This window comes from Chryseobacterium ginsenosidimutans (genome assembly GCF_039536845.1).
Classification (GTDB): Bacteria; Bacteroidota; Bacteroidia; order Flavobacteriales; family Weeksellaceae; genus Chryseobacterium; species Chryseobacterium ginsenosidimutans_B.
The window spans coordinates 571,269-628,939 of sequence record NZ_BAAAZJ010000003.1 but is presented as its reverse complement, the minus strand read 5'-3'; the positions used below and the strand labels follow the sequence as shown (position 1 = coordinate 628,939).

53 protein-coding genes and 1 pseudogene (2 of these 54 cut by a window edge) are annotated in these 57,671 nt (G+C 33.4%); 15 read left to right on the top strand and 39 right to left on the bottom strand.

Annotated features, from left to right (window positions below; translation table 11 throughout):
* Window positions 1–1,207: the 5' portion of a hypothetical protein gene (locus tag ABD745_RS02930; protein ID WP_344824913.1), read on the bottom strand. Its footprint begins 752 nt before the window's first position; only the first 1,207 of its 1,959 coding nucleotides appear in the window; its start codon is at window positions 1,205–1,207; its stop codon lies beyond the left edge, outside the window.
* A 328-nt stretch (window positions 1,208–1,535) separates the two neighbouring features.
* Here ABD745_RS02930 and ABD745_RS02925 point away from each other — a divergent pair, with 328 nt between their 5' ends.
* A complete protein-coding gene (locus ABD745_RS02925) occupies window positions 1,536–4,340 on the top strand; it encodes a GH92 family glycosyl hydrolase (RefSeq protein WP_344824910.1) in 2,805 nt (934 codons plus the stop codon).
* Window positions 4,341–4,481: 141 nt separating this feature from the next.
* On the opposite strand, the gene ABD745_RS02920 is transcribed toward ABD745_RS02925, so the two are convergent.
* Complete coding sequence (locus ABD745_RS02920) at window positions 4,482–5,195, bottom strand: phytanoyl-CoA dioxygenase family protein (protein ID WP_344824907.1); 714 nt, start codon at window positions 5,193–5,195, stop codon at window positions 4,482–4,484.
* A gap of 58 nt (window positions 5,196–5,253) precedes the next feature.
* Entirely contained in the window at window positions 5,254–6,504 is a 1,251-nt protein-coding gene (locus tag ABD745_RS02915) for a dicarboxylate/amino acid:cation symporter (protein ID WP_344824904.1), read from the bottom strand.
* A gap of 221 nt (window positions 6,505–6,725) precedes the next feature.
* Here ABD745_RS02915 and ABD745_RS02910 point away from each other — a divergent pair, with 221 nt between their 5' ends.
* From ABD745_RS02910 to ABD745_RS02895, 4 genes are all read left to right on the top strand, one after another.
* A complete protein-coding gene (locus tag ABD745_RS02910) occupies window positions 6,726–7,220 on the top strand; it encodes a BON domain-containing protein (RefSeq protein WP_047399772.1) in 495 nt (164 codons plus the stop codon).
* A gap of 5 nt (window positions 7,221–7,225) precedes the next feature.
* Window positions 7,226–7,645 (top strand): SH3 domain-containing protein, encoded by a 420-nt coding sequence (locus ABD745_RS02905; RefSeq protein ID WP_344824899.1) that lies wholly within the window; start codon window positions 7,226–7,228, stop codon window positions 7,643–7,645.
* Window positions 7,646–7,731: 86 nt separating this feature from the next.
* On the top strand, window positions 7,732–10,443 hold the full coding sequence (locus tag ABD745_RS02900) for a TonB-dependent receptor (RefSeq protein ID WP_344824896.1): 2,712 nt from the start codon (window positions 7,732–7,734) through the stop codon (window positions 10,441–10,443).
* A 256-nt stretch (window positions 10,444–10,699) separates the two neighbouring features.
* Window positions 10,700–12,562 (top strand): CocE/NonD family hydrolase, encoded by a 1,863-nt coding sequence (locus tag ABD745_RS02895; protein ID WP_344824893.1) that lies wholly within the window; start codon window positions 10,700–10,702, stop codon window positions 12,560–12,562.
* Window positions 12,563–12,738: 176 nt separating this feature from the next.
* Here ABD745_RS02895 and ABD745_RS02890 read toward each other — a convergent pair whose 3' ends face one another.
* The 3 genes from ABD745_RS02890 to speB all read right to left on the bottom strand — a co-directional run bounded on the left by ABD745_RS02890 (window position 12,739) and on the right by speB (window position 15,347).
* A complete protein-coding gene (locus ABD745_RS02890) occupies window positions 12,739–13,350 on the bottom strand; it encodes an alpha-ketoglutarate-dependent dioxygenase AlkB family protein (RefSeq protein ID WP_344824890.1) in 612 nt (203 codons plus the stop codon).
* Between the two features lie 213 nt (window positions 13,351–13,563).
* Complete coding sequence (locus tag ABD745_RS02885; RefSeq protein ID WP_344824887.1) at window positions 13,564–14,424, bottom strand: bifunctional helix-turn-helix domain-containing protein/methylated-DNA--[protein]-cysteine S-methyltransferase; 861 nt, start codon at window positions 14,422–14,424, stop codon at window positions 13,564–13,566.
* A gap of 68 nt (window positions 14,425–14,492) precedes the next feature.
* The gene (speB, locus tag ABD745_RS02880; RefSeq protein ID WP_089755912.1) at window positions 14,493–15,347 is read right to left on the bottom strand and encodes an agmatinase; all 855 of its coding nucleotides are present in this window, start codon (window positions 15,345–15,347) and stop codon (window positions 14,493–14,495) included.
* 166 nt (window positions 15,348–15,513) lie between these two features.
* Here speB and ABD745_RS02875 point away from each other — a divergent pair, with 166 nt between their 5' ends.
* Window positions 15,514–16,173, top strand: a complete 660-nt coding sequence (locus ABD745_RS02875) for an HAD family hydrolase (protein ID WP_344824876.1) — start codon at window positions 15,514–15,516, stop codon at window positions 16,171–16,173.
* Window positions 16,174–16,324: 151 nt separating this feature from the next.
* Here the strand turns inward: ABD745_RS02875 and ABD745_RS02870 are convergent, their stop codons facing one another.
* The 4 genes from ABD745_RS02870 to ABD745_RS02855 form a co-directional block, all read right to left on the bottom strand.
* Window positions 16,325–17,716: a type III PLP-dependent enzyme domain-containing protein gene (locus ABD745_RS02870; protein WP_344824873.1), complete on the bottom strand. Its 1,392-nt coding sequence runs from the start codon at window positions 17,714–17,716 to the stop codon at window positions 16,325–16,327.
* 110 nt (window positions 17,717–17,826) lie between these two features.
* Window positions 17,827–18,702, bottom strand: coding sequence for a tyrosine-protein phosphatase (locus ABD745_RS02865; protein WP_344824870.1), 876 nt, complete (start codon window positions 18,700–18,702; stop codon window positions 17,827–17,829).
* Between the two features lie 159 nt (window positions 18,703–18,861).
* On the bottom strand, window positions 18,862–19,491 hold the full coding sequence (locus ABD745_RS02860; RefSeq protein ID WP_344824867.1) for a thiamine diphosphokinase: 630 nt from the start codon (window positions 19,489–19,491) through the stop codon (window positions 18,862–18,864).
* The gene (locus ABD745_RS02855; RefSeq protein ID WP_034731935.1) at window positions 19,481–20,050 is read right to left on the bottom strand and encodes a cob(I)yrinic acid a,c-diamide adenosyltransferase; all 570 of its coding nucleotides are present in this window, start codon (window positions 20,048–20,050) and stop codon (window positions 19,481–19,483) included. The genes ABD745_RS02860 and ABD745_RS02855 overlap by 11 nt, the downstream gene beginning before the upstream one ends.
* Before the next feature lie 463 nt (window positions 20,051–20,513).
* Here ABD745_RS02855 and ABD745_RS02850 point away from each other — a divergent pair, with 463 nt between their 5' ends.
* Window positions 20,514–21,005 carry a DinB family protein gene (locus tag ABD745_RS02850; RefSeq protein ID WP_344824859.1) on the top strand — a complete coding sequence of 164 codons (492 nt, stop codon included), beginning with the start codon at window positions 20,514–20,516 and terminating at the stop codon, window positions 21,003–21,005.
* A gap of 206 nt (window positions 21,006–21,211) precedes the next feature.
* On the opposite strand, the gene ABD745_RS02845 is transcribed toward ABD745_RS02850, so the two are convergent.
* The 3 genes and pseudogenes from ABD745_RS02845 to lptB form a co-directional block, all read right to left on the bottom strand.
* Window positions 21,212–22,165: a helix-turn-helix transcriptional regulator gene (locus ABD745_RS02845; RefSeq protein ID WP_344824855.1), complete on the bottom strand. Its 954-nt coding sequence runs from the start codon at window positions 22,163–22,165 to the stop codon at window positions 21,212–21,214.
* A 97-nt stretch (window positions 22,166–22,262) separates the two neighbouring features.
* The gene (locus ABD745_RS02840; protein WP_052186008.1) at window positions 22,263–23,990 is read right to left on the bottom strand and encodes an ABC transporter ATP-binding protein; all 1,728 of its coding nucleotides are present in this window, start codon (window positions 23,988–23,990) and stop codon (window positions 22,263–22,265) included.
* A 508-nt stretch (window positions 23,991–24,498) separates the two neighbouring features.
* A pseudogene (gene lptB / locus ABD745_RS02835) lies at window positions 24,499–25,224 on the bottom strand (LPS export ABC transporter ATP-binding protein); the annotation flags it as partial.
* 167 nt (window positions 25,225–25,391) lie between these two features.
* On the opposite strand from lptB, the gene ABD745_RS02830 reads away from it, so the two are divergent.
* Entirely contained in the window at window positions 25,392–26,120 is a 729-nt protein-coding gene (locus tag ABD745_RS02830) for a hypothetical protein (protein WP_344824852.1), read from the top strand.
* Window positions 26,121–26,202: 82 nt separating this feature from the next.
* Window positions 26,203–26,385 (top strand): bacteriocin, encoded by a 183-nt coding sequence (locus ABD745_RS02825; protein ID WP_047399756.1) that lies wholly within the window; start codon window positions 26,203–26,205, stop codon window positions 26,383–26,385.
* A 59-nt stretch (window positions 26,386–26,444) separates the two neighbouring features.
* Here the strand turns inward: ABD745_RS02825 and hemB are convergent, their stop codons facing one another.
* Window positions 26,445–27,434, bottom strand: coding sequence for a porphobilinogen synthase (gene hemB, locus ABD745_RS02820; RefSeq protein WP_344824847.1), 990 nt, complete (start codon window positions 27,432–27,434; stop codon window positions 26,445–26,447).
* Window positions 27,435–27,555: 121 nt separating this feature from the next.
* On the opposite strand from hemB, the gene ABD745_RS02815 reads away from it, so the two are divergent.
* The 3 genes from ABD745_RS02815 to ABD745_RS02805 all read left to right on the top strand — a co-directional run bounded on the left by ABD745_RS02815 (window position 27,556) and on the right by ABD745_RS02805 (window position 30,235).
* Window positions 27,556–27,906: a T9SS type A sorting domain-containing protein gene (locus ABD745_RS02815; protein ID WP_047399752.1), complete on the top strand. Its 351-nt coding sequence runs from the start codon at window positions 27,556–27,558 to the stop codon at window positions 27,904–27,906.
* A gap of 104 nt (window positions 27,907–28,010) precedes the next feature.
* The gene (locus tag ABD745_RS02810) at window positions 28,011–28,922 is read left to right on the top strand and encodes an ABC transporter ATP-binding protein (protein WP_344824842.1); all 912 of its coding nucleotides are present in this window, start codon (window positions 28,011–28,013) and stop codon (window positions 28,920–28,922) included.
* A 2-nt stretch (window positions 28,923–28,924) separates the two neighbouring features.
* On the top strand, window positions 28,925–30,235 hold the full coding sequence (locus ABD745_RS02805) for an ABC transporter permease (RefSeq protein ID WP_344824839.1): 1,311 nt from the start codon (window positions 28,925–28,927) through the stop codon (window positions 30,233–30,235).
* 167 nt (window positions 30,236–30,402) lie between these two features.
* Here the strand turns inward: ABD745_RS02805 and ABD745_RS02800 are convergent, their stop codons facing one another.
* From ABD745_RS02800 to ABD745_RS02760, 9 genes are all read right to left on the bottom strand, one after another.
* Window positions 30,403–31,068 carry a porin family protein gene (locus ABD745_RS02800; protein ID WP_344824836.1) on the bottom strand — a complete coding sequence of 222 codons (666 nt, stop codon included), beginning with the start codon at window positions 31,066–31,068 and terminating at the stop codon, window positions 30,403–30,405.
* 18 nt (window positions 31,069–31,086) lie between these two features.
* Window positions 31,087–31,959 carry a succinate--CoA ligase subunit alpha gene (gene sucD, locus ABD745_RS02795; RefSeq protein WP_344824833.1) on the bottom strand — a complete coding sequence of 291 codons (873 nt, stop codon included), beginning with the start codon at window positions 31,957–31,959 and terminating at the stop codon, window positions 31,087–31,089.
* Window positions 31,960–32,050: 91 nt separating this feature from the next.
* Window positions 32,051–32,953, bottom strand: coding sequence for a UDP-3-O-(3-hydroxymyristoyl)glucosamine N-acyltransferase (locus ABD745_RS02790; protein ID WP_344824830.1), 903 nt, complete (start codon window positions 32,951–32,953; stop codon window positions 32,051–32,053).
* Between the two features lie 73 nt (window positions 32,954–33,026).
* On the bottom strand, window positions 33,027–33,593 hold the full coding sequence (efp, locus tag ABD745_RS02785) for an elongation factor P (protein ID WP_047399744.1): 567 nt from the start codon (window positions 33,591–33,593) through the stop codon (window positions 33,027–33,029).
* Window positions 33,594–33,609: 16 nt separating this feature from the next.
* Window positions 33,610–33,942 carry a hypothetical protein gene (locus ABD745_RS02780; protein WP_344824825.1) on the bottom strand — a complete coding sequence of 111 codons (333 nt, stop codon included), beginning with the start codon at window positions 33,940–33,942 and terminating at the stop codon, window positions 33,610–33,612.
* A 14-nt stretch (window positions 33,943–33,956) separates the two neighbouring features.
* On the bottom strand, window positions 33,957–34,751 hold the full coding sequence (lpxA, locus tag ABD745_RS02775) for an acyl-ACP--UDP-N-acetylglucosamine O-acyltransferase (protein WP_047399742.1): 795 nt from the start codon (window positions 34,749–34,751) through the stop codon (window positions 33,957–33,959).
* Window positions 34,752–36,149, bottom strand: a complete 1,398-nt coding sequence (locus ABD745_RS02770; RefSeq protein WP_047399741.1) for a bifunctional UDP-3-O-[3-hydroxymyristoyl] N-acetylglucosamine deacetylase/3-hydroxyacyl-ACP dehydratase — start codon at window positions 36,147–36,149, stop codon at window positions 34,752–34,754.
* The gene (gene lpxD, locus ABD745_RS02765) at window positions 36,142–37,173 is read right to left on the bottom strand and encodes a UDP-3-O-(3-hydroxymyristoyl)glucosamine N-acyltransferase (protein ID WP_344824817.1); all 1,032 of its coding nucleotides are present in this window, start codon (window positions 37,171–37,173) and stop codon (window positions 36,142–36,144) included. The genes ABD745_RS02770 and lpxD overlap by 8 nt, the downstream gene beginning before the upstream one ends.
* 72 nt (window positions 37,174–37,245) lie before the next feature.
* On the bottom strand, window positions 37,246–38,472 hold the full coding sequence (locus ABD745_RS02760; protein WP_344824813.1) for an HD domain-containing protein: 1,227 nt from the start codon (window positions 38,470–38,472) through the stop codon (window positions 37,246–37,248).
* A gap of 190 nt (window positions 38,473–38,662) precedes the next feature.
* Here ABD745_RS02760 and ABD745_RS02755 point away from each other — a divergent pair, with 190 nt between their 5' ends.
* The 3 genes from ABD745_RS02755 to ABD745_RS02745 all read left to right on the top strand — a co-directional run bounded on the left by ABD745_RS02755 (window position 38,663) and on the right by ABD745_RS02745 (window position 42,832).
* Window positions 38,663–40,303 carry a S41 family peptidase gene (locus ABD745_RS02755; RefSeq protein WP_344824810.1) on the top strand — a complete coding sequence of 547 codons (1,641 nt, stop codon included), beginning with the start codon at window positions 38,663–38,665 and terminating at the stop codon, window positions 40,301–40,303.
* A 131-nt stretch (window positions 40,304–40,434) separates the two neighbouring features.
* Window positions 40,435–41,979 carry a T9SS response regulator signal transducer PorX gene (gene porX, locus ABD745_RS02750; protein WP_344824807.1) on the top strand — a complete coding sequence of 515 codons (1,545 nt, stop codon included), beginning with the start codon at window positions 40,435–40,437 and terminating at the stop codon, window positions 41,977–41,979.
* A gap of 88 nt (window positions 41,980–42,067) precedes the next feature.
* Complete coding sequence (locus tag ABD745_RS02745) at window positions 42,068–42,832, top strand: exodeoxyribonuclease III (protein WP_344824804.1); 765 nt, start codon at window positions 42,068–42,070, stop codon at window positions 42,830–42,832.
* 60 nt (window positions 42,833–42,892) lie between these two features.
* Here ABD745_RS02745 and ABD745_RS02740 read toward each other — a convergent pair whose 3' ends face one another.
* The 16 genes from ABD745_RS02740 to ABD745_RS02665 form a co-directional block, all read right to left on the bottom strand.
* A complete protein-coding gene (locus ABD745_RS02740; RefSeq protein WP_047399733.1) occupies window positions 42,893–43,264 on the bottom strand; it encodes a septal ring lytic transglycosylase RlpA family protein in 372 nt (123 codons plus the stop codon).
* Window positions 43,265–43,645: 381 nt separating this feature from the next.
* Window positions 43,646–44,173, bottom strand: coding sequence for a hypothetical protein (locus ABD745_RS02735; RefSeq protein WP_344824800.1), 528 nt, complete (start codon window positions 44,171–44,173; stop codon window positions 43,646–43,648).
* A 244-nt stretch (window positions 44,174–44,417) separates the two neighbouring features.
* Window positions 44,418–45,080 carry a hypothetical protein gene (locus ABD745_RS02730; RefSeq protein ID WP_344824797.1) on the bottom strand — a complete coding sequence of 221 codons (663 nt, stop codon included), beginning with the start codon at window positions 45,078–45,080 and terminating at the stop codon, window positions 44,418–44,420.
* A 412-nt stretch (window positions 45,081–45,492) separates the two neighbouring features.
* On the bottom strand, window positions 45,493–46,794 hold the full coding sequence (rimO, locus tag ABD745_RS02725; RefSeq protein ID WP_344824794.1) for a 30S ribosomal protein S12 methylthiotransferase RimO: 1,302 nt from the start codon (window positions 46,792–46,794) through the stop codon (window positions 45,493–45,495).
* A 95-nt stretch (window positions 46,795–46,889) separates the two neighbouring features.
* Window positions 46,890–47,435 (bottom strand): dTDP-4-dehydrorhamnose 3,5-epimerase, encoded by a 546-nt coding sequence (gene rfbC / locus ABD745_RS02720; RefSeq protein ID WP_344824791.1) that lies wholly within the window; start codon window positions 47,433–47,435, stop codon window positions 46,890–46,892.
* A gap of 40 nt (window positions 47,436–47,475) precedes the next feature.
* On the bottom strand, window positions 47,476–48,048 hold the full coding sequence (locus tag ABD745_RS02715) for a sugar transferase (protein WP_344824788.1): 573 nt from the start codon (window positions 48,046–48,048) through the stop codon (window positions 47,476–47,478).
* 11 nt (window positions 48,049–48,059) lie between these two features.
* Window positions 48,060–49,196: an aminotransferase class I/II-fold pyridoxal phosphate-dependent enzyme gene (locus ABD745_RS02710; protein WP_344824785.1), complete on the bottom strand. Its 1,137-nt coding sequence runs from the start codon at window positions 49,194–49,196 to the stop codon at window positions 48,060–48,062.
* Window positions 49,197–49,212: 16 nt separating this feature from the next.
* Window positions 49,213–49,803 (bottom strand): acetyltransferase, encoded by a 591-nt coding sequence (locus ABD745_RS02705; RefSeq protein WP_425549785.1) that lies wholly within the window; start codon window positions 49,801–49,803, stop codon window positions 49,213–49,215.
* A 10-nt stretch (window positions 49,804–49,813) separates the two neighbouring features.
* A complete protein-coding gene (locus ABD745_RS02700; RefSeq protein ID WP_344824779.1) occupies window positions 49,814–50,416 on the bottom strand; it encodes a sugar transferase in 603 nt (200 codons plus the stop codon).
* A gap of 75 nt (window positions 50,417–50,491) precedes the next feature.
* Window positions 50,492–52,171: a glycosyl hydrolase family 28-related protein gene (locus ABD745_RS02695; protein ID WP_344824776.1), complete on the bottom strand. Its 1,680-nt coding sequence runs from the start codon at window positions 52,169–52,171 to the stop codon at window positions 50,492–50,494.
* A 64-nt stretch (window positions 52,172–52,235) separates the two neighbouring features.
* A complete protein-coding gene (locus ABD745_RS02690; RefSeq protein ID WP_344824773.1) occupies window positions 52,236–53,321 on the bottom strand; it encodes a glycosyltransferase family 4 protein in 1,086 nt (361 codons plus the stop codon).
* Between the two features lie 106 nt (window positions 53,322–53,427).
* Window positions 53,428–54,276 carry a dTDP-4-dehydrorhamnose reductase family protein gene (locus ABD745_RS02685; RefSeq protein ID WP_344824770.1) on the bottom strand — a complete coding sequence of 283 codons (849 nt, stop codon included), beginning with the start codon at window positions 54,274–54,276 and terminating at the stop codon, window positions 53,428–53,430.
* Window positions 54,273–55,394 carry a non-hydrolyzing UDP-N-acetylglucosamine 2-epimerase gene (gene wecB / locus ABD745_RS02680; RefSeq protein WP_344824767.1) on the bottom strand — a complete coding sequence of 374 codons (1,122 nt, stop codon included), beginning with the start codon at window positions 55,392–55,394 and terminating at the stop codon, window positions 54,273–54,275. Before wecB ends, ABD745_RS02685 begins: the two co-directional genes overlap by 4 nt.
* A gap of 1 nt (window position 55,395) precedes the next feature.
* Window positions 55,396–55,809 (bottom strand): cupin domain-containing protein, encoded by a 414-nt coding sequence (locus tag ABD745_RS02675; protein ID WP_344824764.1) that lies wholly within the window; start codon window positions 55,807–55,809, stop codon window positions 55,396–55,398.
* Entirely contained in the window at window positions 55,809–56,813 is a 1,005-nt protein-coding gene (locus tag ABD745_RS02670; protein ID WP_344824761.1) for a polysaccharide biosynthesis protein, read from the bottom strand. Before ABD745_RS02670 ends, ABD745_RS02675 begins: the two co-directional genes overlap by 1 nt.
* Window positions 56,814–56,820: 7 nt before the next feature.
* Window positions 56,821–57,671, bottom strand: partial view of a glycosyltransferase gene (locus tag ABD745_RS02665; RefSeq protein ID WP_344824758.1) — the 3' portion only. The gene runs 157 nt beyond the window's last position; 851 of the gene's 1,008 nt are visible here — the last part of the coding sequence; its start codon lies off the right edge, out of view; the stop codon is at window positions 56,821–56,823.

Here is a 57,671-nt window from a genome sequence, read left to right as displayed (position 1 = left end):
AAGGATATACCTCATCAAGTTTGTAATTCAAACCTGTTGTTTTCGCATTCTGCAGAACGGGAATTGTAATTTTTTCCTTTAAAAAATCTGTAACATGCCCAAAAGCCCCGCCTCCACCGGAAGTTATAAAATGTTTCACTTCATTATCGAATTTTTCACCGTCTTCTTCAAGCTTGTAGTTTGCATAATGATGTATATCTCCTGTCAAAACCACCTCAAAAACTATTTCAGATTTTATATTGCTGACTTCAAGATTTTTCACAGCAACAGTCAATGTTCTGATGATGTATTCAAGACTGTCCATTCTCTGTTTTCTTTTGTACCTGTCGTTGATATCGTAATTGTACCAATACGGTTCTGCAATGAGAAGGATCACATGATTTTTCGGATTTTTCTCTGATATTTTCTTTACATAATCTGTAAAAAAAGTCATCTGAGGAATATCAATATCTCCCAGCAATTGATTGTCGATACCGAAAAGATGCACATGATCTCTCAACGAGTATGCAAAATAGCTTCTGTTTTGCACAGTCCTGTAATTCCCAATTTTCCCTTGTTGACACATCAATCTGAAAAAAGCACTCAGACCGTCATACCAATCATGATTGCCGGGGGTTGCAATAAGAACAGGACCAGATTCTCCGGTATCCGGAGCAACAAACCTTAAGGGACCTTTGAAACGATCCCTGTAATGAACTTCCGAACCTACAGGATATACCAAATCTCCACCTACAACCAAAGCAGAACCTTTTTTAAGAGTAATTTCCGTTTCCTCATGGCTATTTTGATGTTCCGGATTTTTAAAAGAATAGGTATAACTATCTCTTGTTAAATGATAAAAAACGGTCGTTGTAGAATCGAAACCATCGCCTGTATCTGCGATAAAATCAAACCAAAATTCATTTTCCGATGTATTAAAATCATTACTTGCCAATTCATTTCCAGTATCTTTTCCCATCGCCGTCTGAACTTCTCTTTTATCAATAATAGAAAGAATATCCGCCGACAGGGAAACCATTCTGAAACTATTGATAAGCCCTGTAAAATCAAACCATTTCACAGGTTTTTTAGGTGTAAAATAATAGGGATATCGTCCGTTGATATGTCTGGATATTTTCAATTTTTTGGAGGAATAGAAATAATCTTTAAAATATAATCCTATAAAAAGAAGGGCAACAAATAATATGAAATAAAAAATGGCTTCCATGGTGATAACGTTTAAGAATTTGAACTGCGATACATCAAACTTCAGATATAATCTGAAATCATTTGATAAAATAGTAAATGGAGTTTTTCTGAAAAATCAGATAAATGAAAATATAAAGATGAACTCAGCCGTCTTTTTTAATTTGATATTCATGGTAATATTTTTTTTAGCTTTTATCAAATTTAATCATTTTTACCTTTGTTTTTAATAACACTTTTGGGTTATATTTATACATTTCCCAATGCTCTTTGATTTATCATAATATGTAATGAAATTTTGTTAGTTTTGTTAAAATCTATATCAAGTAAAAATTACATCAAACAAACTAATGAGCTCTAAAAAATTCATCTTACTTTTTTTTCTCACTTCCCTTTATTTACAAGCCCAGAATTATTCGCAATACGTTAATCCTTTTATCGGAACAGGCGGTCATGGGCATACATTTCCGGGAGCAATTGTTCCATTCGGGATGGTACAGCTATCTCCTGACACAAGAATTGACGGAAGCTGGGATGGTTGCAGCGGTTATCACTATTCGGACTCTTTGATCTATGGGTTTTCTCATACTCACTTAAACGGAACGGGAGTTTCAGATTACGGTGACATTATGCTGATGCCGACAATGGGAAATCCAAGTTTGAATAACAAAGATTATTCATCAAAATTTTCGCACAAAAACGAAAAAGCAACGGCAGGATTTTATTCCGTTACCTTAGACAAAAACAATATTCATGTCCGATTAACAACTACAAAAAGAGTCGGTTATCATGAATACACTTTCAATAATGCAGGAAACGCCAATATTATTTTAGACTTAAATCACAGAGACAAATTGCTTGAAGGTGAGGTTAAAATAATTGACAGTAAAACGATTGAAGTTTTCAGAAGAAGTGAAGCCTGGGCAACCAACCAGTACATTTATGCAAGAATTGAATTTTCAAAACCAATGAAAATTTCAAAAAAACTAGTGAATGGAAAAGACGAAAATAATCTTTTCACAGGAACAAAATTGGCTTTAGCATTTTCAACAACTGTTAAAAAAGGAGAAAAAATCAACGTAAAAGTGGCGATTTCTCCGACAGGTTACGAAGGTGCGGGAAAAAATATGCTTGCAGAAGGTAAGTCTAATGACTTTGAATCAATCAAAAAACAGGCTACTGCAAATTGGGACAAAGAATTATCAAAAATTGAAGTTAAATCTTCCGACAAAGATAAACTTACTGTTTTCTACACCGCAATGTACCACGTTTTCACGCAGCCAAATATCAATATGGACGTTGACGGAAAATACAGAGGTCGCGACAACAAATTTTACACAGCAAACAATTTCGATTATTATTCGGTTTTCTCACTTTGGGATACTTTCAGAGGAGCGCATCCTTTAATGTCTTTAATTGACAGAAAAAGAACGGCAGATTTCGTTAATACTTTTATTAAACAATACGAGCAGGGCGGGAAACTTCCGGTTTGGGAACTGGCTTCCAACGAAACGGAATGTATGATCGGTTACCACGCAGTTTCTGTAATTGCAGATGCGATGGCAAAAGGAATCACAGGTTTTGATTATGAAAAAGCATTTCAGGCTTCTAAAAATTCTGCAATGCTGGATATTTTTGGTTTAAATGCCTACAAACAAAACAATTATATTTCTATTGACGATGAGCACGAAAGTGTTTCAAAAACAGTGGAATATGCTTATGATGACTGGTGTATCGCTCAAATGGCTAAGATTTTAGACAAAAAAGAAGATTATCAATATTTCATGAAACGTTCTCAAAACTGGAAAAATCTGTACAATCCGAAAAACGGTTTTATGCAGCCAAGAAAGAACGGAAACTGGTACGAACCATTTGAACCGACAGAAGTTAACAATAATTATACAGAAGGAAATTCTTGGCATTATTCCTATTCTGTTCAGCAGGATATTCCGGGGTTGATCGCTGCTCATGGAGGAAAAGAAAAATTCGAACAATTTATTGATGCTATTTTCTCTGCTCCGGACAAAACAACCGGTAGAGAACAGGTGGATATTACAGGTCTGATCGGACAATACGCCCAAGGAAACGAACCGAGTCACCACATTGCTTATCTTTATAATTATGTAGGTAAGCCTGAAAAAACGGATGCAAAAATAAAGTTCATTCTTGATAATTATTACAAAAATGCTCCGGATGGTTTAATCGGAAACGAAGATTGCGGACAAATGAGCGCTTGGTATATTTTAAGCTCGATGGGAATTTATTCCGTGACTCCGGGATTACCCGAATGGCAGACGACCAAGCCTTATTTTGATGAGGTTAAAATTCATCTGGAAGACGGAACAACAAGAACGATCACTAAAAATACAGGCAAAGATGAACTTAAAAAACTAGGTTTCGAAAATGCAAAATCATTCAAAGATTTCAAATATGATGAATTAACGGCAACTCCTGTCATTGCTGCAGCGAGAATTTTTGATTTAAACACAAAAGTTGAGATCACTTCACTGAATCCGAATGATAAAATTTATTACATGACAATGGATGAAGGTGATGCTAATGTTAGAAAAACGTTCAAACCTTACAAAGAACCGTTTACAATTACAAAAACAACTCAGGTTTCGGCTTACGCAGAAAGAAATGGTGAGAAAAGCTCGATCGTAACTTCTAATTTTAACAGAAGACCGAATAATTGGGATATCACAGTGAATTCTACACCGAATCCGCAATATGTAGCAAGTGGAAAATTATCTTTAATTGATGGAATTAATGGTGATGCCAACTGGAGAAAAGGTGAATGGCTGGGTTATCAGGGACAGACTTTTGAAGCGATTATCGACATGAAATCACCTCAACAGATCACAAACCTGTCTTCAACATACCTTCAGGACAGCAGAGCATGGATTTTAATGCCCAAAAAAGTGGAATATTACGCTTCCAATAACGGCAAAGATTTCATTTTATTAAAAACGGTTGACAACACGGTTGATCCGAAAAATGAAACCGCTCAGGTTAAAGATTTTTCAACAGAAGTATTGCCTACACAAGCTCGTTACATCAAAGTAAAAGCCTATCATTTCGGGAAACTTCCTGAATGGCATTTAGGAGCCGGTGGAGATGCTTATATTTTTATTGATGAGATTTCTGTCAAATAATTTTTAAATATTTCATCTAAATAATAAAACCTCTTTCGATTTGAGAGAGGTTTTGTTTTTTATATTGAGATGCTTCGAGAGCCTTAGCATCTATAAACAAAGGGATTCTTTGATTCGTTCAGAATGGCAAATCATTGAACATCAATTCATCCTCTCCGACCAATTGAGGTCTTCCGGTAATTCCATATCAGAAAATTCGATGTGGATCACTCTTCTTTTCTTACCGTTTGTTGTGCGGTTAGAACCGTGAAGAATAAGAGGTTTCATGATCATAATTCCGCCTTTTTTTACGCTGCAGATTGTTTCGGTTTCTATCGTCCAATCGATTGTTTCCGGTCTGTAAATTTCTTTGGCGTGAGACTTTGGAACAACTTTTAAAGCTCCATTGTTTTCATCGGTATCATCCAGATGAATTCTTATGGTGAAAATATTTTCAAGAATATCCAAAGGAGGCTGAACAGCAAACTGATTTTGCTTTGTCGTCCACGGTCCGAAATTGGGTAACTCAACTTTTTTATCAACAGAAATCGTTAAATCCTGATGGTAAGCAACATACCAATTCGATTTTTCAGGTTTGTCAAAATAAATACTTTTTACTGCTAAATACTTTTCTCCAAAGATTTCTTTAATAATTATTTTAATATTTTCATTAAAAATTAAATCATTCACTTCAGGAATCTCCTTTAAAAACTGCCTGATTGCAAAAAGATCTTCCGATTTCCTGAATGTTTCTTTTGAAGTATCAATATTACGAATGACTTCACTTATTTTTTCAATTTCTTCATCAGAAAAAATATTATTGATGACTGTGAAACCGTTTTCTGTAATTAAACTTTTATGATTTTGCAAGTTCATTTAAAATAAAATTTACATAATAAAAATGGTCAATTAAGCTATATTTATAATTTTAAAATCACATTTTCCCGCCATGATCTTCCAACTGCCCTTCCCATTTTGAAACGGCAGAAGTTGCCAACGCATTTCCTAAAACATTCGTCATACTTCTTCCCATATCGCAGAAATGGTCGATCGGTAAAATTAAGGCAATACCTTCCGGTGGAATTCCGAACATAGAACATGTTGCTACAATAATCACCAAAGAAGCTCTCGGAACTCCAGCAATTCCCTTTGAAGTTAACATTAGTACCAAAAGCATGGTAATTTGTTGACCGACTGTCATTTCAATTCCGTAGATCTGAGCAATGAAAATTGATGCAAACGTCATGTACATCATACTTCCGTCCAGATTGAAAGAATATCCTAAAGGTAAAATAAAAGACACTACTCTATTATTACAGCCGAATCTTTCCAGCTCTTCAACCAATTTCGGGAAAACTGCTTCCGAGCTTGTCGTTGAAAATGCAATTAATAGAGGTGATTTTATTCTTCTCAGCAATTCGAAAAGACGGTTTCCAAGTATTAAATATCCTACCAATAAAAGCACCAGCCAAAGAATTGCCAATGCAAAGAAGAAATCTCGTAAATAAATGGCATATACTTTAAAAATCTCAAAACCATTGGTTGCCACAACTGCAGCAATCGCTCCCAAAACTCCAAGCGGTGCAAACCACATGATGTAACCCACCATTTTCAGGATCCCATGTGCTACGATGTCGAATAATTTGATGACAGGCTGAGAATATTCTTCCCCTAAATTCGCCAAAGCTATCCCGAACATAATAGAAAAAACTACAATCTGCAGAACCTCATTTGTTGCAAAAGCCTCAAAGATACTTTTAGGAATAATATGCTTTACAAAATCTTCCATTGAAAAACCTTTGCTGCTTTTCAATAATTCTTCTGCAGAAGCCGCATCCTGAATCGGAAGTTTGGTAACGTGTCCCGGTTCTAACCAGTTTACCAATATTAAACCAATAAAAAGTGAAAGCAAAGAAGCGGAAATAAACCACAACATTGCCTTTGTTCCTACTCTTCCGATCATTTTAATATCGCTCATTTTTGCAATTCCCACTACCAGAGTCGTGAAAACCAACGGAGCAATGATCATCTGAACCAAACGGATGAAAACTGTTCCTAAAAGCTTAATGTTTTTAGAAAAAGGTTCTGCACTTTCGGGATACTGTGTATGCACAAATCCGCCAATTGCTACACCTATAATAAGCGCTATAATAATCGCTATAAAGAGTTTATTTTGTCCTTTCATATCAATAATTCAAGTTTCGCAAATATAATATTTTTACAATTGGTACAAGTTTGATTTCAAGATGATTAATATTATGTTAAATTAAACATTACTTAAGATTAATTCTCTGATTTATACAATATTGCATAGAATATTATGAAAATTTATTTTATTTTTATTCTTTTGGTACGAATTTTATTATTACATTTACTCGTATTAACATATTAAAAAAATATACAACTATGAAAAAAACTATCGCAATGGCTGCATTGGCTGTAGCTGTGTCTTTTGGAGCTGTTTCTTGTAAAAAGAAAGTTTCTGATGCCGATCTTCAAACTCAGGCTACTACTGTAGTGACAACAAATCCCGGAGCTTCTGTGGAAGTAAAAGAAGGTGTTGCTCACTTAAGCGGAACTTTTGAGACTCAGGAGGCTAAAGATGCAATGATCAAACAATTGAAAGCTATTAACGGTGTAAAAGATGTTATGGACATGGCTACTGTAGCTCCGGCTGCTGCAACAGTTGCTACTCCTGTAGAAACTACTTCTGCTGTAGCTCCTGAAGTTCAGCAAAAAGTTCAAGATGCGGTGAAAGATTTCCCTGCGGTAAAAGTAGAGGTTGTAAACGGCGAGCTTACTCTTACAGGAAACGTATCTTCTGCTGATGCTAGAAAAATCAAAGAATCTATCGACGCTTTGAAAATTGGTAAATACAATAACAAATTAGTAGTAAAATAATCAAGATGAGCACATTACAAGATAAATATTCAAGTGTAGTTTCTGCTGCTCAATCTGCGGCAATCTCTAATCTACAAGTTCAGGAACAAGACGGAATCCTTTACGTTTCAGGAAGTGCTTCAAGTACAGCTGCAAAAGATGCAGTTTGGAATGCTTTAGGAGCAATCGATTCTACCTATTCTGCTTCAGATATCAACATCGATGTACAGGTTTCAGGTCTTTCTGCAGGTGCTGCTCTTACGGTTGCAACAGACGAATCAAACTTAAATATCAGACAAGAGCCTTCTACGGAAGCTGCTATTGTAGGTAAAGCTGCAAAAGGTTCATCGGTAACTTTAATCGAGCAAACTTCTGATGACTGGTGGAAAGTAAAAAATGATGAGGGACAGGAAGGTTATGCTTATTCAAGATATTTGAAAGCTTAATTTTAAAAGATTTAACATTATTTAAAACACAGGCATCCCTATTCAGGGATGTTTTTTTATATTTTAGCGGCTTCAAAAAACATGTAATGAAGAAATTTTTATGGTTGCTGATATTTTCGTTTAATTTTTTAATTCTGAATGCTCAAAAATTTAGTATTGACGGAAAAGTTGCTGATTTTGAAAAGAAGCCTGTTGAAAACGCAACTGTTTATCTATTAAAACAAAAAGATTCATCGGTGATCAATTACACTTCTACTAATAAAGAAGGAAGATTTTCATTAAAAACAAACGAACTGAACGAACTATCACTTTTAAAAATTGATGCCGAAAAATTAATTTCTTATTCCAAAAAATTTGAAAAAATAGATCAGTCGATCAATTTGGGAGATATCCAATTAGATAAAAATCAGATTTCTGATATTGAAGAAGTAAAAATTACCGTTTCTCCCATAAAAATCAAAAAAGACACCATTGAATTCAATGCCAATGCAATTAAGGTTCGTCCTGACAGCAATATTGAAGAATTACTAAAAAATATCAACGGCGTTGAAATTGACAATGACGGAAAAATTACGGTTAACGGAAAAGATGTGGATCAAATTATGATCAACGGAAAACCTTTTTTCGATAAGGACGGAAAAATTGCCTTGAAAAACATCCCTGCAGACATTATCAAAAATATCCAGTTTACCACCACAAAAACCAAAGAAGAAGAACTCACCGGAAAAACTCCGAAATCTGAAAATACAACAATCAATTTTAATATTGACGAAAAGAAAAATAAAGGCTTCCTTTCCAGGCTTACCGCAGGTTATGGTTCTGACAAAAGATATGAAGGAAACGGATTTTTGAGTTATTTTAAAGATAAAACAAAGATCAGTTTAGTGGTTTCTTCCAATAATATCAATTCACAGAGCGTTTCCGGTGATGATTCCGGAAAAAGTTCCCGAAATTCACAAGCCGGAAATACAATGAAAGGCATCCAGAAATCGACAACGATCGGTGTGAATTACAGTGACAAATTAAATAAAGAAGTTGAGCTTGATGCATTGGGAATTACACGAACAGACACCAATTTGGAAACGGCTTCAAAAGTTTCAAAAACGACTTTTCTTCCGAATTATAATTTAAAAACCAATTCTGAAAATCAGGCTGAAAATGAATCCGAACAATATAATTTTAATTCATCTCTGAAAATAAAACCGGACACTTTAAGTACCATTTATTTTTCACCCGCATTTTCACATTCAAAAACAACAAGCTTCAGATCAGGAAAATCGATCACTTTTAAAGATAATGATCTGTTGAATGAAAGTCAGTCATCAACTAATTCCAACTCAGAAAGCAATAATTTTAGTCCGAATCTACATTATTCCAGGAAATTCAGAAAGAAAGGGAGGGTTTTTTATTCCAGTTTAAATACTTCAATTTCACAAAATAAAAATAACGGTCTGATCAATTCTCAAACGCTTTTTTACGAAAACGGAATCGAAGATGTAAATAAAAGAGACATCAGAAATCAGTTGTCCAAAACCAAAGCGCAAAACAGCAATTATTCTTTCAACGCAAAATATACTGAACCGATTACAGATTCTATGAATGTGAGTTTTGGATTAAATTACGACTCAAAAAATTCTATAAATGACAGAATTGTTAATGATTATGATAAAATTACAGGGCAATATTCAAACTATAATTTAGCCTTATCCAACAGTTCAAATGAGAAGAATAATCAGCTTTCTCCACAAATTACCATTGAATTGAATAAGCAAAAATTCAATATTTGGGCTACCGCGAATGTTGATTTTACAGATTTGAAATATAATTCTGTTTTCAACGGACAACATTATGAACTACAAAGAAATTTCATCCTTCCCGACTACAATACAGGGTTGCAGTATCGACTTTCTCAAAATTCAAGATTAAATATTTATAATTCGGCGAGTTTTACGATCCCTTCTGCAGCCAGTTTGATTCCGTATGTAGACGAATCCAATCCTTTGGTGACTTATAAAGGAAATCCGGATCTTAAAAATGCATGGAGCAATAGAACAAGTCTTTATTTTAATAATTTTAATGTCCCGAAAAATATTAATTATTACGTTAGTTTCGCTTTTACTTACACCAATAATGACACGACTAATTTTTCATATTACGACGATTCCGGTAAACAGTCTGTAACGTATACGAATATCAGCGGAAACAAAAGTGCAAGCATCGGAAGCGGTTTCAGCAAAACTTTTAAATGGGATGATAATAAATTCACAATCAGTCCAAAAGCAAACTTGAGTTACAGATATAACCGCGGATTTATCAACGGGCAAATGTTTATCGGGAATTCTTATGTATTTAGTCCTGGAATCAATTTAATGTATGACAGAAAAGATAAAATTAATATAAAACCTTCTTATAACATTAATTATTCGTTTTCAGATTATAAAAATTATAACACTGAAAGTATAAAAAACACGTATCAGACTTTTAGACTGGAATTAACCAATTATTTTATAAAAACTAATTTGGTTTTCGAAAACGATTTCGAATACAATACAAGTTCTAATATTGCTCCGGGTTTCAAGAAAGATTTCTATTTCCTGAATACGAGTTTAGGATATTCTTTTTACAAAAAACAGTTCACGGCAAGAGTGAAGGTTTATGATATTTTGAACCAAAATCAAAGTGTAAAAAGAACGATTACAGCATCATATGTGGAAGACCGTGAGGATTTAATCCTGAAACGTTACATCATGTTTTCGCTGACCATGAAGCTTAATAAATTTGCAGGGAAGAAAATGTGATTTTAAAACATAACTGCATGGATTTCTTAAGAAACAAGCACTAATATTTTTAAGTAAAATATACATCAAGTTTGTCATTCCGTAGGAATCTAAGTTCATTTATTAGAGATTAAATTAATAAAGCTATTGCTGAGATTTCTACGGAATGACAAAATTTTGTGTAAAATTTTGCCATTACTCAATTATAAAAATTAAACTAAAAAGATCCATTATTTAAAAACATTTTTATTTTTAAATTAGCGTCAAATTTTATATAATGAAGATTCATTTTTCAATTTTATTCATTTTATGTTTCATATTTGGAAATTCGCAGAATAAACAACAACCCGCGGATACTTTTGTGAAAGATAATTTTACCAAGAAGGAATTTTATATCACAATGCGTGACGGGGTAAAACTTTTCACCGCTGTTTATATTCCGAAAGATATTTCCAATAAAACCAAATATCCGTTTTTAATGCAGAGAACCTGCTACAGCATTGCTCCTTACGGTGAAAACGAATACAGAACGAAGCTTGGTCCCAACCAGTATTTAATGAAAGACAAATATATTTTTGTATTTCAGGATGTTCGCGGAAGATATATGAGTGAAGGAACTTTCACCAACATGACTCCGCAGGTTGACCGCAAGACCAAAAAAGATGTCGATGAAAGTACAGATACTTACGATACGATTGATTGGCTAATCAAGAACATTAAAGACAACAACGGAAAAGTGGGTCAATACGGAACTTCATATCCGGGATTTTACACAGCTGTTGGGATTTTGGCGCAACACCCGGCTTTGGTGGCGTCTTCTCCACAAGCTCCAATTTCAGATTTCTGGAATGACGATTTTCTTCACAACGGAAGATTTATGTTGGGCTATTTCAGAACTTTTCCGGTTTTCGGGGTTCAGAAAACAAAGGCTGAAAACAAGGCTTGGTATTCCGATTCTATGATTAAAACCACTTCGGAAGATGGTTTGAAATTTTACAGAGACATGGGAACGTTGAAAGACGGTTATGATAAATATTACAAAGACAATTTCTTTATGACAGAAATTATGAATCATACCAACTATGATGAATTCTGGCAAAAAAGAAGTCTTTTACCTCATCTTAAAAACGTAAATCATGCAGTAATGTCTGTCGGAGGTTGGTTTGATGCAGAAGATTTATCCGGACCTTTAAATATTTACAAAACCATTGAAAAAACAAGTCCGAAAGCCAAAAATACGATTGTGATGGGACCTTTCTCTCATGGAGCCTGGGCGTATGAACAAGGGAAACATTTCCATAATGAAATTTATTTTGGAGACAGCATTGCCACGTATTATCAAAAAAATATTGAGACGAAATTCTTTAATCATTATTTAAAAGGAAATACAAAACAAGATGCAGGTTTACCGGAAGCTTTAATGTATGACACAGGAGCAAAACAATGGAGAGAATTTGCAACTTATCCTCCGAAAGAAGGTCAAAAAGTCAATTTCTATCTATCAAATGGCACATTGAAAAACTCAGCAGGACAAGGCTCTTCAGAATATTACAGTGATCCGAATAATCCTGTTTTAAGTTCCGATAATCTGAAAGATTTCAATGGGTTTACTCCAAGAAATTATATGTCGGAAGATCAAAGATTTGCAGAAGGAAGACCTGATGTATTGACTTTTACGACTGACGTTTTAACAGACGATATGACTTTCGCAGGAGAAATTATGGCTAAGTTAAATATCGCTTCAACTTCCACAGATGCGGATTTTGCAGTGAAATTAATCGATGTTTATCCTGAAGATTTTAAACCCGTTGAGAAAAAAGACGGTGTGATTTACGGAAACTATCATCAAATGGTAAGAAGTGAAATCATGCCTGCAAGATTCAGAAATTCGAGAGAAAAAGCAGAAGCCTTGGTTCCGAATCAAAAAACTGCTGTGAACTTCAGATTGCAGGATGTTGTTCATACCTTCAAAAAAGGACATAAAATCCAGATACAAATTTCTTCCACTTGGTTCCCATTGTTTGCAATTAATCCACAGAAATTTTTGGACAATCCTAATTTTGCAGCGAAAGAAGATTATACGAAAGCATTTATCAAAGTTTTCGATGATAGTGCGATTGAAGTTGAGGTTTTAAAATAAATTAAAAAAGCTGTTCAGATTTGAGCAGCTTTTATTTTTTTTGCACAGACCATTCACCCAGTTGTCATTCCGTAGGAATCCAGACTTATTTATTAGAGATTAAAATTTAAAATACTGGGTTGAGATTCCTACAGAATGACAAACTTGTGGTTAAATCTTTGCGTTTAATTAAAATATTACTCTTCAATCGTTCTGAACGTCAGATTCACTCTCGGAGTTTTTACTTTTGTTGTCGGTGGAAGTCGATGCATCCAATGATCCTGCGTTGTACCTTTCATGACCAATAAACTTCCGTTTTCTAAAAATATTTCTACTTTTTCTTTGGTTGTTTTATGTTTAAATGAAAATTTTCTTTCCGCTCCAAAAGTTAGAGAAGCAATTGCACCATGTTTTTTCAAATCTTTCTCACCATCGCTGTGATACGCCATTCCTTCACTTCCATCATGATATAAATTGAGCAAACAGGAATTATAAGTTTCTCCTGTAACTTCCTCACATTTCTGTTTTAACTTTAATAATTCCGGAGTCCAGAATTTTGCATATTTTGTTCGCTTTGAATAGGTATATTCAAATGGTTTTTCTCCAAACCATGCGACTTTTCTTTTGGTTAAAATCAATTTTCCGAAAATCACCGCTTCATCATTTTCCCACGGAACTTGACTGAATAAATAATCATAATAAAAATCTGATTTTTCCTTTGAGAAAACTTTTCCGTAATAGTGAACAGTTCCGTCTTTCGGAAGAATATTTACAGGATAATCTGATATGTCTTCGAATAAGTTTAACATAAAGTTTAAGGTTTGTGTTTTGTATTTAATGTTCAGCGTCAGTTTGTCATTCCGTAGGAATCTAAGCCTAATATTTTAAATTTTAATCTGAATTCCTACGGAATAACAAATTTGCCGTTGATTTTTTTATAAAATAAGTTTTGGCTAAAGCCAATTGATTAGGCAATTTTTGTAAAACGGACTAAAGTCCGTTCCTATTGATAAAGATTTGTGTTAATTTGTGTTTAAAGAATCAGAATAAACTCTTGAGCTTTCCCAGCCAACAATCAACTGTTTTCTCTCACTTCCCCATCGATAACCACCAATATTTCCCGAAGATTGAATCACACGGTGACAGGGAATTAAAAATGCTACAGGATTACTTCCAATGGCTGTTCCGACTGCTCTTGAAGCATTTGGATTTCCAATTTTTTCGGCTAAATTTCCGTAAGTTGACAATTTCCCCATTGGAATAGTGAGAAGACTTTCCCAGACTTTTAATTGAAAATCTGTTCCTTTTAAATGTAATTTGATGGTATTAAGTTTCGTCCAGTCTTTATTGAAAATGGACAAGGCATTTTTTTGAAATTCATCCTGTTTTTCAAAAAAAGAAGCATTAGGAAATTTAAAAATTAAATCTCCCAATGCTTTATTTAAATCGTTTTCAAAAGCCATGTAGCAGATTCCTTTTTCTGTGGAAGCTGTGATTACGTTTCCAAAAGGACTTTCGGAAAAACTGTAATTGATTATAAGGCTTTTTCCGCCGTTTTTATATTCTGCCGGAGACATTCCTTCAATATTCACAAACAAATCATGCAATCTGCTCGTGCTTGAAAGTCCTGTCTCGTAAGCTGTATCAAACAAACTCGCTTTTTCTTCCTTCAATAAATTTTTAGCATGTTCTAGACTGATGAACTGTAAAAATTTCTTCGGACTCGTTCCTGCCCAATCCGTGAATATTTTCTGGAAATGAGCCGGACTCAGATTAATCTTCTCTGCAACTTCATCCAAACTCGGCTGAAGCTTAAAATTACTTTGAATATACTCTATCGCTTCCGCAATTCGGTTATAATCTATTTGATTTTGTGTGGACATATCATTTTGTTTTACCTCACAAATTTCCAAAGAATTTCTGGCAGAAAAAATCCGATTCTTGCGAAGTTTTAGTCTTGATTAATATGATAATAAGCAAGCATCTTGTAATATAACTTAGCGGCTAAGAATGCGCTTGGTTTTGCCATCGGAGAATCCATTAATTCTACAATATCAAATGCTACAACGTTACATTTTTCAAATACTTTTCTTAATAATTCTAATGTTGGATACCATTGTAACCCACCAGGTTCAGGAGTTCCTGTTGACGGAGCAATTGAAGGATCAAAAGCATCCAAATCGATAGTGATATAAACATTTCCTGAAACTTTTTCCAGTACGTCATTTACCCAGTTTTCGTTGTTGGCAATTTCATGAGCGAAAAACACTCTTCCTTCGGGTAAATATTCAGCTTCTTCGATATCCATAGAACGGATTCCCACTTGCACCAAATTATGTTTCTGATTTGCTTCAAAAACCGCACAAGCATGATTAGAAGTAGAACCGTGAAACTCGGGACGTAAATCTGTGTGAGCATCCAATTGAAGAACTGTCAAATTCTCATATTTTTCACCAACCGCACGAATCGAACCGATAGAAACGGAGTGTTCTCCACCAAAAAGAGTGAATAATTTACCATCGTTATTCAAAAGCTCTTTCGTTTTTTGATAAACAGCTTCTGTCATGGCTTCAGGTGAGGATTTTTCTGTAATTTCTCCAGCTAAATAAACACCTTCCAGATAAGGTTCAGTTCCTGTTTCGATGTCGTAAAGCTCCATATTTTCAGAAGCATCAAGGAATAATTCAGGACCTTTGTCGGCTCCTTTTCCCCAAGTTGAAGTTCCGTCGTAAGGAACAGTTACCAACACTACTTTCGAGTTCTCTAATGATGCATTTTCTTCAGGAATTCCTGCGTATGTTTTCATGTCTTGCTTAAAAATTAAATGATTTCGGCAAAGATACAAAATACTCTTTGAGTTATAAATTAAGAGTGATGAGTCATGAATTTTTAACCATCATTATACTTTTTTAATTTTCAAATCCTTTAATCCTTAAGTTTTAAAACATTATTTTTGTTTAAAATTTAATTTTATGTCGTTAAAAGCTGTGCTATTCGATATGGATGGCGTGATTGTGGATACAGAACCATTGCACAGAAAAGCCTATTTTAAAACATTCAATGATTTGGGAATTGACGTTTCCGAAGATTTATATACTTCTTTTACAGGTGCTTCTACTAAAAGAGTTTGTGATACTTTGATTAATAAATTTAATTTAAAACAGACTTACGAAGAAATCGCAAAAACAAAAAGAGATTATTTCAAGGATTACTTTTATAATGATGAAGAATTTGATCTAATTCCTGGAGTAAAAGAATTGATTCAACATTATTACGAAAACGGAATTACATTAATTCTCGCTTCTTCCGCAACGATGGCGACAATCAACATGGTTTTTGAAAAATTCGAACTGGAAGAATATTTCAGCGGAAAAATAAGCGGCGCAGAATTGAAAGAATCAAAACCTCATCCTGAAGTTTTTCTTTTGGCAGCAGAAATGGCAAACGAACCTGTTGAAAATTGCATGGTGATTGAAGATTCTACGAATGGAATTTTAGCATCACACCGAGCAAATATTTTTTGTGCGGCTTATAGAAGTCCTCATTCTAAAAATCAGGATTATACGTTGGCGAATATTGTAGTTTCGGATTATGTTGATTTGGAATTGGATAAAATTTCAAAATATTTTTAAATATAAAAAGCTCTCAAAATTTGAGAGCTTTTGTTTTGTATAAGTTTGGCTAAAGCCAATTTGATGTTTTATTGATTAAACGGGCTAAAGCCCATTCCTATGATAAGATTGCTTCGTCGCTTCGCTTCTCGCAATGACCATTGTCTTTTTATTAATAACCCAAAAGTTTTAAAACATCTTCCGGTTCCTGTTTCTCACGGAAAATCTCATATTGAAACTCTCCATTCTCATCTTTTTGGATCAAAATATGTCTTGGCTGAGGCATTAAACAATGGTGAACACCACCATAACCACCAATTGTTTCCTGATATGCTCCTGTATGGAAAAAACCGATATACAAAGGTTTCGTATCACTGAAAACCGGCAGATAAATAGCATTTGTATGTTGTTCAGAATTATAATAATCATCTGAATCACAAGTCAATCCACCTAAGAAAACTCTCTCATATGTATCATCCCAACGGTTTAACGGAAGCATGATAAAGTGTCTTGAAATTGCCCATGTATCAGGAAGTGTGGTCATGAAAGATGAATCGATCATATTCCATTTTTCTCTGTCATTCTGACGTTTTTGGGAAATAATTTTATAAATATTTGCACCACTTTCTCCAACGGTAAAACTTCCGAATTCAGTATAAATATTCGGCTCTTCAACTCCTTCTTCTTCACAGAATTTCTTGATCTGAGAAACGATTTCTTCAACCATATACTGATAATCGTAATCAAACTGCAAAGATGTTTTGATAGGGAAACCTCCTCCGATATTCAGAGAATTTACTTCCGGAGCAATTTTCTTCAAACGTGCATATACACGAAGACATTTATACAATTCGTTCCAGTAATATGCCGTGTCTTTGATCCCCGTGTTAATGAAAAAGTGAAGCATTTTCAATCTTGCATTCGGGTGTTCAGCGATTTTCTGACTGTAATATGGAATAATATCTTTGTACCCGATTCCTAATCTTGAGGTATAAAATTCGAACTTCGGCTCTTCCTCAGAAGCAATTCTGATTCCGATGTCAAAAGTCGTATCGATGCTTTCTGTAAGCTTGTCCAGTTCACGGTAATTATCCAGAATCGGCGTAATATTTTCAAAACCACTGTTGATCATATCCGAAATTTTCGCCAGATAATCATCCGTTTTGAAACCGTTACAGATTACTTCGATATCTTTCGTTACTTTTCCTTCTTTGTAAAGAGATTTTACGATATCCATGTCATAGGCTGAAGAAGTTTCTATGGAAATATCATTTTTCAATGCTTCTTCCAATACAAACTTAAAATGACTTGATTTTGTACAGTAGCAATATCTATAATTCTTCTTATAATCGGTCTTCTCAAAGGCTTCCCTAAACCAGCTCTTGGCTTTTTGGATATTTTGAGAAATTCTCGGCAGGTAGCTAATCTTTAGCGGAGTGCCAAACTTTTCAACAACCTCCATCAAAGGAATGTCGTGAAATAACAAATTGTTCTCAGAAACATTGAACTCCTCAGTAGGAAAATACAACGTCTGATCAATAAGTTCCGAGTATTTTATTTTCATTTCTAAACAAGTGAATTAAGAACTGCAAAATTGCTAAAAAAGTTTGGTTTTTAAGCGTTAAATTTATCATAATTTTAAGTGGGTAAATTATAAAAAAACAGCTCTAATTGTCAATACGTAAACTTCTGAATATACTCCTGTCTCTTATTTTCAGAAATTTTCAATACCTGTTGAATATAATTATCAATTGAACCGTATTTTTTATTGATTTCGTTAAAAGCAGCATCCAAATAATCCGTTTCAACCCAGCTTAGTTTTTCCAATACTTTAATATCCATTTTCGGATATAGAAAATGTAAATTATTGGCAAGAGTAAGTCGTTTATCTACTAATTTTTCCCTGTAATTATTGGATAGAAGATAATCGTTGTAAATGGTTTCTTTGTCGAATTTTAAAATTGTCAAAATCAACGCTGTCGTTATTCCCGTTCTGTCTTTTCCGGCAGTGCAGTGGTACAAAGTTGGCTGGTCTGAATCTAAAATTTCAGTGATAATTTTCCTGATCATTTCAGGATTTTCTGTGACGTAATCTTTGTAAAAATCAAGCATTCTTCTGTCGGCATCTGAACCATTGACCTTTCCTTTCAACACTAATTTTTTAGCCTGATCCAATTGATCACCTTTATCTTCAAATGCAGAATAATTTTTGTAAACAATATCCGTTGGAAGACGATCCGGCTTTTTGGCAATTTCCTTTGAATTTCTAAGGTCAATAATTTCTTTTATACCTAAGTTTTCTAATTCTTTGAAAGACTTTTTCTTCAGTTTATATAAATTTCCACTTCTGTAGAATTTTCCTTCTTTTAATGTTCTTCCATCAACATTTTTTATATTTCCAACTGTTCGGAAATTGTGGACTTTTTTAATTTTAATATCTTTTTCTGTTTCATTTTTACCGTATTCGGGCATGGAAAACTTCTGCGTTTTACAAGAGAAAATACAGAATATTGAAATAATTAGAAATGATATTTTAATAGGATTTTTCATTTTTTAATTCCCGCAGATTTACACAGATGTTTGGGTTCCTATCTTTATATTTTGGCTAAAGCCAGTTGATTTTGTTTATTTTGAAAACGGGCTAAAGCCCGTTTCTATTGATGCAAATATTGTGCTTATTTGTGAAAACATTGTGTATTCCGTGTTTAACTACAAATAATTCCTCCCAATAAAAATCAACAAATCTCCTTTATCATATTTAATAGAAACCTCATCTTCCACCGCAAAGTTTCTTGTTCCGATTCTTGAAGTAATGCCTAAATTTTCGTTTGTTAAAGGCCAGTTCAGCCCATTTGTTGTAATATTTTCAACGGATGGAAAAGGATACAATGAAACCATTTTATCTTTTACACCTTTTATAGAAAAATTTTGGGGAACAAAATAATATTCGGAAAACTCATCGTAAAACTTTATGTTTAACTGATCCTTAAAAGCAAAAGTCACCGTAAGATTTCCTAAAAAATGATCCTGTTCTCCTCCGCTTCCGCCTAAAACATCAACATTTTTGAAGCCTTTTCCTGCAATAATTTCCAATGCTTTATGAAAATCTGTTTTATCCTGATCGGGAGTGTAAATGAATTTTTCTTCGTACACATTTTCATCCGATCCGGAATGTGAATCGAAATCACCGGAAATAAAATCCAGTTGATCCAATGGAAAATTCAGGTTTTTCAGGTAATGAAAAGCACCGTCTGTACATGCAATCAAGCCATATTCTTCAGGGTTTGGAAAAGTTTTTGGAGGATCTCCGTTGATGAAAAGTAATACTTTATCTTTCATTAGGATTCCAGTATTCTTCCGGTTCGTTATTGATTTTTGAAATATATCTCGCCAAAACAAAAAGATAATCTGAAAGTCTGTTTAGATATTTGATCAATTCGGGACGAACCTCTTCCGATTCATTCAAGAAAACCAAAGAACGTTCTGCTCTTCTGCAGATTGTTCTTGCCGCATGTAAAAAAGTAGCCGATTTCCCGCCACCGGGAAGAATAAAATATTGTAAAGGCTCTAATTTATCTTCAAAAGCGTCCATCCAGTTTTCCAGCTCTTCGATTTCCGTATCTGAAATTATTAATGGAAGACGGGATTTTCCGTTTGCCAACATTAATTTGTCAACCGGAGTTGCGGCTTCTGAACCAACTGTAAATAAATCAAACTGAATTTTCTTTAATTGTTTTAAAACCTCTTCATCCTCAATATGACTTTTTGAAATACCTATGAATGAGTTGAGTTCATCTATATTTCCATAGCTGTCAACTCTTGCACTCGCTTTGGAAACTCTCGTTCCGCCGTACAGTGCAGTCTGACCTTTATCGCCTGTTTTCGTGTAAATTTTCATAGTACTAAATTACTTTTTTCTTAGAAGGTTTACAAATTTTGATTTGAATGGCTTTGAATTTCTAATTCCGACAACAGCCATAGCCCAGATTGCAACGGCATCCTTTTGGGTTGCGGGCGGAGCGAAGCGGAGACCGTAACCCAAAAGATATAGTGAAAAGCTGGAAATAGCTCTAAATAGTTGATAATTTTGGGTTGATAGTTGATAGATTTTTCCTTCGTCGAAATGACATATTCGAATAACATTTTTTATCTAAAACAAAAATGATCGATCCCAAAAGACCGACCACTTTCAAATTATTTATTTACCTAACATTGCTTAAGTATGAGCCTTTAACGGAGAAATCTGCACAATTATTTTAAAAAGAAAAAAATATTTTTTTAATTACATAAATCCTACTGACAAACTGTTGTCATCACTCTGTTTTACCTTTGTATCAACAATAACAAACAATATTAAAATTATGACAACTACAGCAACAATCACAAAACAATTTATGACTTCTCAACAATTATTAGAACATTGGCAAGGCCATAGAAATCTAACGAGAAGGGTAATCGAAATGTTCCCGGAAAAGGAATTATTCGAGTTTTCAGTAGGTGGGATGAGACCTTTTGCAAAACTGGCAGTTGAATTAATCAGCATCGGAGGGCCGGCTTTGAAAGGAATCGTGAACAAAAATATGGAAGCATACAATGAAGAAGCTTTTAATCCAAAAACCAAAGAAGATATTTTGAGAAAATGGGATGAGGAGACAGAGATAATCAATCAATATTTCGGTGAAATTTCGGAAGAGCGTTTCCAGGAAACTTTCAAATTATTCGGTCAGTACGAATTTCCGGTTTATCAGAATATTTTGTATTTCGTGGATAACGAAATTCATCACCGTGGGCAAGGATATGTTTATTTAAGAGCTTTAGGAATTGAGCCGCCTTTTTTTTGGGAGAGATTTTAGGATCTTTAATGCCTTTATGGAGACTAAAATCTTTAATTAAACTTAATATGAAAAATCAATCTTAATAAAAATAAGGGCGGAAATGCATCTATAAATTAAATTTTGACAAACCATTTTGTGACTGCAGATTCGCCTTTTGTTATCAAAAACATCTTCAATTTAATTAAATATTGCTAAAAACCTCAACAGAATAATTTGTTGGGGTTTTATTTATGCTTTTCTGAGATTTTTATTAACAGATCATTTAATTTTTCTTTAAGACCTTCAGGTTCTAAAACTTCAGCATAATCCGCAAACGTAATCAGCCAACGTGGAAAACCGTCATTAATCCAGTCTGTTTCAAAGATCATTTCTACTCTGTCTCCTTTTTCGATTTCTTCAATTAAACCATAATATTTTTTAGAATTAACAAGATGTCCGATAATTTTCTTTTCTACTAACAATCTGACTTTTGTTCTATTTCCATTCGGATTCTGCCTGTAATCATTAATCTGGCCATATTCCTGCAGAAACGGATTCTGAGTTTTAAAAATCTGTAAAATTCTGTCAACCCTGAACTGCCTAAAATCATTCCGCAGCGTACAAAAAGCCATGATATACCAATAATTAAACTCAAAAAAAACACCAACAACCTCAATAGTCCGCATAGAAACTTTGGAATCCACCGTTGCATATTCTAAAATCAGTTGTTTTTTTTCCGCAATACTTTCTAGAATAATAGGAATAATATTTTGGATATTATCTTCAGTTTTGGGATGATAATTGTAAACATCGATCTGCTTTTCAATATTCTGAATTAAATTTCGGTCTGAATATTTTAATACGGAACGTACCTTTTCCATCGCCGTTTGATAGTGATTTCCCAAGCTCTGATGTAAAAATTTCTGCATCAGTTTTTCAGCAGTGATAAAGCTTAATACCTCTTCTTTTGTGAACATCACAGGCGGAAGTTTATAACCGTCCATCAAAGAATATCCACTTCCCGCTTCACCAATAATCGGAATTCCAGCATTTTCTAACGTTTTTACATCCCGATAAATTGTTCTGACACTTACATCAAATTTTGCAGCCAAATCCTTCGCTTTTACAATTGGTTTTGACTGTAATTGGGTGAGAATAGCGGTTACGCGGTCGAGTTTTTTTAGGTAGTGGTCGTTCATTAAGTATGAGTGTTTTAGTGTTTAGCAAAAATAATATCTTAATATCTTAATATCTTAATATCTTAATATCTTAATATCTTAATATCTTAATATCTAATTAATTATCTTTAAAAGTATTCATTAATTTATCCAAATTTAAACTTCTTGCTGAAGCATCGAAAATTTCTCTGTAAGTTCCGTTGATTTGTACTAATTGATCGTGAGTTCCGCTTTCTACGACTCTGCCTTTTTTCATGACATAAATTTTATCCGAATCTAAAATCTGTGACAAAGAATGCGAAATAATAATTACTGTTCTTCCTTCTTTTATCGCATCTAAAGAGTTTTTGATCTGCTCTGTGGCAATCGCATCCAAACTTGCAGTCGGTTCATCAAGGAAAATAATTGGTGGATTTTTCAGGAACAATCTTGCAATCGCAATTCTCTGTTGCTGACCTCCGGAAAGTTGGGTGGCGTCGTGATTATATTTTTCCGGTAAGTCTAGAATCTGATTGTGTAAATATGCTTTTTTTGCAGCTTCTTCTATTTCCTCAAAAGTAGCGTTCATATTTCCGTAGCGAATATTGTCTTCAATACTTCCCTGGAAAATATGGTTTTTCTGCAAAACCAGTCCTAAATCGTTTCTTAAAAAAGTATTTTCAAAATTATTTAAATCAACATTATCCAATAAAATTTCTCCAGAATTTGGAAGATAAAATTTACATAAAAGATTGATTATGGTTGATTTTCCGGCACCGCTTAATCCAACTAAAGCCGTTGTTTTTCCATTTTCAATTTTCATGGAAACATCGTGTAAAGCCTGAGTTCCGTTTGGATAGGAAAAGTTGACATTTTTTAATTCAAAATTTCCTTTGATGTCTTTCTCTACAAAATTTCCATTCGGTTCTTTTTCATTATCTGCATTTAAAATATCAAAATAACCTTCTGCATAGATCATCGCATCATTCATATCATCGTAAATTCTGTGAAGCTGACGGATCGGAGCCGAAACATTGTTGAAAAGCATGATGTGAAGCATAATTGCACCAATTGTCATTTGCTGATCCAATACCAAATAAACAGTTAAAAGTATAATTAAAACAACACCGAACTGTTCAATAAAAGTTTTTAAGCCGTCATAAATAAAATTCGTTTTTCGCGTAAACATCTGACTTTCCATCAACTGCATCTGCAAATCGTATTGTTTTTTACCTTCGAACTTTTCACGGACAAAACTTTTAATAACCATTATGGAATTAATTAAATTTAAAAGTCCGGAAGTTTTTTGTTCACGCTGATTTCTCAATTGCCGGCGAACTCCACCCAATTTTTTTGCCTGTAAAGAACTGATATAAAAATAAATCGGAACAATAATCGTAGAAACAATACCAACATACACATTCTGTAAATACATAATGATCAACGCTATAATTGCATTTGAAAACAGTGGCAGCATATCAATGAAAAAATTTTGAACCAATTTGGTTAAACTTTCAATTCCACGATCTATCCTGATTTGTAGTTTTCCTGATTCATGGTTTTCATCATTAAAATAAGCCACCCTGTATGTTAAAATCTTGTCAATTGCCGATTGAGCCAAAACCGAACTTACATTAATTCTGATTTTTTCACCATAAAATTTCTGTCCGAAATTGATAAAAATATTTAATAACTCTTTTCCCAGTAAAATAACTGAAATCACCACCAAAACATGGATTCCTTCCGACATCGGATGGGGAAGATGCGTGAGTTTTGTCACTTCATCCACGGTATATTTTAAAACTAACGGATTGACCTGCGCTGCGAGAGCTCCTAAAAATGTGAGGAATAAAGTTCCATAAATCATCAATCGATAAGGTTTGATAAATGGAACAAGCTGTTTGTAAATTCCGAATAAAGTGACGGTTCTGTTGAAAGGTTTTGCCATAGGAATTATTTAACTAAAAAACGTACCGTTTCCGAGAGAAAAGGTACGTTTTATTATATTTTTCAGCAAATTAAATTGCTTATTTTACATTTTATCCTTCGTAAAGATAGGTCGTTAAGTAATGAAGTTCAGATTTGCTTGCAGCCTTTGATTCTGCTTCTGCCTGTTCTAAAGAATATTGAGAATTGATTTCTTTTTTTTGGAATGCAAAAGAGTTGTTGGCATTTTTATCAACAACATCATTGAAAATATGCTCAATTTCAGAATTTCCTAACGTCGCAAAACCAATATCTTCAAAACCGTGCATTAATCTCAAATCGTCAAACTGCGCAAAATTTTCATTGACAAACCCTTGAAACTGAGATTTGGATTCAAAATTTCCAGCCCAGATATTATAAGCATACTTTCTTTTTTTCGGTTTATCTAAAATACTTTGATACACGAAGTTATCACCAAGATATGCTTCTCTTACCTGCGGATCGTTTGCCAAATCTTCCGGAAGACCTTCTTTCAGAATTCTACCTTCAAACATGATGTATGTTTTATTGGTAATCGCTAAAGTCTGCTGTACATTGTGGTCGGTAATTAAAATTCCGATATTTTTATCTACCAGACTTCTGATAATTTTCTGAATATCTTCAACCGCGATCGGGTCAACTCCGGCAAAAGGCTCATCCAAAAGGATAAAGTTTGGGCTTGTAGCCAAACAACGGGCAATTTCCGTTCTACGTCTTTCTCCTCCGGACAAAAGATCTCCCCTGTTTTTACGAACGTGCTGCAATGAGAATTCTTCAACCAGTTCATCGCATTTCATCTGCTGCTCACGTTTTGAAAGCTTCGTGAGCTGCAAAACTCCCATGATATTTTCTTCCACAGAAAGTTTTCTGAAGACTGATGCTTCCTGAGCCAGATAACCGATACCTTTTTGAGCTCTTCGATACATCGCATCGGTCGTGATCTCCTGTTTATCCAGAAAAATTTTTCCGGAAGTAGGCTTAACCAACCCAACAATCATATAAAACGAAGTGGTTTTTCCTGCTCCGTTCGGACCAAGCAAACCAACAATTTCTCCCTGCTGAACCTGTACAGAAACGCCTTTTACAACTTTTTTAGGACCGTATTCTTTGATTAAGTTTTCTCCTCGTAAAATCATAACGGCAAAGATAAAGTTTTTTTGAATTCAATTTTTAGATTAAAAAATGGACTTGAAAGATTTATGAAATTTTAATAAACCTTTATCGATAATATTTTAAATGAAATTTAAATTCAAGCCAAACAATTTTTAATTAATTTTATAAAAACTAATCAACATTTATCAATATGGAAAACAACAAACAATTAACCGAGCTTTTGGCTTTAGATCTTGGAGTTAATATTATCAACAGAAGACCTTATGCCAAAGAAGTTTTCAAATGGCAGGATATGGATCTTCTTCCCCACTCTTCGCTTGACACAATGCTTTGTGAAATTTATGAATGGAACGGAAGAAACTGGAGAACAACCAACAATAATCTGATCGGATATCTGTTTTCCGGAGACCAATTAAACACGGTTAAAAATCAATTACTAACTGTTCCTAAATTTCCGGCTTTAATTCCTGATTTTGAATTTACAAAAGACAGTATGATCGAATTTGGACTTTCTTTACCGTCTCTTTTCAATATCGGAGTAAGTGGAGATATTAAAAATGCAAAAGACTTTTCAATAAAAGTAAACGGTGTGACAAAATCCAGAATTACCAATATTGATTCACCCGGAATTGAAATTTTAAGAAGTTATTCGGAGTTTACTCAAGATCAATCAAAATCTTATAGAAAAAATATTAAATTTAATTATTTGAGTGCTTCACTTTTTTATGCGGAAAGTGTGGAAATAAATCTGGAAAAAGAAGCCGGAGTCGATCTGGATGTAAATTTTCAGACTCAAGGTGTGGAAGTTGAGGCAAAAGTTGACACCGATACAAAGAAAAATTTCATTTTAAAATATACTGGAAATCAAGCTCCTTTTGCTGCAAAATTCACGAAAGGAAAGGATTTTAATATTATGTAAGTCTTAATTTCATTTAATTTATTTCAAAGTAATGTGATAAATTTTTACTATTTTAGATTTGCTAATCAAATAAATATCTATCATGAAAAAATTAACAAAAAAGGATCTAATGAAAATTAATGGTGGGAATATCCGTCCACCAGATGCGAACGGAAATTGTCCTGCAGGATGGTATTTGTGCCCGTCAAATATTTGTGTTTATGATAATGGAGGGGAGAATCCTATCGTTCCGGGATCACCTCATTACAAAGCCTGTTTTGGTTAAATCTTAAAAACAAAAACACCTCAAATTGAGGTGTTTTACTTTAAATATGTTTTAAAAAATTATTTATTTAAAAGAATTGCTGCTTCTTTTGCAAAATAAGTGAAAATCATATCTGCTCCTGCTCTTTTGAAGCAGGTTAAACTTTCGATAATTGTTTTATCATTATCCAGCCAGCCGTTTTGTGCAGCCGCTTTTACCATTGCATATTCTCCGCTTACATTGTAAACTGCAATCGGAAGATCGATCGCTTCACGAACTTTAGAAACAATATCCAAATACGGAAGTCCCGGTTTGATCATGATGATGTCTGCACCTTCATCAATATCTTTGAATACCTCATTTAATGCTTCCCTCGAATTGTGAAAATCCATCTGATAAGTTTTTTTATCCTTCGGAATTTCCATATTATCTTTAGGAGCACTGTCTAAAGCACTTCTGAAAGGTCCGTAAAAAGAACTTGCATATTTGGCGGCATAACTTAAAATACCAACATCTGTAAATCCGCTTTCTTCCAAAGCTTCGCGAATTACCTGCACCCTTCCGTCCATCATATCACTTGGTGCCACAATGTCAGCTCCGGCTTCTGCAAGAGAAACCGACATTCTTGCCAATGCGTCATTGGTTGCATCATTTATGATTTTACCGTTTTCAATAATTCCGTCGTGACCGTAAATTGAGTACGGATCTAAAGCTACATCGGGCATTATAACCATTTCCGGAACAGCATCTTTGATCGCTTTGATCGTGTTTTGCATCAGTCCGTTTTTGTTCCAGGCTTCTTTTCCGGTGTTGTCTTTCACCTCTTCCGGAACCTTCATGTAAAGATTGACAGCTTTTACTCCTAAAGAAAATAATTCCTTACATTCCTTCACCGTCAAATCTATACTTCTCCTGAAAATTCCCGGCATCGACGGGATTGGTTCCTCCTTGTTTTCGCCCTCCATTACGAAGATCGGCATTACAAAATCATTAGTTGTAAGGGTGCATTCTCTTACTAAACTTCTGACAGATTCGTTTACTCTCAGCCTTCTATTTCTTGAATGTATCATTTTGGAATACTTTTTGAATGAAATTTAATGCAAATTTACTATAAGTTCTACAAAAAACTATTGCAGGAAATTATAGAATTGTTTACTTTTGTTTTAATATCCCTATAGAAATTATAATTTGATGAAAAAACTTCTACTTTTATTTATCTTTTTAGGCACTTTTGTTGGATTTTCCAACAATATGAAAGCTCAAATTAAGGAGCCAGGATCCCTCTCTCAGAAGTCTGATGATGGTGTACTTGTTGCCTATCCGAATCCTGCAAAGGATTTCCTTATTATGAAGGCAAAGGATTCTAATTTAAGAATCAAAAGTGTGACTTTTTATTCAATCTTGGGTACTCAGGTTGCCAATTATTCAGTAAATATGAATTCGGGGGAGATTAACATCGATAAATTAAAACCCGGAAAGTATTTGATTCGCTACATTTTGAGCGACAACACAATGAAAGTTACCCAAATAGTAAAACAATAATTTAAATCCTGATAATCATCAGGATTTTTTCTTTTAGCTTAATTCTGTTTTAATAATTCCGTAACTTTCGGGACTTTATTATACTAATAGGTAAAAACAATTTAATGCTAAAAGCTGAACATATTAGAAAGACCTACAACGCCGGAAAAAAGGTGGCCTTGGATGATTTTAGCATCCATGTTCCGAAAGGAAGTATTTATGGTCTTTTGGGTCCGAACGGGGCCGGAAAAACTTCTTTCATCCGTATCATCAATCAAATTACTCAGGCTGATTCCGGAGAGATTCAAATTAACGGAGAAAAGCTTAATCCCAATCACATCAAAGACATCGGTTACATGCCTGAAGAACGAGGTTTGTATAAAAATATGACTGTTGGTGACCAGCTTCTTTATTTCGGAGAGCTGAAAGGAATGAGTAAGAATGACGCTTTAAATGAAGCAAAAAAATGGTTTGATAAACTTCACATCGATCAATGGTGGAAGAAAAAACTGTCTGAACTTTCAAAAGGAATGGCTCAGAAGATCCAGTTTGTGGTGACTGTTCTTCACAGACCACATTTATTAATTCTTGATGAACCGTTTTCAGGTTTTGATCCTGTGAATGCCAATTTGATTAAGGATCAGATTATTGATCTTAAAAATAACGGAACAACAATTATTCTTTCAACACACAGAATGGAAAGTGTGGAAGAAATGTGTGATTATGTAGCTTTAATTGATAATTCAAAAAAAATTATTGACGGCAGGGTTTTCGATGTAAGAGAAAAATTCAAGAAAAACATTTTCGGAATTACCCTTTCTGAAGTGAATGATTCTCAAATGGAAAGTTTCAAAAATAAATATGAAATTTTTAATTTAAATCATGAAAACAATCTGGTTTCTTTTGATTTAAAAAATGAAGCTGATCAGAATCACATACTTCTGGATCTTGTGAATGTTGGAAAAGTAAGATCATTCGATGAAAGAATTCCGAGTATGAATGAAGTATTTATTAATGCGGTAAGCAAAAACTCTTAATTATGAATAACATTTTTTTAATTACAAAAAGGGAATTTCTTACACAGGTTAAGAAAAAATCTTTCATTATATTAACTTTACTGGCTCCGATCTTATTAATTGCTTTTGGTTCGGTGATTGGTTTAATGTTTAAAGCCAATGAATCTCACAGCGTAATTGAAGTTGTTGATAAAAGCGGTTTATTTAAAAATCACTTAAAATCTAATGACAGACTTGCTTATACTTTCGTTTCTGCAGCTGATGAAAAGTCGAAAATAAATAATTTAAAAGGAAATGAATCATTAGACGGAATTTTAATTTTACCGGAATTAAAAAACCATAATTTTGATGATTTAGAACAAAATACAAGATTGGTTATTAACAGTAAAATCGGGTTTGATACGAAACAGAAAATCGTTTCCGACATTACAGATGTTATTAAAAAAGAAAAAATCAAGGAGTTAGGTATTGCAGAAACGCAGCTGAATAATCTTGATAAAAATTTCACATTAAAAACCATCAATGTTGCTGAAAACAACAAAGAAGATTCTGATCTCGCTTTTGGAGTGAAAAGTGTTTTAAGTATGCTTCTCATGTATGTTACTTTCATGTTTATCATCATTTATGGAGTTCGGGTAATGAGAAGTGTTTTGGAAGAAAAAAACAACCGCGTTGTAGAAATTATTATTTCTTCCGTGAAACCTTTTGAACTGATGATGGGAAAAATTTTGGGAGTAACTTTGGTTGCTTTGACGCAATTTGTGGTTTGGATCACGATGTCCGTAATCGGTGCAGTTGTCTTAAATACAGGATTTTCATCGATCCCGAAAAATATTCCTGGAGGGAACGAAGAGATGATGAGTAAATTTGATATTTTACAGATCGGAACTCAGATTTCTCATAGTTTATTAGAGCTGAATTTCCCTTTAATCATCTTTGTATTTATTGTGTTTTTCCTTTTGGGATATATTTTTTACAGCTCGATTTATGCAGCAATCGGTTCTGCCGTCGACAATGAAACAGAAACACAACAATTCACACTATTCGCGATCTTACCATTAATGTTGGGAATGTATGGAAGTTTTACATTAATGAATAATCCCGATGGTCCTCTTGGATTTTGGTTATCAATTATTCCATTTACTTCACCTGTTGCAATGATTGCAAGAATTCCTTATGGAGTTCCGGCTTGGCAGATTGCATTATCGATCGGTTTACTTTTAGGAACAACCATTTTTATGATTTTCCTGGCAGGAAAAATTTACAGGGTAGGGATTTTAATGTATGGGAATAAAGCTACATTAAAAGAAATCTGGAAATGGATCAAAGGATAATTGTAAATTTTAACGTAAAAATTGCTAATTTTTGATTAAAATAAATTTGAGTTTTTCCATTTTATTCAGCGAAACTTTTAAACAATTATTTTAAATTAATTCTTATAAAAATAAAAATCCCGAAACTGAGTTCCGGGATTTTTTGTGTCTTAAAATGAAATAAATTCTTATCTGAAGATATAGCTTAAGCTTAAACTAAGTACCTGTTCAGACTTTGCTTTGTCAGAACCTTTAGGCTCTTTATCTAAACCAGGATACGTGTTAGAAAGACCAAAATCATACTTAGCCGTAAGTTCTAACTGTCTTTTGTAGCTATAGCCAACACCTATACCTATACCAAAGTTAAATTTGCTTGCTTTTCCATTAATCTCACCGTTAGCAGCTGGAGAATCAGGATCATAATATTCTCTTCCCAATGGTGCATTTTTCACATTCTGACTTAATAAGAAATTAAATCTAGGACCTGCCAAACCGAAGAATTCTGACTCAGCTTCTGAGAAATATCCTTTAAAATAAATCGGCACACTAAGATAATTATTTGCATATACAGCATTATAACCATCTATATTTTTAGCATCCTTATCTTTACCGGTTTCTCCGGCTCCAAAAAATACAACCTCCGGCTGTAAGAAAAACTGATTTTCTTTACCTACCGGAATCAGGGCCAATACACCACCTTGAGCTGTAAATCTAGGACCTGAAGGATTGTGAGCATTTTTTACTCTGGAATAGTTTCCTCCTGCAGTAACACCAAATCTTGTACTACTAAAATCGATCTGGGCGAAAGACATTGTAGAAAGTGCCAAAGCAGAGGTTAATAAAAATTTTTTCATGTTGTTATGTTTTATATATTAAGCTAAAATTTTTGCAACAGTTGCACCGATGTCAGCTGGAGAATCTACAACGTTGATACCGTTTTCTCTCATGATTTCCATCTTAGCCTGAGCTGTATCTTCTGCACCACCTACGATAGCACCTGCGTGTCCCATAGTTCTTCCTTTAGGAGCGGTTTGTCCAGCGATGAAACCTACAACAGGTTTTGTAGAACCACTAGCTTTGTACCATCTTGCAGCTTCTGCTTCAAGACCACCACCGATTTCTCCGATCATTACAACTGCTTCAGTTTCAGGATCGTTAATGAATAATTCTAATGCTTCTCTTGTAGTTGTACCAATGATTGGGTCACCACCGATACCGATTGCAGTAGAAATACCGAAACCAGCTCTTACAACCTGATCTGCAGCTTCATAAGTAAGAGTTCCTGATTTAGAAACGATACCTACTTTACCTTTTTTGAAAACGAAACCTGGCATAATACCAATTTTAGCTTCTTCAGAAGTAATGATTCCTGGGCAGTTTGGACCGATTAATCTGCAGTCTCTGTCAGCAATGTAAGATTTTACTTTTACCATATCCGCTACAGGAATACCTTCAGTAATACATACAATAACTTTGATACCCGCTTCAGCAGCTTCCATGATTGCGTCAGCAGCAAATGCAGGCGGTACGAAAATGATACTTACATTAGCTCCAGCTTTTGCTACAGCATCAGCTACAGTGTTGAATACCGGCTTTCCTAAGTGCTCGCTCCCTCCTTTTCCCGGAGTAACACCACCTACAACATTTGTTCCGTATTCAATCATCTGACTTGCGTGGAAAGTACCTTCGTTCCCTGTAAATCCTTGTACAATTACTTTAGAATCTTTGTTTACTAAAATTGACATTTTATTATAATTTTAATTTATTTATTATTTTTATTAATGCTCACAAATTTACTTAAATTTCTTTGATTTCAGATAAATCTGCGTGATTTGTTTATTTGAGATTTCTCAGTTTAACCTCTTTTTTCAGATAAGTTTTAAAATCTTCTGCAAACATACCGATATAAGTACCTTTTTCAAGATCTCTGTTGACTCCTGTTTTACCTAAAATTACAGATCCGCTTTCAATTTTGTTCCCTGAAGCGATACCCACCTGTCCCCATAATGTTACTTCATCACCGATCACACAACAGCCTGCAATTCCGACTTGTGAAGCGATAAGACACTTTTTTCCGATAACGGTATCATGACCAATCTGGATTTGATTATCCAAAACAGAACCTTCGCCAATTACCGTAGAATCTGTAACCCCTCTGTCGATGGTACAACCGTTTCCGATCTCTACATTATTTTCAATGACAACATTTCCAACCGAAATTAGTCGATCAAAATTTCCATTTACTTTTCGGTAATAAAAAGCGTCACCTCCCAAAACCGTATTGGATTGAATAACAACATTATCACCGATAACACTTCTGTCACCAATTACAACATTTGGGAAAATCAACGTATTTTTTCCTATTTTCACATTGTTTCCGATCACTGCAGAATGATGAATTTTTGTTCCTTCACCAATTTCAGCATCATGAAGTTCTTCTGTGAAATTATATATTCTCGTAAAATGAGTATTAATTTTATTAAAATCTCTGAAAGGATCATCGGAAACTAAAAGCGCTTTTCCTTCAGGGCAATCAACTTCTTTATCAATTAAGATAATAGTTGCTGCAGAATTTAAAGCTTTATCATAATATTTCGGATGATTTACAAAAACTATGTCTCCAGGTTTTACCATGTGAATTTCATTAGTTCCCAACACTTCAAAGTCTTCAGAACCAATAAATTTTGATCCGATAAGATCGGCTATAGTTTTCAGTTTTTGCGGAGAATGAAATCTCATAACAATTGATTTTATTATAAAACAAAATTCGGAATGCCTATGCAAACCGAATTTATGTAAATTTTATTTAAAATTATTCTTTTACTCTTTCTAAGTAAGAACCATCTTCTGTACTCACTTTGATTTTGTCTCCTGCTTCAATGAACAGAGGAACCATTACTCTTGCTCCTGTTTCAACGATAGCATTCTTAAGAGCGTTGGTAGCAGTATTTCCTTTCACTCCCGGATCAGCTTCCACAACTTCTAAGTAAACAGATTGAGGAAGTTCTGCAGACAAAGGCGTCTCATCCGCTTCCTTTAAAATGATGGTAACTTCTTCACCTGCTTTCATCAGATTAGAGTTTTCAATCATTTCTTTATTCAAATATAATTGAGAGAAATCATCATTATTCATGAAGTGGAAACCATTCTCATCATCATAAAGATATTGGAATTTTCTTGTGATCACTTTTACTTCATCGATCTTGTGACCTGCAGAGAAAGTATTATCAAGAACTTTTCCGTTTGTTACTGATTTTAATTTTGTTCTTACAAAAGCAGGACCTTTACCTGGCTTTACGTGCATAAATTCAACAACCTTGAAAATATCATTGCTGAATTCGATGCAAAGTCCTTTTCTTATATCGTTACTTGTTGCCATTAATTTTTATATGTATTTATTTTCTTTTATTAAATTGTATTCCCTGCGCTTGAGGTAATCTGTTAAATGTATTATTATTAAATGTATTCACATTATTATTTAATCTGTTTACATTCGTCTGAATTTCAGAATTATATTGATTAGCGCTTCCAAAAATTGAAGTTCTGGTATTATTCTGCTTCAGAATATCATTTAAATTATTCTTAGCAATACTGTCATTAGACTTTTCAGGAAGCTTTCTTTCCATGATGGAAGTCCTCGTTGTTTTTTCAGTTTTTAATCCTTCCTTCTGCTGTCCAAACAACAAAGATGCAGCCGAAAGCGTTATAAGTAAGATTAAAATTTTCATTTGTAATTTATATTTTAATTACTGTCTTTTCCTGTTCCGTATCCTTTTACGATACCTCTTGGAGAATTCTGAATAAACTGAAGAATTTCGTCTCTTTCAGCAGTCGGAAGCATTTCTTTTTCAATATGCGAAATTGCCTGAGAAACGTTCATTTTCATCTGAAAAATAGCTCTGTAAATTTTCTGAATTTCAAAAATTTTCTCATTCGTAAATCCTCTTCTTCTTAAACCAACAGAATTGATTCCTGCATAAGACATCGGCTCTCTGGCTACTTTTACATAAGGCGGAATATCTTTTCTCACCAAAGTACCTCCGGAAATCATCACATGTTTTCCGATTTTACCAAACTGATGAACAGCCGACAAACCTCCCATTACAGTATAATCGCCAATTTCTACATGACCTGCAATACCACAACCGTTTACGATGATAACATGATCTCCGATAACACAGTCATGAGCAATATGAGAAGTTGCCATAATAAGACAGTTTGAACCGATTTTGGTATACCCTAAAGCTTTAGTTCCTCTGTTTACCGTCACACATTCTCTAATTGTTGTATCATCACCGATGATTGTCTGTGTATCTTCACCATCAAATTTAAGATCTTGAGGAATCGCAGAGATTACGGTTCCCGGGAAAATTCTGCAATTTTTCCCGATTCTTGCTCCATCCATAATGGTAACATTAGAACCAATCCAAGATCCTTCCCCGATTTCTACATCCCCTGCAATTGTAGTAAAAGGTTCTACAATTACATTTTTGCTGATTTTCGCACGTTTATCAACGGCTGCTAATTGATGAATCATTTAATCAACTTTATTTTTTGCAACTTGGGCCATTAATTCTGCTTCTACGGCTACCGTATCTCCCACGTAACCGTACCCCTGCATATGAACGATACCTCTTCTGATAGGCTCTATCAATTCAATTTTGAATATAAGAGTATCTCCCGGAATTACCTTTCTCTTGAATTTTACTTTATCAATTTTAATAAAATAAGTAGAGTAATTTTCAGGATCCGGAACGCTTGCCAATACAAGAATCCCTCCTGTCTGTGCTAAAGCCTCTACTTGTAAAACTCCCGGCATTACAGGTTCTTTAGGAAAATGCCCAACAAAGAAAGGTTCATTCATCGTTACATTTTTAAGACCTACAACATGAGAATCTGAAAGTTCAAGGATTTTATCAATTAATAAGAACGGAGGTCTGTGAGGCATAAGCTTCATGATTCCGTTGATATCAAAAACAGGTTCTTTCGTTAAATCAAAATCAGGAACGTTTTTCTTTTTCTGCAGTTTCCACTGACGGTTCAGTTTTTTTGCAAATTGAGTATTCACAAAATGTCCCGGTTTATTGGCAATTACTTTACCTTTTATCTTCACACCAGCCAAAGCTAAATCACCGATTACATCAAGTAATTTGTGTCTTGCAGCTTCGTTAGGATAGTTTAAGTTTAAATTATCAAGAATTCCGTTTGGTCTGATCGACACATTGTCTTTACCGAAAGCTTTCTTCAGTTTTTCTGTAGTTTCAGGCGTAAGATCTTTATCTACATAAACGATCGCATTAGAAATATCTCCACCTTTGATCAAACCGTGATCCAAAAGCATTTCTAATTCGTGTAAAAAACTGAATGTTCTTGCAGATGAAATCTCTTCTTTAAACTCAGAAATATTTTTCATAGTAGCATTTTGAGTTCCTAAAACTTTAGTCCCAAAATCTACCATTGTAGTAATTTCGTAGGTATCCGAAGGAATGATCGTGATTTCTGACCCGGTTGCAGGATCACTGTATGTAAGAACCTCCTTTACAACAAGATATTCTCTAACAGTATTTTGATCAATTACTCCAACACTTTCGATAGCTTCAACAAAAAACTTTGAAGAACCATCTAAAATTGGTGGTTCAGAAGCATCCATCTCTAAAATGGCGTTATCTATATCACATCCTACCAAAGCAGCCAAAAGGTGCTCACAAGTATTGATCTTAACTCCCAGTTTCTCTAATGTTGTTCCTCTTTCTGTCGCTACAACATAATTAACATCAGCTTCGACTTGAGGGTGTCCCTCCAAATCTGTTCTTACGAATACAAAACCTGTATTTTCTTTTGCAGGTTTCATGGTTAATTTTACTTCTTTACCAGTGTGAAGTCCGATTCCGGAAAGTGTCACTTCTTGCTGAAGTGTTTTTTGCATATCACTCATTAGTTTTATCTTTTGAGGTATTCTCAAGATTATTTATTCTACCTACAATTTCAGTGAAATTTCTGAAATGTACGTAATTTCTAAGATAGTCGTTATAACTGATTGCCGGTGAACCGTACAACGTTTCTTTATCGTTAACGCTAGAATTCACGCCACTTTGGGCCTGAATTTTCACCTGATTTCCTATTTTAATATGACCTACAACTCCCACTTGTCCTCCAATCTGGTTCCAGTCGCCAATAACAGTAGATCCTGCAATTCCGGCTTGTGCTGCAATGACGTTGTTCTGACCAATTTTTACATTGTGAGCAATCTGGATCAGATTATCAATTTTAGTTCCTTTTCCGATAATGGTAGAACCGATTGTTGCTCTGTCGATACTACAGTTTGAACCGATCTCAACATCATCTTCAATGATCACATTTCCTAACTGCGGAATTTTTTTGAATCCTTCCTTCGTTGGCTGAAAACCAAATCCGTCACCTCCGACAACTGTATTGGAATGAATTATACAATTGTCACCAATAATGCAATAATCATAGATCCTCGCTCCACTGTCAATCTTACAGTTTTTTCCGATTTTAACACCTTTTCCGATGTAAACATGAGGATAAATCTGAGTTCCTTCCCCTATTTTAGCCTTTTCAGAAACATAAGTGAATGCTCCGATATAAACTCCATCACCGATCACAGCGGTCTCATGAATCGAAGAACCATCTTCAACCCCTTGTTTTCTGCCCTGCATTTCCTGATACAGATTCATTAAAACCTGAAAAGAAAGATAGGCATCCTTTACCGCAATAATAGTAGGATTATAAATATCTTTTGCTAAAAGATTTTCCGAAACGATGATAACGGAACATTTCGAAGTGTCCAGATAATGCGAAAACCGATCTTGTGCTATAAAAGAAAGATGCCCTGATTCTCCATTCTCAATTGGTGAAACTCCAGTAATAAGTGCAGTCTCGTCACCTATTATTTTTCCGTCAATAAAACTTGCAATTTGCGAAGCTGTAAATTCCATATTCTGCAAAGATAAGAAATTCTGTAATTCGCAAACATTTTTTAATTTTCAGATCGTGAATTTTAATATTCTTTAAGAAATTATGTTAGAAATATCTCTTGGAAAAGTCAGTATATATCTTGTCGTCTTATTCACCATTAAACCTGATAAAAGCTGGTCTTCCGATTCTTCCAGCCTTATTTTTTTACCATTTTTCTGAAGTAAAAAAATCGGTTGTTTTTTGGTGTTGTAAGGGAGAAGTTTTCTCTTAATTTCATGCACCAATTCATCCCCATTATCGATTCCGAAAAATTCATTGGTATTTTTTATTTTTTCCTCAATGAATTCTCTACTAAATGAGTGGGATGATATGATTGTCTTCGGAAGATTTCTCTGAATCACACATTTACACCAATAAGATAAGATAAGATCATCTGCATTTTGCCAGGATTTCATTGCCTGAATGACATCGTTGTCGTCCAATTGAGTAAATCTTTCCACATCTTCATCTGTTGCAGAACTCTTTCCGCGATGCAGGAAATATTTCAAATTTTCGGTTGCAGGTAAATCAACTTCTTGCGAAACCAGATATTTTGCTCTTTCTAAGATTTTTACCAAAAGAAACTCTGCCAACGCCGAAGTTTTATGATAATAAACCTGCCAATACATAAACATTCTGGCTGTAAGGAAATTTTCAATAGAATATACACCTTTTGCGTCAATTACCAATTCCCCTTCATCACAAACGTTCATCATGGAAATAATTCGCTGTGTATTAATACTTCCTTCCGAAACTCCTGTAAAAAAGCTGTCACGTTTTAAATAATCTAATCTGTCGACATCTAACTGAGATGAAATTAACTGATTGAAAAATTTTCTATGATATTTTCCCTGAAACATTTCAATAGCAACTGACAATTCTCCATTAAATTCTTCATTTAACCGATTCATCAATAATAATGAAAGATTTTCGTGATGCCAATCGTCCATCAGCATACTTTCCAAAGCATGGGAAAACGGTCCGTGACCAATATCGTGCATCAAAATTGCTAACATTGCTCCTTTTTCCTCTTCTTCAGAAATTTTCACCCCTTTCTGTTTCAACGTTTCTAAAGCTGTAAACATCAAATGCATTGCACCCAAAGCATGATGAAATCTTGTATGCGTCGCACCCGGAAAGATCAGATTTAAAAGTCCGGTCTGCCCTATTCTTCTTAATCTCTGGAAGTAAGGGTGCTCGATAATGTCAAATAAAATTTCGTGGGGAATTCTGATAAATCCGTGAACGGGATCGTTGATGATTTTTAGCTTATTCTGCATTGAAACGTCAGTATTTGTACACAAATTTAGGGATTTTAAATTTTAGAGGTAAATTAAATTAGTATTAAAAAATCTGATTTAAATTCAAGATAACTTCAAGCTAGTTTGTTCTTCATCAATTTAATTCTATAAAATTTTTTGTGAATTTGTGTTTAAAAATTATCTTTGATAGAAATTCGAATAACCTTTAATGAGAAAATTCTCACTTTTTATCCTATTGTTTCTTGGCTTTAATTTTTCGGCACAGAATTTATCTGAAACTCAAAAATTAGAATCGCTTTGCAAAGTTTGGGGATTTCTAAAATATTATCATCCGAATGTTGCCAAAGGCAAATTCAATTGGGATGACCAGCTTTTTCAGAAAATTGATGAAATTGAAAATATTAATGATAAAAACCAGTTGAACCAATTATATTCAGATTGGATTGACGGTCTTGGAAAAGTAGATGAGTGTAAAGAATGTTTAAAAGAGGAGAATAAAATTTATTTTCTAAAGAATTTTGATTTAAGCTGGATTAATAATCAAAATATTTTTTCAGAAAATGTGATTCGAAAACTGAATTATATTGAGAAGAATAGAAATATTGGAGAAAATTATTATTTCGGAATTAATGGAAGAAAAGTTTATTTCAGAAATGAAAATTCTTATGGTTCAAAATTTATTTCAAAGCAGATCAGTCTTTTTGAATTATTCAGATATTGGAATTATGCACAGTATTTTTTTCCTTATAAATACAAAACCGATCAAAACTGGAATGATGTTTTAACGGAAATGATTCCAAAATTTCTAAATATTAATAACGACGTAGATTATCATTTAAATCTCGCAGAACTGATAACCAAAACTGATGATTCACATGCATTTTTATTATCTCCGTTAATTAGTTTAAGTCAATACGGAAGAAAAAATGTACCGGTAGAATATTCTTACGCTGAAGGAAAATTGGTCGTAACCAAACTCAATTCCAATACATTTAATGAAGAAAATCCGTTGCAAATAGGTGACGTGATTTACGATATTAATGGTTTAACAATTCCACAAAAAGTAAATTCTTTTGGAAAATATATTCCTGCTTCCAATTCGTGGGGGAAAATTAAAAAAGTAAGACGGCTTTTTTTAATGACCAATAAAGATTCTACCTATCTTAAAATCGAAAGAAATGGTGAAAATCTGGCTTTGAGAGTAAAAACTTACTTTCTAAAAGATATAATTTCTGAAAAACCGATTCAACCTGAAAAATGGAAATTTCTGGATGATGAAAGAAAAATCGGATATGTAAATATGGGAGTGATTGAGAGAAAAGATCTGGACGAAATGTTTAAAAATTTAAAATCGACAGAATCCATCATTATTGATTCCAGAAATTACCCAAAAATGACGATCTTACCTTTGAGTAAATTATTCCTTCCTGACAATACAGTTTATTATCAGTTTATATTTCCTGAAACAAATTATCTGAGTAAATTTTACAGTCGGAAAAACAGTATCGGGAGAAAAAATTCTGAATATTATAAAGGAAATGTGGTAATTTTGGTTGATGAAAATACACAAAGCCAGGCTGAAACTACTGTCATGATGTTTAAACAGCATCCGAAAGTAAAAGTTATCGGCAGCTACACTTCAGGAGCAAATGGTGATGTTATCAGATTCAATATTGCTGATTTGGAGACAAGTTTTACAGGTCTAGGAGCTTATTATCCGGACGGAAAAGAAACCCAGAGAACAGGAATCATTCCTGATATCATTGTAAAGCCAAGCGTAAAAGGTATTCGGGAAGGAAAAGATGAAATTCTGGAAAGAGCTTTAAAATATATAAAAGAAGGTTATTAAATGAAACAAAGAAGGAAATATTCCGTTATGTTTTCATTTAACTTATATTTAACTTAAAACCTGCTTATTTTGGCAGTTTTTGTAAAGAATTGGTCAACAATTTGATACTATAACCATGTAAAAAATAAATTATGTCGGAAAAGATATTATGGATAGATGATGAAATAGATTTACTTAAACCTCACATCGTATTTTTAGAAAAAAAGGGTTATCAGGTAACGCCTGTTAACAACGTGAATGAGGCACTTGAACTAATGGATTCTGAGAAGTTCGCATTGACACTTATTGATGAAAATATGCCCGGAATTTCCGGACTGGAAGCAATTCCTATGATTAAAGAGAAGGATAATTCTCTGAAAATAGTAATGGTGACGAAAAGTGAGGAGGAACATATTATGGAAGAAGCAATCGGATCTCAGATTGCCGATTATATTTTAAAACCAGTAAATCCCAACCAGATTTTATTATCGTTAAAGAAAAACCTTCAGGAAGATAATCTTGTTGAGCAGAAAACTATTCTGCAGTATCAGCAGGAATTCAGAAACCTTTCTATGGAACTTTCTTATCTGAGAACATATCAGGATTGGGCTGATTATTATAAGAAAATCGTTAATTGGGAACTTAAATTCGATAAAGTAGCAGATAATGAATTTGCAGATCTTTTACAGTCCCAAAAAGAGGAAGCCAATATTCAGTTTGCAAAATTTATAGAAAACAATTACGAAGATTGGTTAAACGGAAATGATAAGCCCAACATGAGTCATACCCTCTTCAAAGAAAAAGTAAAGCCGGAGATTGAAAAAGAAAAAGTATTGCTTTTAATGGTTGATAATCTTCGGTATGACCAATGGAAAGTGATTGAGCCATTATTTACGAAATATTACAACAAGGTTTCAGAAGACTATTATTACAGTATTCTTCCGACTGCAACTCAGTATGCGAGAAATTCTTTCTTTGCGGGATTATTGCCGTCTGAAATTGAAAAACGTTTTCCTGATAAATGGTTTAACGATAATGAAGAAGGAAATAAAAATGAATTCGAGCGTGATTTTCTGGAAGATCAAATGAAAAGAATTGGTTTAGGTTCCAAATCAATGAAATACCTTAAAGTGTTAAACGCTGATTTTGAAAGAAAAATCTATGATGATTTCAATCAGCATAAAAACAATGATCTTTTGGTGATTGTTTACAACTTTATCGATATTCTTTCTCACGCGAAAACCGATAATCATATTGTCGATCAACTGATTCGTGATGACAAAACTTTCAGATCACTAACTTTGAACTGGTTTGAAAATTCATCATTATTAAAAATCATTAAAGTGGCTGCCGAAAGTGGCTTCAAATTAGTGATTACAACCGACCACGGAACAGTGTATGTAAAAAAACCAAGTAAAGTCGTAGGTGACAGAGAAACTTCGACAAATATCCGTTATAAAACAGGGAAAAGTTTAACTTACGACACAAGCGATGTCTGGGCAATTACCAATCCCGAAAAACTGTTTTTACCAAAAGGAAATTTAAGTTCGAAATATATTTTTGCTAAGAACAATATCTTTTTAGCATATCCAAAAAATTATAATCACTTTGTAAATTATTATAAAGAAACATACCAACACGGAGGAATTTCATTGGAAGAATGTATTATTCCTTTCAGTATTTTAGAACCGAAGTAGTTTTTCATAGTTATTTACTTTGGTAATAAGGGTAGCGGAAAAAATCTATAGATTTTTTCCGCTACTTTTTTATTAATATTTTTGGAGTATGAAATTAATCACTTACAACGTAAACGGAATCAGGGCAGCTTTTACTAAAGATTTTCTAGGCTGGCTGAAAACTGCTGATCCGGATATTATCTGCATTCAGGAAAGTAAAGCAGGAAACGACCAAATAGACATCGAAAGCCTCGAAAAACAGGGTTATTACAGTTACTGGCATTCTGCGGTAAGAAAAGGCTACAGTGGCGTCGGAATTGCTTCGAAAATTAAACCTAATCATGTGGAATATGGTTGTGGTATCGAAAGTTATGACAATGAAGGAAGAATCATCCGTGCAGATTTTGACGGATTTTCTGCAATCTCTGTCTATGTACCTTCAGCTTCCAACATTGAAAGATTAGAATTTAAAATGCAGTTCTGCCACGATTTTTTAAATTATATTAAAAACTTAAAAAAAGAAATTCCAAATCTTATTATTTCAGGAGATTTTAATATTTGTCATGAAGCAATCGATATTCACGATCCGGTTCGTTTAAAGAATGTTTCAGGCTTTCTACCAATGGAAAGAGAATGGATGACTGATTTCATCAACGAATGCGAATTAATCGACAGTTTCAGACTTTTCAATAATGAACCCGATAATTATACCTGGTGGAGCTACAGACAAAATTCGAGAGCTAAAAATAAAGGCTGGAGATTGGATTATAATTTTGCGTCTTATTCTTTAAAAGACCAGCTCACAAGAGCCATTATTTTAAAAGAAGCTGTACATTCCGACCATTGTCCTGCTTTGGTAGAATTAAGCATATAATACGAAAAGAAAAAAACCAACTGAATCCAGTTGGTTTTTCTTTTAATTTAAATCATAAATTTAATCGACAATTTCATATTCCACCGGAATTGTACCTCTATTGGTATCTCCGATTTCATCGAACGCTGCTTTAGACATATCTAAAGATCTTGATGAATGGTAAGGACCTCTATCATTTACTCTCACAATTACCTCTTTTCCATTGTTCAGATTGGTCACTCTAATGTTGGTACCAAACGGAAGCGTTCTGTTTGCTGCGGTGAACTTTGCATTATCAAAGATCTCTCCGCTGGCTGTTTTTCTACCGTTAAACTTTTCGTGGTAGTACGATGCATAACTTGTTTTTTTCGCATCTATGGCATTATTCTTGAAAGAATAAATACCAAAGCTTGAAATCATCATTATGATTACGAGAATGAATCTTTTCATCATGTTGAACTTTTATTGGTTTTGACTCAGCAAATGTATCATGAATCTTCTAAAGTCCCTACTTCATTTGTTAACAAACGTTAATTAAAACTAAAATTTATCTTAATATTTATTATAACTTCCTATTAATAGGCGTTTTAGAAGGCATTGTTAAAGAGTGTTAAAAAAACAGTTAAAAAGTTAACAAATTTAACTAAAATAAGAATATTCTGATACTTTTAACATATAATTCGGTTTGATAATCAATAAGTTAAATAATTTTAAGATTATAAAATTTGATACTAATTAATCATTAAAAAAAATCCCGGATTGTAAAATAAAGTCAAATTGAAAATAAAAAAAGCCAATGAAATCTCATTGGCTTTATATTATAAAAAGATATTCTTATTTGAAATATTCAATAATATAATCATAAGTATCTGCAGGATAAACAACAGACATGCTTGGAGATCCTGTAATCGCCGCACCAGATGTTGAATCATAAGAATATAATTCTTTAGAGAAAACTACTTTGTTACCTGAAGAAGCCTTCTTAAAAATAGTGATTCCATACATTGCTGTAAGACCTGAAGGAACAGCAAGAGTAACAGCCGTTGAACTTCCAGTTGTTGTAAATTGACCTTTATATGCATAAACTGGAGCACCATCAACTTGAGTATTTGTAGCAACACCAGCTGCTGCATTGTTTACAACATTGAATTTTGCAGAAGCTCCTAATGGCAACCATCTACCAGTTGTAACAGCTGCACTACCAGTAACACTACCAGCAACTATAGGATTTGAAAAATAATAAAATCCAGGAGTAACAGAAGAAGCTACACTAGGGTTATCAGTTCCTGTCAAAGTATTCCCAGTTCCTGTATTATATACAATCATACCATCAAATCCTGTAGGAAAATTAATTCCGTCCACAATGTCTGTTTTGAAGACCCACGTAGTAAGATTAGTTCGAGGGTATACCAACCCTTTTCCAATTGTATTAGACGAGTTAGCACTTTGGTCAAAATTTGAACTTGCATCTAAAAATGCATTCTCATCAGTAATTGTTGCAACAGTTACTTGATTTGTTGCTATTTGAGAATGATATAAATTAGATGAAAGGAAACATAATATGCTAAATAAAACTATTTTTTTCATTGTATTGAATTTTTAAGTATTAATTGTAAGAAATTGAAACCCATCTTGTACCGTCGGATATAAAATGTTTCCCTCTAAGTTGCAAAACAGTAGCAGTACCCACAATTGGAGTTGCACTAGCATCAACAACAGTAACTGTAGAAGCAGCAGTATTCTGATTAGAAACAACTACTACTCTACCATTATTTGCAGCAGTTGCGGCAGGTAAAGTAATTGTAACTGCAGCTCCAGAAGTTGTTTCTATCAAGTAATCACTTGCAGTAGCTGTATAAGCTGCGGCAGAAGTTACAACTGCAGTTCCTCTAATAGCTTCGTACCTTTGAGTTGCAGGAGCACCACCACCAAATGCAATCCATGTATTTGTAGTAGCCCCATCATAATAATAGAATCCTACTGCTGTTACATTAATTGCTTTTCCAGTTGCTGCACCATCTGCAATTGAAGAAACGAACGCAAGAGCTCCGTTTTGTGCAGCAGTATACACAGCATCTTTTGCCTGTAATTGGCCTCTTGTAATACGAGGGACTAATAATGCGTCCGGTCTAGTTGCATCCGCAGGAGCACCGACAACATCCAAAGTAGCAGCGGGAGTAGTTGTATTAATACCTACACGCCCTTGCTGTGCCTGAGCGATTGCTACGAATCCGACTAACATAGTCGTTGTTAATAAAAATTTTTTCATAAGTTTTTAAAGATTTTAAATTACATTTTCATCAATGATAATTATATTCAAATGGGAAACTTACCCCAAATTGTGCCTTTCATTAATAAAAAATAAAATATTTTATGATATATAATTTCAAAAAACATTTAAGTTTTACTGATTCTTTAATTATCTAAGTTTTAAATGAATAGAACTATAAAATCCATTCATATGGCAAAGTTAATACTTTATTATCTAATTTACACAACATTAAATAAAAAAGTTTTAACATTTTAATTCAACACAGACAAAACAACCTATAAATCAGGCAATTAAGCAATTCTCTTCTGTTAATTAATTTATCTTAATATTCATAAACTGATTAATAATTTTATTTTAATGAAAATTATAATCATAATTACTTAAAGAAATATCAACTATTTGGGAATAATTAAATTAATTCTCCATATAAATCAAATTCTTCTGCCGAAGTAATTTTTACGTTAGCAAAATCACCAATTGAGATGTATGTATCCTCTGCAGAAACCAAGACAGTATTGTCTACATCTGGAGAATCATACTCTGTTCTTCCAATGAAATAATTCCCTTCTTTCCTGTCAAATATACATTTATATATATTACCTATTTTCTCCTGATTCTTTTCCCAAGAAATTTGAGACTGGATTTCCATAATTTCTTCTACTCTTGCTTCTTTCACTTCTTGCGGGATATTATCTTCCAATACGTAAGCTCCCGTATTTTCTTCATGAGAATAAGTGAAACAACCTAATCTATCGAATTTCTGTTCTCTTACCCAATCTTTTAATTCCTGGAAAATTTCTTCAGTTTCTCCGGGATACCCAACAATAAGTGTCGTTCTGATTGCCATATCCGGAACTTTTTCTCTGAATTTACCTAAAAGAGCATCTGTTTTTTCATGGGTAGTTCCTCTTTTCATTGATTTTAATAAATCTGAATTGATATGCTGAAGAGGAATATCTATATAATTACAAACTTTCGGTTCTTCCCGGATAATATCCAGAACATCTTCCGGGAAACCGCTTGGAAAGGCATAATGCAGACGAATCCACTCAATACCTTCTACTTTTACCAATTCTTTTAAAAGATCTCCCAATGCACGTCTTTTATAAATATCCAAACCATAATAAGTAAGATCCTGAGCGATCAAAATCAATTCTTTTGTTCCTTTTTTAGCTAATTTTTGAGCCTCAAGAACCAATTTTTCAATAGGTGTCGAAACGTGATTACCTCTCATTAAAGGAATTGCGCAAAACGAACAAGGTCTGTCGCAGCCTTCAGAAATTTTCAAGTAAGCATAATGCTTTGGAGTCGTTGTTAATCGTTCTCCAACCAATTCGTGCTTATAATCTGCTCCTAAATGCTTCAATAAGATAGGAAGATCTCTCGTCCCAAAATATTGGTCTACATCGGGAATTTCTCTTATCAAATCCGGCTTATATCTTTCTGAAAGACAGCCTGTAACAAATACTTTTTCTACTTCTCCCCTATTTTTCGCCTCTACATAATCAAGAATGGTATTGATAGACTCTTCTTTCGCGTTATCGATAAATCCGCAGGTATTGATCACCACAATATCTCCTTTGTCTTCATGAACAACTTCTTTACCATTGGCTTTAAGCTGGCTCATTAAAACTTCAGAATCATAAACGTTCTTGGAACATCCAAGCGTTACTACATTAATTTTCTTCTTACCTACAGATTTTGTGCGCATCTTTTTGATTTTGAGTTTGCAAAGATACAAAATATTAAAGAGCCTTTACTTAAAAAAATAAAGCCACTTTAATAAAGTGGCTTTCAATATGATATTTAAAAATTCTTTTCTTTAAAACCTGGTGCTGTTTTATCTTTTTCGGAAAGTATGGCATCGTTATCTTCAATTTTCCAATCAATATTGAGATCAGAATCGTTGTATTTCACACTTCCTTCTGATTCTTTATTGTAAAAATTGTCGCATTTATACGCGAAAACCGCAGTCTCACTTAGTACTGAAAATCCGTGTCCGAAACCTCTTGGGATATAAAGCTGTGTTTTATTTTCTGCTGTAAGTTCAATTCCGAACCATTGTCCGAAAGTCGGAGAATCTTCTCTTAAATCTACTGCTACATCCCAAACTTTTCCTTCAAGACAAGAAACCAATTTAGCTTGAGCATGTTCTCCTTTCTGTAAATGAAGACCTCTCAAAACACCATACGAAGATTTTGAAATATTATCCTGAACGAAGTGCCCGTTCATTCCGGTCAGTTCTTCGAATTTTTGTTCATTAAATTTTTCAAAAAAATATCCTCTGTCATCTTCAAAAATGGTAGGTTCTATAATATAACAGTCTTTTAAAGGAGTTTCTTTTATTTTCATAATTCAAAATTGGTTAAAAATAACCTAAATAGTTTTAATTTTACTTTATAAAAACTTTAAAAATAGTCTTTGATAAAATTTTAATATCATTACCAAAAGACATATTTTCTAAATAATCTAAATTCATTCTTACTTTATCCGGAAATAAAATCTCATCATTATAAAATAAAGGATCTTTTTGCTGCTTTAATAATGCATCTTCATCGCTGTATTTAATACTTGCTTCTGAGGTTAATCCGGGTTTTAGATCTAAAATTTTTCTTGAATCGCCTTTTAATTTATCATAATATCCTTCAATATCCGGACGTGGTCCTACGAAACTCATTTCACATTTCAGGATATTGAATAGTTGAGGCAATTCATCAAGTTTAAATCTTCTTAATAATAATCCTATTGCAGAACTTTCTCTTTTGTTATCATTAATAGTTTTAAACTTATAAATGGTGAAAGTCTTTCCAAATTGTCCGATTCTTTTCTGACAAAAAATACCATTGGACTTTGTATCTAAGCTTGTGATAATAAACAATATGAACAATAAAGGTAAGAATAGAATAATTAGAAAGATTGATAAAACGCAATCAAATAAAACTTTCCAATACCTATACTGACCCATTTTTTACAAAGTTATTGTCCAAAAAAATCGTTGATTACTTTTGCAATTCTCAGTTTCTCTTCTTCTGTAAGATTTGACCCGGAAGGAAGACATAAACCATCATTAAACAATTTCTCAGAAACACCGCCTCCATAAAAAGGAGCATTTTTGAAAATCGGCTGCAAATGCATCGGTTTCCACAATGGTCTTGATTCAATATTATCTTCCAGAAAAGCCATCCTTAATTCTTCTCTTGTTTTTCCTGTAATTTGGGGATTAACCATAATGGCAGAAAGCCAATGATTAGAATAGAAATCTGAAGATGGCTCTGAAAATACAGTCACCCCATCAATATTTTTAAAAATATCAACGTAAAAATCGTGCATACTTCTTCTCGCTTCCACACGGCTGTCTAAAACTTCCATCTGACCTCTTCCGACACCCGCAACAATATTACTCATTCTGTAATTGTAACCAATATGAGAATGCTGATAATGAGGTGCATTATCTCTTGCCTGTGTAGAAAGAAAAACCGTTTTATCTTTATCTTCCTGAGTGTGACAAACTAAAGCGCCACCGCCAGAAGTTGTAATAATTTTATTACCATTAAAACTCAAAACTCCGAAACGACCGAAGGTTCCGCAGGGTTGACCTTTATAAGTGGAACCTAATGCTTCCGCGGCATCTTCAATAACTTCAATATCAAATTCATTTGCAATAGAAATAATTCCGTCCATTTTTGCAGGCATCCCATACAGATGAACCACGATAATTGCTTTTGGTTTTTTCCCTTTTTGAATTCTGTCTCCAATTGCCTGTCTTAAACCGGCAGGACACATGTTCCAGGTTTCAGGCTCACTGTCTACAAAAACAGGAGTTGCGCCACAATATGCAATAGGATTTGCAGACGCAGAAAATGTCATTGACTGACAAATTACCTCATCACCTGCTTCTACTCCACATTCAATTAATGCTAAATGAAGTGCTGCTGTTCCAGCCGATAAAGCCGCAACTTTTGTATCTTCTCCTAAGAATTTTTCTAAGTCTTCTTCAAAACCATTTACATTTGGTCCTAAAGGAGCCACCCAGTTTTCAGCAAAAGCTTCATTAATGTATTTTAATTCATTACCTCCCATATGTGGAGATGATAACCAGATTTTTGAATTCATTTATCTATTTTAAAGCTTATTTTATATTTTTTATTACTCTTCCGGGGTTTCCAACAACTACAGAGTAATCCGGAACATCTTTCAAAATCACGGCACCTGCACCAATTACACACCATTCGCCTATTTTAACATTCTGAATTACAGTTGCTCCAATACCAATATGTGAGCCTTCACCAATATAAATATTTCCAGCCAAAGCTACATTTGGTGATATATGCACAAAATCTTCAATATAACACTCATGATCAATAGAGGAATTTGTATTAATAATACAATGTTCTCCGATATAAGTATCTGCATTAATTGTAGCACCTCCCATTACCACTGTTCCTTTTCCAATTTTAGATGTTTTGGAAATTATTGATCTTGGATGAATAAGTCTATCTATTTTGTTAGTCGTTTTCTCTGCAATTGTTTTTCGGGCAAAATTATCCCCTATCGTTATTATTAAAGATTTTTCGTCATCAATAACATGATGAATTACAGGAAATCCATAACATTCTGTTTTATTAATATCATGATCAATAAAGGCAGTTATTTTAATCCCTTTTTCAATAGCAATATCTGCTACAACTTTACCGTGTCCACTAGCCCCAAATAAATACATATCTGTTTTTTTAATTTCCTTTAAAAGGTTCTGTAGTTGCATGACCATCTGCAGATATTCCTTCTTTTAAAAATACTTTTTTTATTGTTAAAAAAATTATCTTCAAATCTACAACAAATGATAGATTATCAACATACCAAACATCAAAATCGAATTTCTGTTTCCATGAAATTGCATTTCTACCATTAACTTGTGCCCAACCAGTAATTCCAGGTTTTAATTCATGTCTTCTAGATTGATGCTCGTTGTACATTGGTAAATATCGAACCAAAAGTGGTCTTGGACCAATTAAAGACATATCTCCTTTAATTACATTAAGCAATTGCGGAATTTCATCCAAAGAAGTTTTTCTTACAAACATCCCAATTGGTGTCACTCTTTCTGCATCGGATAAAAAATTTCCATCGGAATCTTTTTTATCATTCATTGTTTTAAACTTAATGATACTGAAAATTATTCCGTTTTTACCCGGTCTTTTCTGAAAGAAGAACGGTTTACCATTATTAACAAAAGCAAGACATATCATCACTAATAAAAATAGGGGACTTAACAACAAAAAACCTATTAATGCCAAACAAAAATCAATGATTCTTTTGAAGAAATTTCTATACACTTTATCTTTCTTTTTTTAGTTTAACGAATCTTAAGATTTCCTCTGCAGGGACAACAGTTATTATTTTAATTTTTCTCATAAATTACTGATTTCAAATACAGGAATGGCCGGAATTTGTGATGTTTCTTTTATGGTAAATAATGTATAATTATTTGCAACAAAGATATCGGTATCTCCAATAACATCCGTAATAAGTGAGGCTCTAATTTTTAATTTTTTGCCATTGGTGGGAATAAATCCTGTAATGGTAGAAAAGCCTATGTTTGTACCATATGTACCCGACAAGTATAGCTGTTTATATGTCTGTCCATTATCTTCCGAAACATCAAAAATTACAACTCCTAAAAAATCTGATATTTTAGGATTATTTACAATAAAGGAAACTCCTGCAAGTTTATCATTTTCATTAGTGTAAATATATTCCGAAGGATTTTTAAAAGACGAGGATGATTTGTTAACTTTAATAAAATCCAGTCCTGAGTAAGGAGACAGAATATTTGCCGTTCCTGATGTTTTTACTTTTACAGATTTTACTTCTCTGAAAATATTAAAAACCTTGTAAGAACTTTCGTATTTTCCTGTTGCTGTTTTTAATGTCGTTCCGTGTGAAACAGCATAATCAGATAAAAATTCATTCAAAATATTTGAATCATTCTGTCTTATATCGCATTCGTCCACATACAAATTATAGGCATCATAATTATAAACCATCATAGATTTAAGAATAAAAGGTTTGAAATTTTTTATTCCATCAAAATTATTTCCCTTTATAAAAATCTTATTTTTCTCACTTCCTGTTGTTTTCCCAGAATATTCTGCATAGCTACCATCATTTTTCTTAAATGCAGAAGATACAGAAACACAATCCGACACAACACTTTCAAAATGATTTCCCTCAAAATTTACTGTACAATGACTAATCTCTAAATCAACAATATTAGGCGGCATTTTACCATTAGCATAGGGAATATTTCCTTCCATATTATTGTTAAGAATATTAACGGGATCTTTCGAGAAAGCTCCTCTTATCACTCTAGAATTATCATGGCAAGAATTATTCTGAAAGGTAAATCCCCATGTAAGATTCCTTCCTCCTGCGGGTGTAACTTCATTATTTGGTAAATCTGAAAAATACACACATTCATCATTCTGAGAAAATGCATTTTGAGAAAACTGTACAAAGGCAACATTATACTGATTAGCAGATTCGAACTTTACAGCATAGTTAAACCCTCTGAAATTACATCTTTCAACAATAAATGGCCAAGTAGGACCGTTGAATTCTGATTGAAATTTTATAGCAATTGTATTTCCTTGTGTCCTTCCATCTTTTGCAAGAAACTGGATATTGGAAATTCTTACAGGGTCCGCTACAGTTTTATCAAAAACGATTCCTGTTGAATTTTTAGAGATCATAAATGTACATCCGATAAAAGGCTCATCATTGGCAAAATTTTTATTCGTTTTGGCCCAGCCTTCTTCTCTCAACAATGCCCCTGTTCCTATAAGCTGAATACCACCTTTTCTAAAAACCAATGGCTTATCCAGTAAATACTTTCCATCAGGAATTATAATTGTTTTTATCGAATTTTTTTCAGCAAAATCAATTGTTTTTTGAAGATTATCAGAATCTGAAGTTCTGCCGTCGCCGGTACCTCCAAATTTTTTAATAGATAGAAAATTATTCGATAAATTCTGAGCATTCTGATATGTCGAAAAAAGAATAAATATCAGACAAAATAATATTTTTTTCATAAGTATGTTTTTATTAAATGAATATTTTTTTATTCAGTATCAAATAATTTTTTCTGCATAAATTTTACACACTTTTTATTATTTCTAATATAGTTTCATAAGATTTATCTGCAGAAAGATTTTCTAAGCAGAATTTTTTACCGTTTTTACCAAGCTCACGACATTTCGATTCGTCTTCATATAATTCTTTAAAAACGGAAAATAAATCTTCAGGAGAATCTGCATAGGCAAATTTCCCCATTCTATTTTTTTCCAAAATAATTCCCAGATCATTGCTCCGGTCAATAGATGCCAATACAGGGATTCCCGCATTTAAATAATCATTAAGTTTCATTGGTGTATTGGGAACAGTAAAATTTTGATGAAGACTAATCAACCCCATATTACAGTTTGACAATAGTTCAAAATATTCTTCCCGAGGAACCTTAGCAATAAACTGTAAATTCTTTAACTCTAATTTTTGTGCTTCTTTTTTCAAATCTTCAACTTCCGTACCTGTACCAATAACGAGAAACTGCACATTGCTATAAACTGTACATTTCCTTGCAAGTGAAAGCACATTTTCCAATTGTTGGGGCTTACCCATATTGCCACCAAAGACTACAACAAATTTATTTTCAAGATGATATTTTGAACGGATATTTTGATCTGAAGAAAACTCAAGCAAATTGGCACTGTTATACAAAAGTTTTACCTTTCTGTCATTTAGAAAATCATTATGTTTTAACAAATAATCAATATTTCCTGGTGATGTACATCCTATAAAATCTGCTGTAGAAAGAAGTTTCACTTCATTTTTTTTGAAAAAATTATACGTTAAGCCATCTTTCTTCATAAATCCAAGATCTACTGCATTTTGGGGGAAAATATCCTTTTGCATTAATAATACTTTAGCCTGGGTTTCTTTTTTCACATATGAAATAAAATCTGCAAACATTACTGAAGGAGTTGCTACAATAATAAGATCTATTTTATTATTTCTCCAGAATTTTTTGTAGCTTTTTTTAAACTGATAAGGAAGTAAAATATTGGCAAATCCTTTTTTGAATTTGTTTTTGCTAAAAACATCTATTGTTTGTGTTCTCAAGACATCAATACCTTCTTCTATTGAAATGAAAGATTTATTTTCTTTACCATTAATTGGTGCCATTGGAAAAACCTTGTGACCATTTTTATGAAACACATTGACCATATCACTATACATTGCTGACTGTGATAAATGGGGTAATGTAAAAAAGACAAATAAAATATTCAAATTAGTAGGTATAAAGATTAGAAAACTCTGTCATCCACTGTTGTTGTTCCTCTAACATTTTTTTGTAACCGGGAACTTCATACTTTAAAGTTTCAGATTTTACCAAGGATTTGTCAACCGTTTTCCCGTTGTAGGAGTTTATTGTGATATCATTCTTATTCCAGATCTCTTTAAAAATTGTTATCAGATCATATTTATTAATAGGAATTCCGTTGGTAAGATGAACCAAACCCTGCAATGGATTTTCTATGAGATAATCTATTGCTTTCGCTAATTCTAAAGTTGTTACTCCACTCCAAAAAGCAGAAGTATAGCCATTAACCTCACCTGATTGGTTCATAAACCAATGAAACAGACCTATACCATTTTTATTAAGTTCCGGACCGATAATAGAAGTTCTGATGGTAAGATCTTTATCATTAACAATTTCACCCAATGCTTTGGACTGTGCATAAAATCCATCTCCGTCCTTAAAATCATCTTCTTTATATTGCCCTCGCTTTCCATTAAAAACGCAATCTGTACTGATATGTATAATCTTGGTTTTTAGTTCTTTTGTGATTTCTTCTAAAAAATGAGGGAAATAACTGTTGAACCAAACCGCTTTCGACGGATGATCTTCTGCATCTTTATTTAGAATTCCTATACAATTAATGATAAAATCAAAATCTTTATCTGTGATAATTTTTTTAAGTTTTACCGTATCAGAAACGTCCAACGAAAATTCTTTCTCTGTTTCAGTAATGTTTCTTGCGATACCATATATTTCATAATCTTCATTTTTATTAAGATAATTATATATGACATGTCCCGCCATTCCTTTGATCCCTATTACAAGTATTTTTTTCATTTCTTGTCCCAAATTACTTTATTAACGATCGCAGAATAGCTCTGAATTGCTTTAATTACGCGATTAGAAGTATTTTTTACTTCATATTCAAATGGTAAACCTATATTAGAATCAAATAATCCTTTAGAAACTTCAATGGCATTCAACATTTGGTTTTTGGAAATTCCTCCCAAAACAATAGTTCCGGCATCGATAGCTTCCGGTCTTTCTGTACTTGTTCTGATGCTTACTGCCGGAAAGCCCATCATCGCTGATTCTTCACTTATAGTACCACTATCGGAAAGAACAATAAATGATTTGCTTTGCAACTTAACATAATCGAAAAAGCCTAAAGGAGCTACATTTTGAATTAGTGAATGAAACTTAATATTATTTTTTTCAATTCTGTTTTTTGTACGTGGATGAGTCGAAAATATTATTGGCATCTGATATTTCTCTGCCACAGCATTAATGGATTCTACCAGAATTTCAAAATGGTTTTCCAAATCTATATTTTCTTCTCTGTGCGCACTTACCACGATAAAATTATTTTCTGTTAATTCTAAACGCTCAATAACATCACTCTGCTGAATTTTATCCTGATATTTATCTAAAACCTCCTTCAATGGAGAACCTGTAACAAATACATGATCCTTACGGAAACCTTCACTCAATAAGTATCTTCTGCTGTTTTCCGTATAAGTAAGGTTGATATCGCTGATATGATCTGATATTTTCCTGTTAATTTCTTCCGGAACATTCTGATCAAAACATCTGTTTCCTGCTTCCATGTGGAAAATAGGGATTTTAAGTCTTTTTGCTGCAATAGTACTTAAAACACTGTTCGTATCTCCCAAAACCAACAATGCATCAGGTTTTTCTTGTGACAGAATTTCATAAGACTTAGAAATTACATTACCGATTGTTTCTCCTAAATGATTTCCTGCAACATTAAGAAAATAATCAGGTTTGCGAAGTTCTAAGTCTTCAAAGAAGATCTCATTAAGCTCATAGTCATAATTTTGGCCTGTATGTATTAAAACATGTTCGAAATACTGGTCACACTTTTTTATGCATTCTGTTAAGCGGATAATTTCCGGTCTTGTCCCTAATATTGTTACTACTTTTAATTTTTTCATTTTATTTCTGTTTCCATTTTTGGGAATCAAATTTATAATCGTCTTTTACTTCTCCTAATTGATAATCTGAAAAAACGACTAATCTGGATTTTGGCTCAAGTGCCTGTATTGATGAAGCATATCCTTTTTCAACAAATAAAGAATCCATAGAATTATCATTAATAATAAAGCTTTGAACCTCTAAATTGCCGGAAGGGTTTTCAAAATCATCAATTTTAACTAATTTTATTTCAAATATACCTTGTACAACTACAAACCATCTGCTTTCAATTTTATGTCCTTGCCATGCTCTGCAAGTGTCAATGTCTTTATTTTCTATAACATACATTCTTTTTACGAGAGTAAGATCTAATGAATTATTATAGAAAACTGTTCCTCTTTCATCTTCATGAGATCCTCCTTGTAAAACCTGCATTATATTAGTTTTGAAAAAAGATCTAATTTTTTTAATAATACTTTCACACCTTCTACATCTTCTCTTTTGGTATTATGAGAGTTATAATCTTCTATCGATCTTTCAATCTGATTACCTTCAGAAAAATATTTGGCATAATTAAGATCACGATTGTCTGCTGGAATTCTGTAAAATTCTCCCATATCTTCTGCATTCATCATTTCTTCTCTTGTACAAAGTGTTTCATATAGTTTTTCACCGTGCCTGGTTCCTATAATTTTCACCTTGTTGTCTGCATTTTTCAGTTCTAAAACAGCTTTAGCCAAATCACCAATTGTTGCAGCCGGTGCTTTATTAACAAACAAATCTCCAGGATTAGCATGTTTAAAAGCAAATAATACCAATTCAACAGCCTCATCCAATGACATTAAAAAACGAGTCATATTAGGATCTGTGATAGTGATATCTTCGTTGTTTTCTATTTGATTCAAAAATAACGGAATTACAGAGCCACGTGACGCCATAACGTTACCATAACGGGTTAAGCAAACTACGGTATCTTTAAGATTTCTAGCTTCTGCAACTGCTACTTTTTCCATCATGGCTTTAGAAATTCCCATTGCATTAATAGGGTAAGCTGCTTTATCTGTAGACAGACAAATAACTTTTTTTACTCCGTTTGCTGCTGCTGCACGAATAACATTCTGAGTTCCTTCTACATTGGTTTTTACAGCCTGCATTGGGAAAAACTCACAAGACGGAACTTGTTTTAAAGCGGCTGCATGAAAAACATAATCAACGTCTTTCATTGCGTAATCAACACTATTATAATCTCTTACATCACCGATATAATATTTTATTTTATCATTTTTATAAAAATTACGCATATCGTCCTGTTTTTTCTCGTCACGGGAGAAAATACGAATTTCTTTAAAATGATCTGTATCTATGAATTTTCTTAAAACGGCTGTCCCAAATGAACCTGTTCCACCAGTAATAAGAAGTGTTTTATTTTGTATTTCCATAATTTGTTTAAAATAAGCACGAAATTAAATTATTAATTTCATTATTTACTTTTGATTCTGAATTTATTGTATTTTTTTGTAAAGATAAAGATAATGCCTCAGTTATAGAATTTACATCTAAAGGATCGAATACAAGACTAGGTTCACATACAGCATAAGTATATGGTAAATCTGAACCAATGATCTTGCAATTGTTTTCTATAGCTTCAATAAGTCCTAACCCAAAGCTCTCCGTAAGTGACGGAAAAACATGGTATTCTGATTCTGAATATAATTTTTGTAAGCTTTCTCTTTCTACAAACCCTATATTTTCAATCGGATAACCTTCATTTCGCTTAACATTAATAATATTTAACATTTCTTCTGCATCAGAAGGAATTGTCAGAATAAGTTTTCCTTTTTTATGCAAATCATAAAATTTAACAAATGCTTCTATTAATCTTCCATGATTTTTATGAATAGTTACATTGCTTACATAAATATACTGATACTGTTTTTTAGCTAAAACAACCTGTGAATCAAAAGGAGGATAAAATGGCAATGTTAAAATTGTGTTTTCATTGATTTTATATTTTCTGGAAAGCTTTTCTTTAACTAAACCAGTCTGTACAACCCAGTAATCCGTATTTTTCTTAAAATTATTTAATATATGTGTTTTAATATAATATATTTTCTTCTGTACGAAAGACATTTCTTTCGGCAAATCAAGAAAAAGCAACTGATGAAAGTAAGTATATACCTTAGCTGAAGTTCTAATATTTGGGGGCAAATTACCAAAACAAAGAATTGTAGAAAACTTATTTTTATTTTCTTTATAAAAACTACGTCTCTTCATTAATGAAGCTTGTAAATAGACAA

Coding starts and splice junctions, on each gene's coding strand:
- ABD745_RS02925 (WP_344824910.1), top strand. CDS start 1,536: ATGAGCTCTAAAAAATTCATCTTACTTTTTTTTCTCACTTCCCTTTAT.
- ABD745_RS02920 (WP_344824907.1), bottom strand. CDS start 5,195: ATGAACTTGCAAAATCATAAAAGTTTAATTACAGAAAACGGTTTCACA.
- ABD745_RS02915 (WP_344824904.1), bottom strand. CDS start 6,504: ATGAAAGGACAAAATAAACTCTTTATAGCGATTATTATAGCGCTTATT.
- ABD745_RS02910 (WP_047399772.1), top strand. CDS start 6,726: ATGAAAAAAACTATCGCAATGGCTGCATTGGCTGTAGCTGTGTCTTTT.
- ABD745_RS02905 (WP_344824899.1), top strand. CDS start 7,226: ATGAGCACATTACAAGATAAATATTCAAGTGTAGTTTCTGCTGCTCAA.
- ABD745_RS02900 (WP_344824896.1), top strand. CDS start 7,732: ATGAAGAAATTTTTATGGTTGCTGATATTTTCGTTTAATTTTTTAATT.
- ABD745_RS02895 (WP_344824893.1), top strand. CDS start 10,700: ATGAAGATTCATTTTTCAATTTTATTCATTTTATGTTTCATATTTGGA.
- ABD745_RS02890 (WP_344824890.1), bottom strand. CDS start 13,350: ATGTTAAACTTATTCGAAGACATATCAGATTATCCTGTAAATATTCTT.
- ABD745_RS02885 (WP_344824887.1), bottom strand. CDS start 14,424: ATGTCCACACAAAATCAAATAGATTATAACCGAATTGCGGAAGCGATA.
- speB (WP_089755912.1), bottom strand. CDS start 15,347: ATGAAAACATACGCAGGAATTCCTGAAGAAAATGCATCATTAGAGAAC.
- ABD745_RS02875 (WP_344824876.1), top strand. CDS start 15,514: ATGTCGTTAAAAGCTGTGCTATTCGATATGGATGGCGTGATTGTGGAT.
- ABD745_RS02870 (WP_344824873.1), bottom strand. CDS start 17,716: ATGAAAATAAAATACTCGGAACTTATTGATCAGACGTTGTATTTTCCT.
- ABD745_RS02865 (WP_344824870.1), bottom strand. CDS start 18,702: ATGAAAAATCCTATTAAAATATCATTTCTAATTATTTCAATATTCTGT.
- ABD745_RS02860 (WP_344824867.1), bottom strand. CDS start 19,491: ATGAAAGATAAAGTATTACTTTTCATCAACGGAGATCCTCCAAAAACT.
- ABD745_RS02855 (WP_034731935.1), bottom strand. CDS start 20,050: ATGAAAATTTACACGAAAACAGGCGATAAAGGTCAGACTGCACTGTAC.
- ABD745_RS02850 (WP_344824859.1), top strand. CDS start 20,514: ATGACAACTACAGCAACAATCACAAAACAATTTATGACTTCTCAACAA.
- ABD745_RS02845 (WP_344824855.1), bottom strand. CDS start 22,165: ATGAACGACCACTACCTAAAAAAACTCGACCGCGTAACCGCTATTCTC.
- ABD745_RS02840 (WP_052186008.1), bottom strand. CDS start 23,990: ATGATTTATGGAACTTTATTCCTCACATTTTTAGGAGCTCTCGCAGCG.
- ABD745_RS02830 (WP_344824852.1), top strand. CDS start 25,392: ATGGAAAACAACAAACAATTAACCGAGCTTTTGGCTTTAGATCTTGGA.
- ABD745_RS02825 (WP_047399756.1), top strand. CDS start 26,203: ATGAAAAAATTAACAAAAAAGGATCTAATGAAAATTAATGGTGGGAAT.
- hemB (WP_344824847.1), bottom strand. CDS start 27,434: ATGATACATTCAAGAAATAGAAGGCTGAGAGTAAACGAATCTGTCAGA.
- ABD745_RS02815 (WP_047399752.1), top strand. CDS start 27,556: ATGAAAAAACTTCTACTTTTATTTATCTTTTTAGGCACTTTTGTTGGA.
- ABD745_RS02810 (WP_344824842.1), top strand. CDS start 28,011: ATGCTAAAAGCTGAACATATTAGAAAGACCTACAACGCCGGAAAAAAG.
- ABD745_RS02805 (WP_344824839.1), top strand. CDS start 28,925: ATGAATAACATTTTTTTAATTACAAAAAGGGAATTTCTTACACAGGTT.
- ABD745_RS02800 (WP_344824836.1), bottom strand. CDS start 31,068: ATGAAAAAATTTTTATTAACCTCTGCTTTGGCACTTTCTACAATGTCT.
- sucD (WP_344824833.1), bottom strand. CDS start 31,959: ATGTCAATTTTAGTAAACAAAGATTCTAAAGTAATTGTACAAGGATTT.
- ABD745_RS02790 (WP_344824830.1), bottom strand. CDS start 32,953: ATGAGATTTCATTCTCCGCAAAAACTGAAAACTATAGCCGATCTTATC.
- efp (WP_047399744.1), bottom strand. CDS start 33,593: ATGGCAACAAGTAACGATATAAGAAAAGGACTTTGCATCGAATTCAGC.
- ABD745_RS02780 (WP_344824825.1), bottom strand. CDS start 33,942: ATGAAAATTTTAATCTTACTTATAACGCTTTCGGCTGCATCTTTGTTG.
- lpxA (WP_047399742.1), bottom strand. CDS start 34,751: ATGATTCATCAATTAGCAGCCGTTGATAAACGTGCGAAAATCAGCAAA.
- ABD745_RS02770 (WP_047399741.1), bottom strand. CDS start 36,149: ATGAGTGATATGCAAAAAACACTTCAGCAAGAAGTGACACTTTCCGGA.
- lpxD (WP_344824817.1), bottom strand. CDS start 37,173: ATGGAATTTACAGCTTCGCAAATTGCAAGTTTTATTGACGGAAAAATA.
- ABD745_RS02760 (WP_344824813.1), bottom strand. CDS start 38,472: ATGCAGAATAAGCTAAAAATCATCAACGATCCCGTTCACGGATTTATC.
- ABD745_RS02755 (WP_344824810.1), top strand. CDS start 38,663: ATGAGAAAATTCTCACTTTTTATCCTATTGTTTCTTGGCTTTAATTTT.
- porX (WP_344824807.1), top strand. CDS start 40,435: ATGTCGGAAAAGATATTATGGATAGATGATGAAATAGATTTACTTAAA.
- ABD745_RS02745 (WP_344824804.1), top strand. CDS start 42,068: ATGAAATTAATCACTTACAACGTAAACGGAATCAGGGCAGCTTTTACT.
- ABD745_RS02740 (WP_047399733.1), bottom strand. CDS start 43,264: ATGATGAAAAGATTCATTCTCGTAATCATAATGATGATTTCAAGCTTT.
- ABD745_RS02730 (WP_344824797.1), bottom strand. CDS start 45,080: ATGAAAAAATTTTTATTAACAACGACTATGTTAGTCGGATTCGTAGCA.
- rimO (WP_344824794.1), bottom strand. CDS start 46,794: ATGCGCACAAAATCTGTAGGTAAGAAGAAAATTAATGTAGTAACGCTT.
- rfbC (WP_344824791.1), bottom strand. CDS start 47,435: ATGAAAATAAAAGAAACTCCTTTAAAAGACTGTTATATTATAGAACCT.
- ABD745_RS02715 (WP_344824788.1), bottom strand. CDS start 48,048: ATGGGTCAGTATAGGTATTGGAAAGTTTTATTTGATTGCGTTTTATCA.
- ABD745_RS02710 (WP_344824785.1), bottom strand. CDS start 49,196: ATGAATTCAAAAATCTGGTTATCATCTCCACATATGGGAGGTAATGAA.
- ABD745_RS02705 (WP_425549785.1), bottom strand. CDS start 49,803: ATGTATTTATTTGGGGCTAGTGGACACGGTAAAGTTGTAGCAGATATT.
- ABD745_RS02695 (WP_344824776.1), bottom strand. CDS start 52,171: ATGAAAAAAATATTATTTTGTCTGATATTTATTCTTTTTTCGACATAT.
- ABD745_RS02690 (WP_344824773.1), bottom strand. CDS start 53,321: ATGGCACCAATTAATGGTAAAGAAAATAAATCTTTCATTTCAATAGAA.
- ABD745_RS02685 (WP_344824770.1), bottom strand. CDS start 54,276: ATGAAAAAAATACTTGTAATAGGGATCAAAGGAATGGCGGGACATGTC.
- wecB (WP_344824767.1), bottom strand. CDS start 55,394: ATGAAAAAATTAAAAGTAGTAACAATATTAGGGACAAGACCGGAAATT.
- ABD745_RS02675 (WP_344824764.1), bottom strand. CDS start 55,809: ATGCAGGTTTTACAAGGAGGATCTCATGAAGATGAAAGAGGAACAGTT.
- ABD745_RS02670 (WP_344824761.1), bottom strand. CDS start 56,813: ATGGAAATACAAAATAAAACACTTCTTATTACTGGTGGAACAGGTTCA.